Consider the following 43,068-nt stretch of genomic DNA (forward strand, 5'->3'; position numbering starts at 1 on the left):
ATTTATATCAATTATTCATAAAAAAAGAGAGAGACTAAGTCTCTCCCTCTTAAGATATAATTAAAATATAATTATTTATTATTTTTTACCTAATGGATATAATAATTTTTGAATATCATCATTTTCAAAATTATCTAGACTTACATAAGTAGCTCCAGTATCTATTCTTTTTTCAACATTTTTACCTTCTAATACATCATTAGCAGCTTTAACTCCTAAATATCCCATATTATATGGATTTTGAACAACGAAGCCATCAATTACTTTTTCTTTTAAGAAAGCAATTTCTTGATCTGATGAATCAAATCCTATTAATGTTATATCGTCTAATTTTCCTTTTTCCTTAACAGCTGTAGCAACACCTACAACAGCCCCTTCATTTGTTGCATATAATCCTTTTAAGTCTGGATTAGCTGTCATTATATCTGTAGCTTTAGCAAGTGCTAATGCATGGTCTCCATCTGAATATTGTATTGAAACTATTTCTATATCTTTATGATTTTTTTCTATCTCTTCTTTAAATCCATCTCTTCTTTCTTGAGCAGTTGATGTTCCTTCATTATGAGCAACTATTGCAACCTTTCCTTTGCCACCGATTCGTTTAGACATTTCTTTTGCTGCAATTGCTCCTGCTGCTTTGTTATCAGTAGCAACAAAACTCTTTTGAATATCTGAATCTAAATCTGAGTCAAAAGTTATTACTGGAATACCTTTTTCTTCTGCCTTTTGAACTACTGGTAATAAAGCCTTATTATCAAGAGGAGCAAGCATTATAGCTTTAGCTTGTTTTGTTATTGCATTTTCAACCATCTCTATTTGTCTGTCAACTTCTGTTTCACTATCTGGACCTTCAAAAGTTACTTTTATCCCAAGTTCTTCAGCTGCTTTTTGTGTTCCCTGTTCTACAGTCTTCCAAAATTCATGTTGATATCCTTTTGATATAACTGCAATATAAGTGTCATCCTTTTTTCCTTCTGTTCCACCTGATGAATCTCCTGTTCCTTGACCTCCTGAACTACATCCAACAACTCCAACTGCAAGCACTGCTGCTGTAGCAACCATAGCCACAAGTTTTTTTAATTTCATAAATCATACCCTCCCACAAACTTTATGTTTTAATTTAATTAATTATTTATTTTAATAACTAACTAACAATTAATAACTATCTCTTTTTCTTTCTAAGCATATCTACATATACAGCACCTATAACAACTGCTCCCATAGCAAGCATTTGCCAGTTTTGTGATACATTCATTAGATTAAGACCATTTTTTAATACACCCATTATAAAAGCACCAAGAATAGTTCCTGTTATTGAACCCTCTCCTCCACTTAAAGATGTTCCTCCAATAACAACAGCTGCTATTGCATCTAATTCATATCCTTCTCCAGCAGTTGGCTGACCTGAATTTATTCTTGCAGCCATTACAATACCAGCAATAGCACACATAAGTCCACAATACATATATACAAATAATTTAGTTTTTAATACATTTATACCAGATAATCTTGCTGCTTCCTCATTACTTCCTATTGCATAAGTATATCTTCCAATTAAAGTTTTCTTTAATATAAATCCTGATATAATAGCTAATACAATTAAATATATTACAGGATAAGGAATAATTCCAAATAACTTTCCTTGAGATATAGTTGAAAAAGTTGGCGCTGAATCAAAATATACTGGTTTTGCATTAGTAAGTACTAAAGTTAGTCCTCTAGCCATCATCATTGAACCAAGAGTTGCTATAAAAGGTGGTAAATTAAACTTCCCAATAAGCAAACCGTTTACAGTACCAAATAGCATACCAACTAATATAGCAAGTATTACAGCAACTGTAATGCTCATTCCTTTACTTATAAAAAGTCCTGCGGAAACACCACTTAATGCAATTATTGCACCTAATGATAAATCTATACCTGAAGTTATAATAACAAAAGTAACCCCTATAGCCATTATTCCTATTACAGCAGTTTGTAATGCTATTGTTATTATATTATCTACATTTAAAAAATGCGGTGTTGCAACTGAGAAAAATAAACACATTAAAAGCAAACTTATACCTGCTGCCATTTTCTGTAATAGTGCTTTATTATCTTTTTTATCACTATTTAATACTTTCTTATTTTTAATAGCTTCCATACCAAAAATCTCCCCCTAAAATTATTAACTATTAGATGCTAAGCTCATTATTTTTTCTTGTGTAGCATCTTTTATATCAAGTTCTCCTGTTTTCTTACCTTCATGCATTACAATAATTCTATCACTCATCCCTAAAATTTCAGGTAATTCAGAAGAAATCATAATAATAGCAACCCCTTTTTCAGCTAATTCTTTCATTAAAGTATATACTTCATATTTAGCACCAACATCTATTCCTCTTGTTGGCTCATCGAATATAAGAACTTTAGTATCTCTGCAAAGCCATCTTCCTATTAATACTTTCTGCTGATTTCCACCACTTAAAAACTTAGTTTTTTGACTTAAAGATGGTGTTTTAGTTTTTAAATCATTAATTTTTTCATTTGATATCTTTTTGCATAGTTTATCGTTTACAACAGATAATTTACTGTATTCTTTTATATTTGCAATAACAGTATTAAACTCTACATCTAAATCTAATAAAAGTCCATCTCTCTTTCTATCTTCTGATAAATATGCTATTTGATTTTTTATTGCATCTACTGGTGATTTTATTTTTATTTTATTTCCTTCTAAATAGAATTCTCCTGAATCAATAGGATCAGCTCCAAAGATTGCTCTTGCAACTTCAGTTCTTCCAGCTCCCATAAGCCCTGCAAATCCTAATATTTCTCCTTTTTTAACGCTAAAGCTTACATCATGTAACTTACCTTTTCTGTTTATATTTTTGGCTTCAAATACTACTTCTCCTATATTTGGCTCTCTTTTTGGATATTGATCTTTTATATCTCTTCCAACCATCATTTTAATAATTTCATTTATATCTACATCTTTCCATATTCTAGTTCCTATATAACTTCCATCTCTAAGTACAGTTATTCTATCTGCAATATGCTTAAACTCCTCCATTCTATGAGAAATATAAACTATTCCAACCCCTTCTTTTTTTAATTTTTTTATTATTTTAAATAAATCTTCAATTTCTGACTCTGTAAGTGCTGATGTTGGTTCATCTAATAATAAAACTTCTGATTTAAATGCTAATGCTTTCGCAATTTCAACCATTTGTTGTTCTGCTACACTTAAATTATCAACTCTCTCATTAGGGTCAATGCTTAAGTTCAATGATTTTAATACATTTTCTGTATCTTTAATCATTTTTTTTTCATCAATAATAAATTTATTTTTCTTTGGCTCTCTACCTATATATATATTTTGAGCTACTGTAAGATGAGGTAATAAATTAAATTCTTGATGTATTATAGATACACCACGCTCTGCTGCTTCTTTAGGATTTTTTACATTAAATTCTTTTCCTTTAAATAGTATATTTCCCGAATCCTTTTTATAGACTCCTGTTAGTACTTTCATAAGTGTTGATTTTCCAGCACCATTTTCTCCAATAAGAACATGTACTTCTCCTTTTAAGACTTCAAGCTTTGCATTTTTTAAAGCTTGTACCCCTGGAAAGGCTTTATCTATTCCTTCCATCTTTAGCAATACTTGCTTTGACATTTAATCACTCCCCGCACCCCTTTTTTTGTTTATGTTGTTTTATTTTTATTCAATTTACTTTATATAATTATACCTTTTTTTTCCAATTATCACAACATAAATTTTAATTTATTTGAATTTTTACCATATTTTGTTTATAATGTTTTTGTATTCTTTTATTTTATATTCAAAGGAGAGTGTTTTTATGTTAAAAAAAATTCCTTCAATTATTTCACCTGAACTTATAAAAATACTTATGGAAATGGGACATGGAGATACAATAGTTATTGCAGATGGCAATTTTCCTTCATCTTCTTGCGCAAAAAGGTTAGTTAGATTAGATGGACATAATGTTCCTGAAATTTTAGAAGCCATATTAACTTTATTTCCATTAGATACTTATTCAGAAAAACCAGTAAAACTAATGAATGTACTTCCAGGTGATAATTTCGTTCCTAATATTTGGGATACTTATAAAACCATTATAAAAAAAGAATTTTCACCTTTTGATTCTTTTGGATTTATAGAAAGATTTGATTTTTATGAAGAAGCAAAGAAAGCATACGCTGTTATAGCAACATCAGAAAAAGCTCTTTATGCTAATATAATTTTAACTAAGGGTGTAATTTAGATAAAAAAATTGGCACTTTAATTAAAGTGCCAATTTTTAATATGTTATTTTAAATAATATTCTAATACATTTCTTACTTTAGGAACAACAGCATGAGAACCACCTTTTTCTTTAACATCTTCAAGAATCATAGAAATTGTAATTTTTGATCCTTTAACATCTGTTGCTATAAACCATCCATTTTCTGTTCCCTTTTTATCATTTTGACTCTTTTTAATTTCTGCTGTTCCTGTTTTTCCTGCTAATTCTTGACCTGGTATTTTAGCATCTGTGGCAGTACCACCTTCACTATTTATAGGTTCTTTAAATGCATTTATTAAATCATTTAAATATTTTTTCTCTATTGTTTGTTTTTTAAATATTTCTTCTTTATTATTTATACTTGTAACCAATCTTGGTTTCATTATATTCCCTTCATTTGATAAAGTACTATAAGCAAGTGTCATATTTAAAGGGGTAACCAAAACTTGACCTTGACCATATCCACTATCTGCTAATGCTATTTCACTCTCTATTTTCCCGTTATTTGAAATTTGTGAAGTTTCCATTGGATATCCAAAATCTATTTTTTCTCCTATTCCAAATTTCTTAGCTCCTTCAATAAACTTATCACTTCCAAGGTCTACTGCAACTTGAGCAAAATATATATTATCAGAATACTTAACAGCATCATTTAAATTTACTGATTTACCTGAATTTTTAACTCTTGTAACCTTATAATCACCCCATGAACTATCTTTTTGCCAACTTAATCCCTTTATATCTTTTTTATCATTTGCTTTTATAACTCCATCTTGGATTCCTGTAGTTGCAGTTATAAGCTTAAATGTAGAGCCTGGTGAATAAAGTTTTGTAAATCTATTTTCATAAGCCGCATTTTTTGTATCCTCTAATTCTTTCTTTTGAGTTTTTGTCATATAAGTTGTAAACATATTTGAATCATAAGAAGGTGAACTTACCATAGCTAATACTTCGCCTGTTTTAGGATTTAATGCAGTAGATGCTCCCTTTTCTCCATTTATTTCTCTATATATTTTCTTTTGAAGATTTGAATCTATAGAAATTGTTATATCACTTCCATTCTTAGGATCTTTATTAGCAACTTCTATTTTTTCGTCTCCTCTTTCAATATATATTTTCCCTCCATTTTCACATCTTAACTTATCTTCATAAACTTGTTCTAATCCACTTTTACCAATTAAACTATGTGTATTATACCCTTTGTCTTTATTTTTTTCTAACTCCTCTTTTGTAATAGGTCCTACATATCCTACTAATCTACCAAACGCTTCTCCCCCACTATAAACTCTTGATATAGAATTTTGAATTAATATTCCATCCTCATCACGATTTTTTAAACTATTAAGTTTTGAATCATTAGGTAATATTTTAACTATTTCTACAAAATGACTTGGATTGCTATTTGAATCTAATTTTTTAATTATTGTATCTTCACTTATGTCTAAAGCTCTTGCTATTTCTTTTATTTTTTCATCTTTATTTTGTCTATTAAATATAGCTGGATGTATACCAACAATATTAATTTTTCCATCCTCTGCTAAAGCTTTCCCGTCTTTATCTAATATTTTACCTCTTACTGCATTTACGGTATTAACTTTTATTTTATCTCCCTCTTGCATGTTAGGAAAAATCAAATTATCATTCCACTTTATTTTATAATCTTTATCTTCTTTTACTAAAGTAACTTTAAAATCATCTAATTTTAGATTTCCAGCTACTGTATCCATAGTTAAAGAAAATGGAATAATTACATCATTATTTTCTTTTGTAGCCTCACCTAGTTTAATATTAATATTACTAGCATTCATAGCTCCATATATATTTCCAAGCCTTTGAACAAATGTTGTTTCATCAATAGTACCTTTTGAATCTTTGCTAAGCATATCATACATACCCTTATAATCTAAACTTTGCCACTTGTCTTTATACTGATTAAAAGCATCAATAGCTTTACTTTTACTAGAACATCCCATAAAGGATACCGTTAGTAAAAATGTTATAAAAGCTATAAAATAAATTTTTTTGTTAAATTTCATAATACCCCTCCATCCAATCTAATTATTTTATGATAATTAGATAATATTATTCTTCTCTTTTAACCTTTGAATCTCATAATCCTTTTCCTTAATTAAATTCTTATACATATTTTCTTTTATATTCCATTCATTTTTATTCCACTCTTTACTAAGAGTATTTATAAGAGATGCCATTTCATCAGCACTTCCTACTATCCTATTAAATAATAAAAGATTAGATTTTAATATTTCTGGAATTTCATTATGAGAATATCTAAGTCTATGATCAATTTCACCATATCCTTCTTCAAATATAGTTCTAACCTGTATTTCTGCTATAACTTTTTTATTAGTTGGATAAAACTCAACTAAGTAATGTACTGACCTATATCCTGATTGTCTTGATCTAACCTCTATCCCAAGTTTATTAAATATCTCAGTATTATCTCCTTCTCTAACATTAGCTGTTATTTCTATAACCTTCCATGTATTTATTATAAAATCATGTATTTCTTTCCACTGTTCTTTAAAAATATGTATTACCCTAATTCCAATTAAATCATTTATTTCATCTTTATAGTTATTTACTGTAAATTCAAAATCACCCCCATATTTTTCTTTCCTATCTTTTGTTTTTCTTACAATCTTTTCTATAAGCCTATCACTTGCTTTTATTCTAGACTTTACAGAATGAATACATTCGTTTGCCCTTAATATGTTTGCTATAAAATTAGCTTGATTTTCATAAGACTCTAAATATTCTATATAGTCTTTATATATTTCTTCTAAGTTTTTAATATTTATATTGTTTTCTTCTATAATTGTTTCACAATGACTGTATTTTTTTAAAAATTCTTGTATTTCAAATTTATTTTTCATAAATATTTCTCCTAAATTTAAACATTACATTTATATTATATCACTAAATTTTATTAATAACTTATAACATAACTTATACTAAGTAACTTTTTAAAAATTAAAATTTCATATTTATAAATTACTAAAAAAATAAAAAAGGTTAGGAATTAATCCTAACCTTTTAAACTCATTTTATTTTTCACCATAAAGTTTAATTATGTTTACAATAGTTTCTACTGCTTTTTCCATAGATTCTACTGCTATATATTCATATCTTCCATGGAAATTTTCTCCACCAGTAAACATATTTGGAGTTGGAAGTCCCATAAATGATAATCTAGCTCCATCTGTACCTCCTCTTATTGGTACAACATCTGGAGTTATATTTGCCATTTCCATTGCCTTTTTAGCAGTTTCAACTATATGCATTACAGGTTCTATTTTTTCTTTCATATTTCTATATTGCTCTTTTATTTCAACTTTAACTGTTCCTTCACCATAAACTTCATTTAATTTCTTTTCAGCATTTTTAAATTCCTCTATTCTTCTATTAAAAGTATCTTCAAAGAAATCTCTTATTATAAATGACATTTCAGTATTTTCTACCGTTCCATTTATACTTATAAGGAATGAAAATCCTTCATATCCTTCTGTTTTTTCTGGAACTTCATCAAGAGGTAACATGCTTAAAAATTCATATGCCACTAGTGATGAATTAATCATTTTATTTTTAGCACTTCCTGGATGTACATTTTTTCCCTTAATAACAACCTTTGCACCTGCTGCATTGAAGTTTTCATATTCTAATTCTCCAAGCGCTCCTCCATCTACAGTATATGCAAAATCTGCTCCAAAGCCTTCTACATCAAATTTATCAGCACCTCTACCAACTTCTTCATCTGGAGTAAATCCAATCTTAATATCTCCATGCTTAATTTCTGGATGATTTATTAAATACTCTACAGCTGTTATTATTTCTGATATTCCAGCCTTATCATCTGCTCCTAAAAGAGTTGTACCATCTGTTGTTATTAAAGTTTTTCCAACATAATTTTTAAGCTCTGGAAATTCTTTCGGATCTAGATTTATATTTAACTTTTCATTTAAAACTATAACATCTCCATTATAATCTTTAACAAATTGAGGTTTTACATTTTCTCCACTCATATCAGGAGCTGTATCCATATGTGATATAAAACCTATAGTAGGAATTTTTTTATCAGTGTTAGCCTTAAGTGTTGCATAAACATATCCAAACTCATCAAGTTTAACATCAGATAATCCTATCTCTTTTAACTCCTTTTCCAAAACTTTAGCTAAATCTAATTGACATTTTGTACTTGGAATTGACTCAGATTCTTCATCTGACTTAGTGTTTATTTTTACATATTCTAAAAATCTTTCTTGAACTTTTTTCATATTATAATCTCCCCTCATATAATACTTTAATATAATTATACATTAAAAATAGTTTAAGTTTTTGTTTTTGCTTTATTTTTAATATTATTTTAAACAATGCATATATTTTGTTACATCTTTTCCATCAACTACATAAGCTTGACCCTTTGAACAGAATATTGATGAACTAGTATATTCTACATCACTACTTTTATCATATCCTTTACTTTTTATTACCTCATCTTCATTATGACAATAATCATACCCATCAAAAACTAAACTTAAAAATCCATTTCCTTTTGTAAAACTTATAAACTCCAAACTATAATCAATAAAAGTTTTTACTGGTCCTCTACCAGTTATTATTACTCTATCCCCACTATTTATAGGCTCATCAAATTCACCTTTTCTCTTTTGAATATCTGATAATACTCTTCCTATTAACTCTATATTCACATCAATCTTGAACTTATAATATGGTTCTAAAAGCTTATTATTTGCTTCATCAAGCCCTTGCCTTAAAGCTCTTTTTGTAGCTTCTCTAAAATCTCCTCCAGTAGTATGCTTATTATGCGCCCTACCAGTTAATAAAGTTATTTTCAAATCAGTAATTGGACTTCCTGTTAATATTCCTTTGTGTTCTTTTTCAAATATATGTGTTTTTATTAAATTTTGATTTCCAATAGTTAAATCATCAGTATGACATTTATTTATAAATGTTATACCACTACCTCTTTCACCTTCTTCTATTTTTAAATTAACTTCACTATAATGTCCTAGTGGTTCAAAATGACCATACCCTAACGTTTCTCCAATTATTGTTTCTTTATAAAGTATTTCTGGTTTATCAAAATCTACATTAAGATTAAACCTATTTTTTAAAATATCTTTTAAAACTTCAAGTTGAACTGTTCCCATTATATCCAAATGTAACTCTTTAAGACGTTCATCAAAGTTAACATTTAAACTATTATCTTCACTTTCTAATGTTTTAAATATCTTTAAAACCTCATTACTATTAATTTTTTCATCATATATAACTTTAACTTTTAAAGTAGGAATCATTTCATAATTTATATCATCATTAAATCCTAAAGACATTCCACTTTGTAAATTATTTGCTCCTAAAATACAAGCTACCTCTCCTGCTTTTACTTCATTTATTACTTTAAACTTATTTCCATTATAAAGTCTTATTTCATTTATTTTTTCTTTAAAATTATCTAAAATAATTTTAAAATTTATCTCATCTTTTGCTTTTAATGTACCATTTAGACACTTTATAAATGATAATTTATTGCCTTTTTCATCATGTTTTATTTTAAAAACTCTACCTTTAAACTCGCCAAATTCATTATAAGAGGTATATGTTAAATTATTAAAATCATCTAAAAACTCTACTATACCTTTATCTAAAAGTGCAGAACCACTATAACACAAAAATAACTTTCTACTTTTTATAAGCTCTTTTCCCTTATCTATACATAATTCTTTATTTAAATTTTCTTCTAAATACATTTCTAAAAGCCTTTCATCACTTTCAGCTATCTTTTCTATAAAATCTAAATTTAATTCTTTAGATAAAGAATTTTCTATATAAATAACATTTTCATCAAACTTTAATTTTATTTCATCTATTATTTTATTTACATTAGCACCAACTCGATCAACTTTATTTATAAATATAAAGGTTGGAATATTATTATGTTTTAATAAATTCCATATTGTATCCGTATGGCCTTGTATTCCCTCAACTGCACTTATTATTAAAATTGCATAGTCTAATATACATATAGTTCTTTCCATCTCTTGAGAAAAATCAATATGACCTGGTGTATCTATTAAATAATATTCTGAATCTTTATAATTAAAAGTTCCTACATCTGAAAATACTGTTATTCCTCTACTCTTTTCAATTTCATGACTATCTAAATAAGAATTTTTATGATCTACTCTTCCTCTATTTCTAATGCTATTTGTATGGTATAAAATTTGTTCTGAAAATGTTGTTTTACCACCATCAACATGAGCAAATATTCCTATTGTCTTTCTCATTTTTATTATCTCCTCTTAAAAATTTCTTTAAGTTAAATTATATCAAAATAATATAAATCATTCATATTAATAATAAAAGGTTTATAAGAACATTAAAGTTCTTATAAACCTTTAAAAATTTTATCTTTTTCCTTTATCAAAAGGTTCTCCAACAGCCTTCGGTGCCCTTGAGCTTTTTGAGAAAATAACTAATGCAATTAATGTCATTATATAAGGGAAAGTTTTTAATAAAACAGGTGGTATTGAAGCAAGCTCTGGTATAACTTGTGATACATTAGCAACTGTACTTGCAAAACCAAAGAAAAGTGTTGCTCCTAAAATTCCAAGAGGCTTCCATTGTCCAAATATTAAAGCCGCAAGAGCTAAGAATCCAAGACCTCCAACGTTTCCTGTAAATTCTCCAGCATAAGTAACTATTATTATAGCTCCTCCTAATGCTGAAAATGCTCCTGATATCATAACTCCAATATATCTCATTTTATAAACATTTATTCCTGCAGCATCTGCAGCTTGTGGGTGTTCTCCACATGCTCTAAGCCTCATTCCAAATGGTGTTTTGTATAATATGAAAGTTGCTACTAATAAAATAATTAATACAAGCCATGTTGATGCATAAGTTTTTGTAAAAAACATTCCTATAACTGGTATATCACTTAAAACAGGTATATCATTTGGTATAAATCCTTGTCTTATTCTTATATTTCCACTACCTGTTATATTTCTAGCTAAAAATATTGTAAGTGCTCCTGCAATCATATTTATAGCTGTACCACTTATTATTTGCTCTGCATTTAAATGAATACTTGCAAATGCATGTAGAAGTGAAAATAAAATTCCAGCTATAACAGCAGCTAAAATACCTAACCAAAGCGGTAAATTACCATCTAACTTATCTTGAAGAGTAACTATAGTAAATGCACTAACAAATGCACCCATTATCATAAGTCCATCAAGACCTATGTTAGTAACTCCACTTCTTTCACTATAAAGAGCTCCAAGTGCTGTTATTAAAAGCGGTATTGTAAATGCAATTGCATAAGGAAATACTTGTCCAAACATTTCTAACATATTATTTCACCTTCCCTTCTTTTGCATTATTCTCTAATTCTTTGTCTCTTCTTTTTATCTTTAACTTATTTATAAATCTTTCTATTACTATACTAGTTGCAGCAAAATATATTATTGTAGCCATTATAGTATCAGCAATTTCTGGTGGAATTTCTGTCATAGCACTCATAAATCCACTACCTGTATATAAAATACCAAAGAATAATGCAGCAAAAAGTACTCCTATTGGTGTATTTGCTCCAAGAAGTGATACAGCAATGCCATCAAAGCCTTGTGTTGGAAGAACACCTACTTGAATAATATTTGAATTTCCTGCATATTCAATAACTCCAGCAAGTCCTGAAAGTCCTCCTGCTATCATCATTGAAAGTATAATATTTTTATTTACTGGTATACCTGCATATTCTGCACCAAATCTATTAAATCCAACAGCTTTAAGTTCATAACCTAATGTTGTTTTATTTAATATAAACCAAATAATTACTATAGCAAAAAGAGCTAAAATTATTCCTAAATTTATATATGACCCATCAAATATATCTGAAAGCCATTTTAATTTAAGAGTTGCCCCTTCTGAAAGTGGTCTTGATTCTGTTTCATATTGTCCCTTCATCATATTTGGTACCATGTAATAAACAAACCAGTATATAGTCCAGTTCATCATTATAGTTGAAACAACTTCATGAACATTAAACTTTGATTTTAATATACCAGGAATTATAGCAGCTGCCATTCCTCCTAATATACCTACTAATATCATTAAAGGTAAAAGCACAATTCTTGGAGCATCTACTGTAAGTCCAATAAAAGTAGCACAAAATCCTCCAAATAGCATTTGCCCAGCTGCACCTATATTAAAAAGACCTGTTCTAAAAGCAAAAGCAACAGATAGTCCTGTAAGTATTAATGGTGTAGCTGTTGCTATAGTATTACCAATTCTTTCTACACTCTTAAGTCCGCCTTGAAAAAGATATGAAAATCCTTCTATTGGATTATGATTAAGAGCTAGCATTAAAAGTGAACCTGTTATAAGTCCTAATATTATAGCTAATATGGATACTATACCTTTATTAGTTTTCATCTTGTGACCCTCCTTTAATTCCAGCCATCATTAATCCAATTTCATTTTCATTAGTTTCATCTGAATTTACAATTCCTATAAGCTCTCCACCATTTATTACTGCAATTCTATCAGAAACATTTAGTACTTCATCAAGTTCTAATGATATAAGAAGTACTGCTTTTCCTTTATCTCTCTGTTCAACTAATCTTTTATGAATATATTCAATTGAACCAACATCAAGTCCTCTAGTTGGTTGAACTGCTATTAAAAGATCTGGATTCAATTCAACTTCACGTCCTATAATAGCTTTTTGCTGATTACCACCTGATAATGTTCTAGCTTTTGATATAGGACCTTCACCTGATCTTACATCAAATTCATTAAGTATTTTTTCTGCATATTTTCTAATTGCAGACTTATTAAGTATTCCTCTCTTTGAAAATGGCTCTTTGTTATACACTTCAATAATCATATTTTCTTCTAGCGTATAATCAAGTATTAAACCTCTTTTATGTCTATCTTCTGGTATATGTGCTATTCCTTTATCTATTCTCTTTTTTGTTTTCTCATTCGTTATATCTTCATTCTTGTATATAACTTTTCCACTCTCTACTTTTCTAAGTCCTGTTATAGCTTCAACTAGCTCATTTTGACCATTTCCTTCAACACCAGCAATGCCAACTATTTCTCCACTTCTAATTGATAACGAAAAGTTTTTAAGTCCAAGAACTTTTTTATTATTTTTTACTGATATATCATCTATTTTTAATACCTCTTCTTTAGGCTCACTTTTTTTCTTATCAACTTTAAAAGAAACCTCTCTACCAACCATCATTTTAGCCATTTCTGCCTCAGATGTTTTTTTAGTATCAACTGTTCCTATATATTTACCCCTTCTTATTACTGTACATTTATCTGATACAGCTTTTATTTCTTTTAATTTATGCGTTATTAATATTATAGATTTTCCTTCTTTTATAAGATTCTTAATTATTTTCATTAAATCTTCTATTTCTTGTGGTGTTAATACAGCTGTTGGCTCATCAAATATTAATATATCTGCATTCTTATAAAGCATCTTTAATATTTCAACTCTTTGTTGCATACCAACAGAAATATCCTCAATTTTTGCATATGGGTCCACATTTAATCCATAGCTTTTTGAAAGTTCTTCTATTTTTTTTGCTGCTTTCTTTATATCTACTACTAACCCTTTTTTAGGCTCACATCCTAGTATTATATTTTCTGTTACCGTAAAATTTTCCACTAATTTAAAGTGTTGATGAACCATTCCTATTCCCAAATCATTTGCTTTATTTGGATTTGTTATTTTTTCTTCTTTTCCATTTATCTTAATAGTTCCTCTATCTGGCTGGTACATTCCAAAAAGCATTCCCATAAGTGTTGATTTACCAGCTCCATTTTCCCCTAATAGAGCATGAACTTCCCCTTTTTTTAACTTTAATGTTACGTTATCATTTGCAACAATACCTGGAAATTCTTTTCGAATATTAAGCATTTCTACTGCATATTCCATTTATATCCTCCCCACAAAATCTATATAGTTTAAAAGGGGCAGTTTTCCGCCCCATTCCTTAACTATAAATAATTATTCTATTAAACTACCTTGTTCTGCTGAAACTTTTATTTCACCAGATTTTATTTTGTCATAAGCTTCTTTATATGCTTTAATAGATTCTTCACTTAAATTTGGATTTTTTTCTGGTAATCCAACACCATCATTTTTAGCATCATAGATTAAAGTTTGTCCACCTGGGAATTTTCCATCTAATTCAGCTTTAATCATATCAAAAGTTGATTTTTTAATATTTTTTGTAGCTGAAGTTAAAATAACTGATTTTTCATTTCCATCTTTATCTTTATATAAACCTTCTGAATATTGGTCAACATCAACACCTATAACCCAAGCTTTTTCTCCCTTTTGAGCTCTAGCTTTAGCTTCTGTTATAGCACCAACACCAGTACCTCCTGCTGCTGTAAATATTACATCAACACCGTTATCATACATTTTTGCTGCAATTTGTTGTCCTGCTGATGAAGTATTGAATGTTCCTTCATATACTACATTACTCTTATCAATTTTTATTTTTGTTCCTAAATTTTCATTAGCGTATTTAACACCTTGTTGGAATCCCCAATTAAATTTTTGAACTGCTGGTATTTTCATTCCACCAATGAATCCAAAATTTGCTTCTTTCATTTGAACTGCTGATGCAACTCCTGCTAAGAAACCTGACTCATGTTCTGCAAAAAAGATTGATACTGTATTTGGTTTAACTACTGGTTTAGCATCCTTTTCACCACTATGTGGATTACCATCTAAAATTACAAACTTAGCATCTTCATATTTATCTTGTGCCTCAAAAATAGCAGTTTCAAACTTAAATCCTGGTGTAACTATAAATTTATTTCCTGCTTCATAATGATTACTTATTTCCTTTAAATAATCAGCTGGCTTTTCACCACCTGGTTGTAAATATTTTTTTGAAACTCCAAGCTCTTCTTCAGCTTGTACTATTCCTTCCCAAGTTCCTTGGTTAAATGATTTGTCATCAATTGTACCTGAATCTGTAACCATACCTACTTTTAAATTTGCTTTTTTATCAGATGCTCCACCTGATTTTTCTGAATCCCCACTGTTTCCACATGCTACTAATCCCGTCGCCATAACTAATGAAAGTGCAAGTGCTAAAAATTTTCTTTTCATTAATTCCCCTCCTAAAAATACGTAAATTTTTTTGAAATAAATTTTACACCCCAATTATATAATAGTTTGTATGATAATCTCAATATTTTTATGAATATTTGTTTAAAAAATTTTTATATTTTGTTCAAATTTGTATTTTAATGTCGATTCATTAATTTCTTCTTTAAAATTTAATTAATTATATAATAAAAATAAAAGAGACTATTTATTTAGTCCCTTTTTATTCCATTAACTTCTTCTCTTATTAAAGTATAATAAGCTTCTAATGAAGAAATTAATTTATTTAATCTATCAAATTCATATTCTAAATCTTTAATATAATATTTTTCATCTTCTTTTTTACAGTCTTGATTTTCTATTTTTTCTTTTAAATATTTTATTATTATTTCAATTTTACCTAAATTAACTTTAGCTTCTTCTAAATCATTTTCATATTTAATTATAACTTTGTATATTTCCTCTAATTTATAAATAATTTCTTTATATTTATTTCCTGGTATCACTTTATTATTATTATTATTATTATTTACTAATGTAATCTCCTTATTACTTTCATTATTAGTAGGCTCTTTATTTTTATCTTTGTTATTTTCTTCATCAAAGATACAATCTAAAACTTTTACTGTACTATCAATTTGTTCTTTTGGGGTTTTCTTATTAAAAATATAAGATATTGCAGATACTATAACTCCTATAAAACAACTAACTATTTGTAAAAAGTTTTTTTGATTTTCACTACTATTTAATATTAAATTATTACTTTCATTTAAAGCTTTATCTACTCCTGAAATTGCAACAGTTAAATTTTTTAATATATTAATTTGAAGATCATTAAGTTCTAAAATAGCTTTTTCTTGCTCTTTCGTTATAACTCCATTACTTTCCTTACGACTTAATTCATAAGATAAATTTTTATATTTTTCAACAGATTTCTTTAACTCAATCTTTGCATTAATATCTATCTTACCATTGTTATATAAATTATCTAGCTTTGTATTAACTGTTATTATTTCATCCTCAAATTTATATTTATATTCATCTTTACCAGTAGCAATCCAAAGTTTTTCTGAATGCGCCATTTTAATAACTTCATCTTTTAAATCATTTAATATTTTTATGTCATTTTTCATTTCATTATTTTCATTTATTTTATTATTTAAGGAATCATAAAAAAAGTAAATTAAACTATTAAATATTAGAACTAGGATAACTGTTATAATTACTACTAATTTTCTTTTTTTATTAATCATATTAACCTTCCCCCATTAAATTTATATTATTATATGAGTTTCATTTAACTTATGTTAATAAACTTTTATAATATAAATTTTTCTCTTGTATATACTATTTTTATATTAAACTGGAGGTTTTGTTTATGTTTAAGTCATTATTTGCAAAATTAAATTTAAATACAAAATCAATGATTAAATATGGGTCTATTGCTAATTTAACATTATTTTCTATTGCAATTCTTTTTGGTGTAGAAAATATTATGTTAATATTCCCAATAACATTAATATCAATAGCCTTATCTTTTGAAAACTTAACTGTAAAACCTTTAACTAAAATTATTAGATTATTGTTTTCTATTACAATAATAGTAACTATATCAACTATAGCTTCTATTTTTTCTCACATTGGAATTATAATAAATTTCATTGCAATATTTTCTATTGCATATTTTTTAACAGTGCGATATAACCCCAAAATATATAAACCTTTTATGATGATATATATTTTTGCTCAAGCATCATCAATTCACTCATTTAATGAGTATTTTATAAAAATATTAACTATATTTTTAGGAGTTTTTATAGCAATTTCTTTCTCACTAATTACTTCTTTATTATTTAAGAAAAATATTTTAAAGGATATTATTTATCATCCTTTTATGCTTTTAAGTGAACAATTAAATAATTTAAGTAAAAATAAATTTGATAATACTATTTATTTAAACTTTTCTAAAGAAATGAGAAGTTTAAGTTATACTATTTATAAAACAAGATACAAAAAATTTTTAACTACTAATATTGGAAAACTTTATTTTGATATGTATTTAATACTTGGAAAACTTAATATACTTTTGAAAGATTATTATAAAAATTCTAATAATGTTACTTTAGAAGATAGATTATTTTTTAAAGAATTAAAAGTCTTATTAGATTCTTTTTTAAAATCTATAGACAATAAAGATTCATTTTATTTGTGCATACAAACATTAAATAAGTTTATAGTAAAATATGAATACAAAAACATTTATAATAACATACTATCTACACTAAAAACATTAAATTTAACTTTAATTAAACTCTTTAACGTAAACTTTAAAGAAAGAAATAATATATATAAAGAATGGGAAAGATCTGATTTAGATAAATTTAAAACATATCTTAAATCTAATTTTAAATTTGGCTCAATAAGATTTAATTTTGCCCTTAGAATATCAATTTGTTTAACTCTTACTTTATATATAGGCAATATGTATTCAATTTATAAATTTATTTGGGTATCAATTACTATAATGTCAGTTATGCAACCATATTATGAAGAAACAATATCAAAAGGTAAAGAAAGGCTTATAGGAAACTTTTTTGGAATATCAATTATAATAATACTTTTGACTATTTTTAATAACAATATTATTACAATAATAACTTTAATCGTATGTCTATACTTAACATACGGATTTAAAGAATATTATAAATTATCAACATTTACTGCTATTTGTTCAATATGTGTTTCATCATTAAATACAAATCTTAATGTTATAACAATAAACAGAATTATATTTATATTGTTTGGAATATTAATAGTTCTTATTGCTAATAAATTTTTATTTCCTTACAAGCTTGAAGATGGAATAAAACAATTATTAACTAAACTACTAAATTATCACTATATATTATCAAAATCTTATATGGATAAAAATTTAAATATAACTGTTGATATAATATTACTTTCTTCATTAACATTAAACAAGTTATTTATTAGAAATATTGAGTTTAAAAATGAAGAAATAACTAGATTAATAGAATATACAAATAAAAGCATAATTTTAAATGGTTATGACTTTTTGTTTTTAAAATAACTTATATATATTATTAAAACTTTTGCCTTAATTAAATAAATACTTTTAATATAAAAAACGGAGCATAAAACGCTCCGTTAAAACTTACTCTTCTATTTTATTACCTTTTTTATTTAAATTTCTAATCCACTTTTCAGCAATTTTTTCTTCATGTTTTTTAAAATGCTCATATTTTTTAACTTCTTTTAATGCATGTTTTAATTTTTTATCTAATTCTTTTTCGTTTAAATCATAATCTCTGTAAGCTGAATAAATCTCCCTTAAAGCTTTCATTGCAGCTTTTTTATCTTTTTCTCCCTTTAAATTATCTAAAAGTTTCTTTAACTCTTTCTTTTTACTTGATAATTCTAAATTTTTCCCTTCTTCTGCAATAGCTAATAACATTTCTAACTTTTCCTTAGTATGCTTAATAGTTACATCTTCAAATGTATCTTCTATACCAAATTCTTTTAAAAACTTTTCAAAATCTTTTAAATTATCTTCTCCTGATAATATTTCTTCAATTTCTATATCTGTAATTTCTATCATGATATAGCCTCCCTTATCTATACTAAGATAAATACTAAAAATTTAATTAACAAAATATCCTTTTAAATACTTAGTAATTATCTCAATTTACTATATATTTTACTCTTATTAAAATATATAAATGTGATTTGAATCACATTTTTCTTTAATGTTAATTAAATTATGTAACATTAAATATTAAATTTTTAAACAAATATCTACTTCTTTAAATCTCTATGTATTTTTAAAATAAATATCTATAAATATTAAAATTAGCCCTCATTACTTTTAAAGATAAAAGAGCTAATTTTATATGAACTATCTTCTATTTCTTCTATTAGAATTTTTATTATTCATATTATAATTATTTGAAGAATTATTCATGTTATTCATAAACATTTCCATCATATTTCTAATTTGTTCTTCATTTATATTATTAAAATTTCCCATACCATTCATATTAGGCATGTTATTTCTACCTAAATTTCCTCTATTATTTCTGTTATTTTGATTTCTCATATTACCCATATTGTTCATATTAGGCATACCATTCATATTTCCCATTCCATTCATTAACATACTCATTAATGGATTTTGACCTTGCATATTCATTCCATTTCCCATTTGTTGCATTCCATTAATTAATTGATTCATCATAGGATTCATTCCCATAGGTCCACCCATTTGTCTACCCATTGGATTTCCACCCATTCCTCCAAATAACATATTTAATAATGGATTTCCTCCAAAGCCTCCCATCTGATTACCCATTCCAAATAACATATTTAACAATGGATTCATATAAAATTCACCTTTCTAATATTACTTCTCATTACATTATATTTTATATATATAAAAGTGACACAAAAAAGCTTATACCATATTGGTATAAGCTTTTTAATAAACAAATTATAATTATGCTAATTCTAATGCTATTTTCATCATTTCTGTAAATGAAGTTTGTCTTTCTTCTGCTGTTGTTACTTCACCAGTGAAAGGACAATCTGAAATAGTTAATATACATAAAGCATTAACTCCAGCTCTTGCTGCATTCATATAAAGACCAGCTGATTCCATCTCTACTGCTAGAACGCCCATCTTTTGCCACTTTCTTAATCCTTCTAATCCTTCATCACCATAGAAAACATCACTTGATAATATATTTCCTACTTTAACATCAATATTTAAATTTCTTGCAGTATTAACTGCTTTTTCAACTAATTCATAACTTGCAGTTGGTGCAAATGTTCCTGGTAAGTTGTATTGACTTGCATAATTTGAATCAGTACATGATCCTATTCCAACTACTATATCACGAGTTTTTAAATCTTCATTTATAGCTCCTGCTGAACCTATTCTTATAAGATTTTTAACTCCATAGAAATGTATTAATTCATAACTATAAATTCCTATTGAAGGAATTCCCATTCCAGTTCCTTGAACTGAAATTCTTTTTCCTTTATATGTTCCAGTATATCCAAGCATTCCTCTTACTGTATTATATTGAACAGGGTTTTCTAAGAAAGTTTCTGCTATATATTTAGCTCTTAGTGGATCCCCTGGTAAAAGCACTGTTTCTGCTATATCTCCTAATTTTGCTCCATTATGTGGTGTTGGTACATTTTGTGTCATAAACCATTCCTCCTTTTGCTTTTAAAAATATTATATCATATAATAGCATTTTTTGAAAACCTTTTCCTTATTTTTTTCTTAAAATTTTATTTAATATAAAATATTTCTATAAATTTTAACTTTCTTCAAGAACTAAATCAATGCTATTTTCAGTTACTTCTTTATTATTTATAATATTTCTTTCTAAATCCACATCTTCTAATTTAACTAATTTTGTTTTATATTTAATTTTATATGAAATCCATAAAATTAAAAATAATGGTATTCCTATATAAGATGATATTAACCCCATCCATTCTATTCCTTCTGGTTTAATGTATACAAAACCTTGTCCAATAACAACTACTGCACAAAGTACTAATGCTATTATCGGTCCAATTGGAAATATACTTGCTTTATAAGGTAACTTATTTATATTTTTTCCTTGTTTTACATATGCTTTTCTAAATCTATAATGACATAATGCTATACCAAGCCAAGCTATAAAGCCTGCAAGTCCTGATGCAGCAACAAGCCAAACATAAACTGTACTTTCTGCATAAAATCCTGTTAAAAAACATGCTGATGCTATTATTGTAGTTAAAATAACAGAGTTAACAGGAACCCCTTTTTTGTTAACTTTTGAAAAAACCTTTGGTGCCATATTTTCTTTAGCCATTGAATAAAGCATTCTACTTGATGCATACATTCCTGAATTACCAGCTGACAAAACAGAAGTTAATATTACTGCATTCATTAAAGATGCCGCACCTGCTATTCCAACCTTTTCAAAAACCATAGTAAAAGGACTTGTATTTACTCCAGCTTGTACTGATGGAATTATTAACCCTATAACAATTATAGTTCCTATATAAAATATTAAAATTCTCCAAAATATTGTATGTACTGCTTTCGGTATTGTTTTTTCAGGATTTTCTGATTCTCCCGCAGCAATACCTATAAGTTCAGTTCCTTGAAATGAAAATCCAGCTATTAAAAATATTGAAAATATTGATTTAAATCCTCCAACAAAAGGTCCTCCATTTGAAAATATATTTTTAAAACCTAAACTATCACCCTTCATTATTCCAAATATCATAAGTGTACCAATTACTATAAATACAATTACTGTAATAACCTTTATACTTGCAAACCAAAACTCTGATTCACCATAAGCTTTAGATGATAATAAATTTAATCCTACTATTAAAACTAAAAAAATAATACTCCAAACTATTGCGGGAACATTTGGAAACCAATATTTCATTACAAGTGAACCTGCAACCATTTCTGTCGCTATAGTTATAGCCCAATTGTACCAATAATTCCATCCTAATGCAAAGCCTAATGCAGGATCTATAAATTTTGTAGCATACACTCCAAAAGATCCTGAAACAGGCATATAAGTAGCCATTTCCCCTAAACTTGTTATTAAAAAATATACCATTATCCCTATTAGACCATAAGCTACTATAGAACCTCCAATTCCTGCAACATGTATACTATCTCCCATTGCAAGAAATATTCCAGTTCCTATAGAACCACCTAATGCAATCATGTTTAAATGCCTTGCCTTTAACCCTCTCTTTAGCTCATTACTTTCTGTCTCATTCATGTCTATTTCCTCCTTAGCTTAGTATAAAAATAAAACCCTGAGGAAAAACTTCACTCAGGGTAAATAAGTTCATTTCAATATAATATACTAAACTAATTATGCCTTTGAATGATAGCCCTCCACAAAATAAATTTGTGACAGTCTTATACATATTCTGCACAAAACCAGCATATAATCTTAAAGCATCAATTATACACTTCGGCAAATTTTCCTTTCATATTAAATCATAGTGCTTACCTCATTAATATTACTATTAAAATTTGCGCCTCTACCTCAAAATTTAAATTTATACATTTTTCATTAGTTATTATGCACCTTATTTTTTATAATTTCAACAAATCATATTACTTATTATTACTTTATTTACAATTATTATTATTTATTAATATTTTTAATTTCTTACAGCTATTAAAAATTTTGTTTTTATTCCTTCTTTTGTAAACATTTCTTCATGTTCTGTTACTACGTTTCCTTCGAAACCACTATTATGTAAATCATAAGTTATATATTTTATATCAAATCCACTTTCTTTAAAGTATTCTAAAGATTCTTCAAATAATTCATCATCATCTGTCTTAAACCAAATTTCTCCATCTCTTGAAAGAAATTTTTTGTAACTATCTAATTGTCTAGTGTGAGTAAGTCTTCTTTTCTTATGTCTTTCTTTAGGCCAAGGGTTGCAAAAATTAATGTATATTCTATTAATTTCATCATCTTCTCCAAGCATATCATTTATTAATGCTATTTCTTGTGCCATAAGCTTAACATTATTTATTTCCATACCTTTTTCTTTAAACGCTTCTTCTATATTTCTTTTTGCAAGCACTAAAACTTCGTCTTTTATATCTATAGCTAAATAATTTATATTAGGATTTTCTGATGCATGAACAGCCATAAATGTTCCTTTTCCACATCCTAATTCTAAATATAAAGGTTGTTCTTCTTTAAATGATTTATTCCATTTTCCTTTAAGTTCTTTTGTATCTACTATAAAAAAGTCACATGCTTCAAGCTCAGGTCTAGCCCAAGGTTTTCTTCTCATTCTCATTATATGTTCACTCCATCTTTATAAAGTTTCATTCCTATTATACATAGTTTAAATACTATTAACAACAAAAATTAGGATAGAACTTTTTGTTCCATCCTAATTAAATTTCACAAAATTTATTTTTTAATAAGATTTTTAATATTATTTAATGCCTTATAATCATATAAATGCTTACTGTTTGGGAATGCATTTAATAATCTTCTATTAATTTTAGCTTCTCTTTTAAGTTCTTTTATTCTATTACTTAAATCTAATAATTTATCATATTCCTTATTAGTTCTTCTATTTTGAATTTCAATTTTTAATTTATTTATTTCACTCTCACTAAACTTTTCAAATTGAATACCTAATTTATTTAATTCAACTTTAATATCTTTAACCTTTACTAAATGTTCCTTTAAGTGTAATAAGTGTGTAACTGTAAAAATTAAATCAATAATAAATATTATAGATATAATACCTGATAACGAATAAACAATACTTGAAGAAAGTGATGTAAGAATATCTTTTATAGATGGCTGTAATACTTCTATAATAAATACTGAAAGAAGTCCAAAGAACGTGGAATTTAAAAGACATACTCTTCCATTTATATTAAACTTGTGTTTTGAATAATCCCACCATTTCATATTAAATAATTTTTCTAATATATATGAAGTTATATATTCTAATATAGATGCTAATATCATACCACCAAAAAATACAAATAAAACATTATCCTTTAATCCATCAAGTACTGATAAAACTATAATTGCTCCAAATCCATATATAGGACATACTGGTCCATAAAGAAATCCTCTATAAGTAAATTTTTTATCAATTATAAAACAGTATATAGTCTCACTTAGCCACCCTAAAAAACTATATATTGTAAAATAAAGAATTAATTCTCTCAAAAAAAGCCACCTCCAATTATATATTATTATATACCTTTAGAGATGACTTTGATTTAATAAATTGTTAAATTTAATCTTTATTCCAATAATCTATAATACTATCTTTTAACTTTTTAAATTGCTCTCCATAACGTTTTGATTTCATATTAGGAAAAGCTTTTATTAATCTATTTTGAGTACTTGACCTTAATTGCATCTTTTTAAAATAATTATATGTATCTTCAAATTTACTTTTAATTCCCTTTATATCACTAGTCTTTTTAAGTAAATTTACAATTTTATCAAATTCTAAATCATTTAACTTATCCATTGAAATTCCAAGTCCCTTAAGCTCAATATTAATTTGAGTTATTTTTTTAAGCATTTCATTCATATCAACTAATGACGTTACTGTTGCTATTATATCAATTATAAATATTATAATAATTACGATTGCTGAAATTAATGCATATTTTGTAGGAATTAAACTTATTTTTGATATTATAAAAGGATGTAATACCTTTACTAAAAATACTGATAATACACCAAATAAAAGTGAATTCAAGACGCATATACGTCCTTTATAATTAAATTTATAATTTGAGTAATCCCACCATTTTAAATCAAATGCATTTTCTAAAATAACAGCTGTTATATATTCTATCGCTGTAGTTATTATAACTGCCATTATAAATAACAATAATATATTGTAACTAAATCTATCTAATAATCCAATAACTAATAATGATCCAAAACCATATACAGGACAGACAGGTCCATTTAGAAAGCCCCTATTTACCCAAACCCTGTCTATAGCTGCACAATATACACATTCACATATCCAACCTAGTATACTATAAACAGTAAAATATAAAATTAAATGTACCATAACCTTTAGTCAATCTCCTCCTATATTATATATTTCAAATAATTGTGTTAAATTTGTATAAATAATCTATTATAAATATACACTTTTTATTATTATAATTCAAACTAATTAATTCTATTTAAATTAATTATTAAAAATATCATAATAAATATAAATAAATTTTTATTTTGTATAATTAAATACATAAAAAAAGAGGGAAATATTCCCCCTTAAATTATTCTTCTAATATAGCTACTCCTAAAGCTCCTGGTCCTGTATGTATTCCCATAGCAGCACCTATTTCTTCTAGTGATATATTTGTTATGTTTTTGTGTCCTTTTATATCATCAAAAAATTTTTTTGCATCTTCATCAGCATCAGCTGATAGTACCCATATTTTGCATTTTCCTTTATCTAAATAGCTATTTACAATATCTTTCATTTTTGATAAAGCTTTTTTTCTACCTCTTGCTTTTGCGTAATTATATAATTCGCCTTCATCATTTGATGATACAATAGGTTTTAAATGAAGCATTTCACCTATAGTTCCTGCAACTTTTCCAATTCTTCCACCTTTAGTTAAAAACTCTAATGTTTGAAATGTTATGAAACCATGTGTTCTTTTTCTTATATCTTCAAGTGAATTTAATATTTCTTCAAGAGGCTTGTCTTCTTTTATCATTTTAGAAATTTCTAAAGCTATAACACCTTGAGGATATCCTAAAGTTCTTGTATCAAAAAAGTGAAAGTTTATATCATCATATTCTTCAGTAACTAATCTTATACCGTTGTATGTTCCTGATAATTTACTAGAAACAGTTACCACAATTATATCTGTAACACCTGATCCTTTTAACTCATCTATAACTTCTTCTATATTCTTTAAATCAGGAAGAGATGTTGTTGGTATTTCATCATTTTCTTTTAACCTTTTATAAAGTTCTTTTGAAGTTAATGTAATTTTATCTAAGTATTCTTTTTCTTTATATATTATTCTTAATGGTACCATTTTTATATTATTTTCTTCTAAAGTCCTTAAACTTAAATCTGAACTACTATCTGTTAATAAAGCAATCTTTCTCAATCCCATTCCTCCTCTTTTGTTATTTAAAATTTTATCATATTATTAACACTTTAGCAACATTTTAAAGAGGTTTTTGTTATTTTTTGTCTTATTTTTATATAAAAAAATAGGCTGATTAAATAAATTCAGCCTATTTTATTAATTTTTTTAAAACATTTTTAAGATTATTACTTATATCTTTAAAACTTCCTTTTAAATATATATCAGAATCTTCTATGTTTATTCCATTTTTAGATACAATGCTCATATATACATCATCATTCATAAATAAATGATTGTGCGTTCCAATTTTAACTTCATTAAACTCTACTTTTCCACTTGAGTAAATAAATAATTCATCACCTTCTAAACCATAATTACTCTCACCTATATTTTCTATATCTAAATTACCGTTACAAACTAACAAATATGAATCATGCCAATCTGCATTTAAAAAATCTCTATTTAACTTTATTAAAATAGCAGAATAATCTTTAAATTCACTCTTTGCTTCTTCTATAGATTTGAAATATTTTATTTTATATTTCTCATCCTTTTCATAACCTTCATTTATTAATACAACCTTCATTTTTCTTCCGAATATATTATGATTTTCTAATTTGTTTATTAATTCATTTAAATTACTTACACTTATATCTCCTTTTTTAAGAATTAAATTTAAACTCTTTGTTTTTTCATTTTTCTTATTTAGGTTAATTCCGTTTTTTAATAAACTTGGTAATTTAACATTATTGTCAAGTCCATAGAAATTATATGATACATTTTCAATAGAACCACTTAAATCTTCTACTGAAAATTTATGTCCACCTAAAATATTAAACATACCTATTTTTTTATTATCTAAAACATTAAAGAAATCTTTTCCTTTTAATTCCTCATCTTCTATTTTTACAATACTATTTTTACTGCTCTTTAAATTACCTAAAGTTACTGTTGCATTAATGTTAAACTCATTATTTCCCTCATTATATACTTTCACATAATATTTATAATTATCATTACTTAATCTAACATTTTTATTTACATATGATATATTTTTAAAATTATCATCACTTAATATATCTTTAATATCATTACCAGTAAAATAAGCACCTTGTCCTACCTTTATATTTTTATATTTTTGTTTATTTATTAAATAATATTCACCTATACTAAGTGCAGACATTGTAGCACCTTTTAATGCTTCATTATTATTTTCATCATTATTTAATTTGCTCGTATTAACTATATAAGAATAAGTAGCCAAACCTATTATAACTAATGCTGTTAAGGTAAGCAAAACAACTACCAATGCTGAACCTCGTTTTTTCATTTAATTCACACATCCCTATTAATAACTTATTTAATAGTTTTATTATATTAATTAATATTAACCTCAATTATTCTTTCATTTGATTTATTTACTGAAAAATTATACTCTCTTGATATACCTTTTTTTGTATATTGTAAATAAAAATAATACGTTCCTTTATTCTCATTTACATTAAATTTAGTTACATTATCACATATTTTTCTATAAGATACTATGTTTCCAATAATATTAACTGACCCATTTAAAATATTATCAGGATCTAATTTATATTCTACATCTTTTGAATTTACTTGTATCATATAAAAAGTTCTTACTCCTTCTTTTTCAAAAGAAATTAATATATTATCAATATTACTCTTTTTATTCTTAATAACTAAATATGCCTCTTTTAACTCATATCTACTATTTTTAAATTCATTATTGAAATTATTATTTTGTTTATCTAAATCTGATAAAGTCCATCCTCTTGATGTATTATCATCATAAAATAATTTTATATAATCTCTATCTTCTTTTATAGAATTCTTTATAACCTGATAAAAGTTTCTATATTCATTTTCAATATCAGCATTTATTTTTGTAGTTTCAGCTCTCTTTATTCCAGTTATATAAATTCCAAAAATAGCAATTAAAATCACACACATTATAGACATGACTGCTATTAATTCAACTAAAGTAAATCCTTTTTTCTTCATATAGAGAACCTCTTTTCTAAAGTTTATTTTTTAATAACTACTCCTTCATTTATAGGTCTTACTATTAGTTGTTCACTTAAAGATTGTACCCCTTTTGTTTTTAAATTTATTACTTCAGCATTTGGCTTCTTTTCACCACTATCGTAATAATAATATTGATACTTATTAAGTATAATTACTGATATTGTTATAAAGTATAACCCTTTATTTTCTTCTGATGAAGTTGTATCAATATAAACTATATATTTAATAGGATCATCTTCACTATTTATAGAAGTATACGTATTATTAACTGGCTTTATAATTCCATCCCGAATATCACCTGTTAACATACATTGAATAGAGTAAATATCATTTATTTCAAATTTGACCTCTTTATTTAATAAATAATCTTTAAAAAAATTGTTATTTTCATTATATAAAACATCTCTTACACCTTGTATTACAGTTGTTGCTTTTATTGAATTATTAGTTGAATTTTCACTTTTAATTGCACTCATTATAAGTCCACTCACTGCAATAAAAAGAATTATAAATATTGAAAGTGCTGCTACAACTTCAACAAGGCTTATTCCTCTTTTTTTAATTGAAATAATTTTTTTTACCGTATGTTCCTTTATTAAAATCATACTTCTCATTCTCCTTATAATTTAAATTATAATATTCTATTTGAATAGTCCCTTGAAGTATGTTATTTTCTTTTTTATTTGAATCTAACTTGTTAATTTGTAAGCTATCTATATTTATTTTTCTTTTATTTGTTTCAATCTTATTAATAAAACTTATTATATTTTCAAAACTTCCATTTACAGTTAATGTTGCACTATGTACTATTACATCATCTTTATTTAATTTTATTTCATTGTTTGAATTATCATCATTTATTAAATTAAATTCCTTTTCACTATTTGATTTATCCTTTGAATTCTCTTTATCATTTAATACTGTATATTTTTTTTCAAAATTTATATTAATAATCTTTATATCTGTTACTCCAGCTATAATTGTTAAATCTTTAAGAATATCTGCTTGTTTCTCTGTTTTAGGAAGTTTTTTTAAAATTTTATTGTAATTATATGTAACATCATTTAACTTAATTCTAAGTTTATCTTGTTTAGTTATTCCATAAAGAGCATCTGATTTTTGATTATTAAGATTTAATATTTCAGCTTCTAAATTTTTATTTTTGTTATCTAAAGGTTTTATTACTAATTCTTCAATTATTAAAAAACTAAATATTAATATGCTTATAAATAAAAGTAACTTTTCTTTTCTACTTAATTCTTTTAAATGTTTTATAAACTTATATTCCCCTTTACTTTTCTTCATATGTTTTTACTCCTTCTGTTGAAATAGTAAATCTAACCTTTTTTATTACCTTTGGTTTCTTATCTTCTTTCTTTTCTACCTTCTTATCTTTATCATTATTTTTATCATTATTAATATTTCCAACTTTATCTTTATCGTTATAATCATTAATTTCTATATCTTCAGTTGATATAAGTCTTGAATCCTTATATAATTTGCTCATTTGAAGATTTGCTAAAAATATAGTTATATCTTCATCACTATTTGCAATTCCTACCATATTTATTCCATCTTCTTTAAAAGTTATACTTTCTAAAGATACATTTTGAGGAAAGTATTTTTTTAGATTATTTAAATATTCCCATGCTGAAACATTTCTATCTATGTTTTTTACTTTGTTTATAAATGCTTCTTTATTTTTTATATCATTGGATATATTGTTATAATTACTACCTTGTTCTTTATAATTTTTAATTTCTGACTTTAAAAGTTCACTATTTCTTTCTAAAGATTTATTATTATAATATATAACTCCTGCATTTATAAATAATAAAATTATAATTATTAAATAAACAGCTATTAGTACTTTTCCTATACATTTTTTCTTATGTTTTTCTATACTTTTTGGATTAAGATTTAATTGTTTTCTCATTTTAATTTCTCCTTAAAAATAATCCATAAAGAGGTAAATATCTTCCAAACTCTTTATCTGTATTTTTAACTTCAAGACCTAGGTCTTCTGTACTTCTTATTAATTTACTTTTTATTAAAAAGTAATCTTCTATATATTTTATAGCTGTATTATTTAATTCCAAACTAGATAATATAACTATCTCATTAACTTTGTTATATCCCTTACCTGAATTATAAAATTTAATTGTTTTATCTACTATAGATAATAAATTATCTACCGAATCCTTTATTTTTGGATATTTATTAAATGTATCTATTAATTCAAATGATTTTATATCTATTCTTTTTGATTTATTTTTATTTGAATAACTCTTATATGTAACTGTATTTTCTAAATCATTATTTCTTCTATATTCTCTTATAATATTTTGGAATCCAAATGGTATATTTCTCTCTAAATTCATAACTCCATCATTTGCTATAGAAACAATACTAAAACTATAACCTAAATAAAATAATGCTACAGTTTTTCCTCTATATTCTAATGTACTATTTAATAAAACCTTATTTATTGAATTTGTTAATACATCTATTATTTCTAACTTTTTATTTAAAGCTTTGCTTAATTCTACATAACTATTAATTTTATCTTTTATACATGCAGCAACTAATATATCTACTTTAGGATTATTTATTCCTTTTTCTTTTCTTATTACTTCATAATCTATATAATAATTTTCGTCATTTTGAACTAATTCCTTAACTTCGTATTCAACTGCTTCCCTTAAATTCTCACTATTCATCTTTGGTAATTGAATATGTCTAGTTACAACATCACTTCCAAATATAACAAAAGATAATTTATCTTCATTTATGTCATTTTCTAAAAAATATTTTAATAATATTTCTGATAACCCAACTACATCTTTTATTGTTCCTTCTATACACATTCCTTCTTCTATTGGTATAGAATCATATAATTTTATTTTCTTTTTATTTCCAATCAAAATATCTATAAACTCATCTTTAATAGTTAAAATAATACTATCTTTGCTTCCTAGTCTAAACATTCTTATCCTCCTATATAAATGTATTTAAATATACATTTAATATATCAATCCCCCATAATACCGAAATAAAAGTACCTAATGCAATAAAAGGTACAAATGGCATCTCCATTTTTCTTTTACCTATTATTAATAAAAATATGGCTAATATTCCACCTAAAATTATAGAAACTATCAATGTTACTCCCATTAATATAGGGCTTAAATATAGAGCAACAAAAAGATATACTTCTAAATCCCCTGCACCAAAGCCATCAAATCTTTTTGAAATTAAATATATTATTCCTACTATAATAAGAGGTATAAGTATACTAATTATTCCTTCCTTTAAAGGTTTTCCATTTATTATTTCTATTATTGAAAATGATATACCAAATAAAAATCCAACTAAAGATACACTAAAATAAACTTCTTTTGTTTTTATATCAATAGTTGAAGCTATTATAAGTATTGAAAATAAAACTATGTATTTAAATGTATTTATAGTTAATCCAAAATTTAAATACATTATTAAAAACATAAATGCTGTAATTAATTCAATTAAAGGATATATAATACTTATTTTTTCATTACAGCCTTTACACCTTCCCCTTAAAATAACCCAACTTAGAACTGGTATAAGCTCATATGCCTTAAGTTCTCTGCCACACTTTGCACAATGTGATGGTGGATATGCAATATTTTCTTCTCTTGGTATTCTATAAATACAAACATTAAAGAAACTACCAAATACTAATCCAAATATAAAAAATATTAAACCTATCATTTAAACTCCTTTATATAAATTTTTTATATTTTAATAATTGTCCACTTTTTTAAATTTTAAAACATTAATCTTAAATAACTATTTTATTAACTTTAATAACTTTATATCTATATTCTTTTTAATTATTGTTTTGTTGTTTAGTATTTTCATCTTTTATAGGAATTCCGCTCCAGTTATTCAAACACCCATTTTTATCTAATACAATTTTATTAGTGTCAGCATTAATTACTTGTTTCAATAATCCTATGTAATATGCATTTGAAAGTTTCTTTTCTGCTTTTTTTCCTTCTTCTTTGCTTATATAATTTTTTTCTTCCAGTATTGTTATAACTGATTTAGCCCCATTATTACAATCATTTTGAAATAAGTTCATGTTATCAAAAATTATATTTTTCTTTTCCGTATCTCCTTGAACACTTCCATCTTCAGGAATGATGATTCCTTCATTATATGCTCTCTCTGCTGCATCATATAAATTTTTTGCTTCTGTTTGTATTGCAACTTTTTTTGATTTATCTACATATTGTATTACTCTTGGAACTGCTATTATCGAAATTACTGCAAGTATAGCAATTACTGCAATAACCTCAATAAGTGTAAATCCTTTTTTCCTCATAAAATCACTCACTTTAAAATTTAATTCATTAAAAGGCTGTCAAAGCAGCCTTTTAATTTTTATATTAATTTATTTTTATTTATGACCTTGTCCTTGAGTAACAGAACTTGAATCTACTTCATTAGATGATTTAGGTAATTCTGCTAAATTATCTCCATTAAGTTTTATATCATTTAAATTTGCATTCATTATAGTTTTTAAATCTTTTAATTTAATATTTTGTATATTTTTAAATTTATTAGTATTTACATTGCTTAATAAATTATTTGATGTTAATTCCGTTATAGCAGTCTTAACATCCATATCATTAAATTTGGTAGAATCTATTATGTCTTTTAATCTTCCATCATTATATGCAGCTTCCGCAGCATTATATATAGTTGCTGCTTCTGTTTGTATTGCAACTTTCTTTGACTTTTCAACATATGATATTACTCTTGGAACTGCGATTACTGCAAGCACTGCAAGTATAGCAATTACTGCTATAAGCTCAATAAGTGTAAATCCTTTTTTCTTTTTCTTCATAAGTTTATTCATAACTTATTCCTCCTTAAAATATTGTTTTATTTAAAGCAATAAAGCTTAATATCTCTTAATACTAACTTATTTGTACTGTGTCATACATTGAGAACATAGGTAATAATAATGATATAACAATAAATCCAACTAATATTGCTAATACTACAATCATTACTGGCTCAACTAAATTTGTTAATTTTTCTAATGCAAAATTTGATTCAGAATCATAAAATTGAGAAGCTTTCTCCAATATTTCTTCAACACTTCCTGATTCTTCACCAACCTTTATAGATTGAATAAGCATCTTAGGAAATGTATTACTAATTTCTAGACTTTCTGCAATACTAGATCCCTCATTTATTAAATCTTTACTATTGATTAATTTTTTCTTTAAATACTCATTTCCTATAACATCTGAACATATCTCTATACATCTAACTACACTTATTCCACCACCAAATAATATAGAAAAAGTTCTCGCAAATCTTGCTGTATAAATTTGCATAGTCATATTTTTTATAAATTTAAATTTTACTATAAATCTATCTCTAAACATTTTATACGCTTTATTCTTATTTAAAATATTATTTTTAATTATTAAAAACAACAACACTACCAAAATTATATAAATCCAATTTTTTTTCATAAAATTACTAATCCACACAACTATTTGTGTTGGTATTGGTAAGCTTATATTTGCTGACAACAAGTTTTTCACAAATATAGGAACTACAAAAGTAACAAGTACTAAAACTATAAGTATTGAAAATGCAAATAAAAATTTAGGATATATAAGTGCATTTTTTATTTTCTTTTCTTGTTTATATTGATTATCATAGTAATCTGCAAGACTTTTCATTATTTCATCTATCTTCCCTGTTTCTTCACCGACTTCTATCATATATACAAATAAATTTGGTAAATCTTTATGCTTTTTAAAAGCTTCAGATAACAGCTTACCCTTGCCCACTTCATCATAAACATTTCTAAGTATACTTTTTAGCTTCTTATTTTCAATTTGGTCTTTCACTATTTCTAGACTCTGAATTATTGTTATTCCTGATGATAATGCAAAATACATTTCTCTACAAAATATAGAAATATCTTTCTTAGGTATTTTTTTTAACATATCAAAATCTATATTTAAAGACTGTCTTCCTGTATCATATTTAGTTAAATAAAATCCTTTTTGCTTTAAAATTTTTCTTAACTCATCAACATTATTTAATTCTATTTTCCCTTTTAATAGCTTACCATTAAGGTCTTTTGCTTCATATTTGTATAAAGGCATAATTATTTTACTCCTTTATTCTTTTATTAAAGTTATTCTCATTAATTCATTCATGCTACTTGTACCATTTTTTACAATATCTACTCCACTTTCAAATAAAGTTTTCATTCCACTTTTTTTAGCTTCGTCTCTAATTTCATAAAAATTTCCCTTATTAGCTATAAGTTCTCTTATATTTTGATTTATTTCCATTATTTCAAATATTCCAATTCGCCCTTTATAACCTGTCCCAGAACATTTTACACATCCAACTGGTTTATAAAGTTTTAAATTCTCATCCTTACTTACACCTAAAAGTTCTTTTTCATAATTATTTGCTATATATTCTTTTTTGCAATTATTACATAATCTTCTCATTAACCTTTGTGCTATTACTCCAGTTAAAGATGCAGCAATTAAATAAGGTGGAACATTCATATCCATAAGCCTTACAATAGCTGCTGGCGCATCATTAGTATGCAAAGTGCTTAACACACTATGACCAGTTATTGCAGCTCTTATAGCCATAGTAGCTGTTTCTTCATCTCTTATTTCTCCAACCATTATAACATCAGGGTCTTGTCTAAGAATTGACCTTAATCCTGAATTAAATGTAAGTCCAGCTTTATTATTAACATTAACCTGAACTATCCCGTCCATTGTATATTCAACAGGATCTTCTAAAGTTATAACATTATTTTCTTCTGTTTTTAAATCCTTTAATATTGAATATAATGTTGATGTTTTTCCACATCCGGTAGGACCAGTAACTAAAAACATCCCATATGGATTTGAAGTAATTTTATTAACTAAATTTATGTCATCTACAGTTAATCCTAAATTTTCTTTAGTAAATTCAAAAGATCTTTTATCTAATATTCTAATTACTAGATTTTCTCCATTTACTGATGGCAAAATAGATACTCTTAAATCTATATCTCTTTTATCAATATTTATAACTATTTTTCCATCTTGAGGAATTCTTCTTTCAGCAATATCCATTCCACTTAGCAATTTTATTCTAGTAACCATTGAATTTAATGGTTCTTTTGGAGCTTCAAATTGTTTTCTAAGTTTTCCATCTATTCTATATCTTATGATTATTTTATTTTTTTGTGGTTCTATATGTATATCACTTACATCATTTCTAATTGCATTTTCTATTATTCTATCTATAAGTCTAACAGAAGGAGATTTATTATCCTCATCAATTGAAACACTTTCCTTTATTTCTTCAGCTTCTTTTTCGTTTAATTTTGCTTCGGCTTTTGACATGTAATCTTTTGAATAATATTTTGCAATAGCTTCTGATATTTCTTCTTCCATAGCTATTCCAATTTCAATCTTATATCCAGATGATAATTCTACATCTTCTTCAGCAAATATATTAAGTGGATCAGACATTGCAACAACAAGATGATTATCTCTAAATCTTACTGGTATAAGATTATACTTTTTAGCTAAACCTTCTGATATAGTTGATACAGCATTCATATCAATATCTATAAGTTCTAAATTTATTCTAGGTATTCCAAGTTGTAATTCTAATATGTTTAATAAACTTTCTTCTGTTATATATCCAAGTTCTACAAATATACGTCCTAATCTTTTATTAGTTGTCTTTTGAATTTTTATAGCTTCTTGAACTTGATTTTCTGTTATATATCCAAGTTCTACCAAAAGGTCTCCTAATCTTTTTTTCTTATTCATTCAATCACCTTAAATTCTCTATATTACTTGACTATTATACAACATTCAATATATATATCCACTGTTTAAATTTAGAAATTTATTATTTCTTTTTTATATATTTACACTTTATTAACATTCAAAAAATAAGGTGAAAAACTTAAGTTTTTCACCTTTATTTAATATATTTATTTTTAGTGAGCTAATATTTCTATACCATCTTCTGTTACTAAAATCATGTGTTCCCATTGAGCTGATAAAGAACCATCTTCTGTTATTGCAGTCCAATCATTATCAGCATCAACAAAAACTTCATATCTACCTTCATTTATCATTGGTTCTATTGTGAAAGTCATCCCTGGAACTAATACCATTCCTTCTCCTTTTCTACCTACATGAGCTACAAAAGGATCTTCATGGAACTGTAATCCTACTCCATGGCCACCAAATTCTCTAACTACTGAATATCCATTTTTTTCAGCATGCTCTTGTACAGCAGCACCAATATCCCCTAAAAATCCCCATGGTTTAACTGCTTCTATTCCTTTTTGTAAACACTCTTTTGAAACTTCAACTAATCTTTTTGCTTCATCAGATACTTCACCTATCATATACATTCTTGATGCATCTGAAAAATATCCATCTTTTATAGTTGAAACATCTACATTTATTATATCTCCTGATTTTAATATTATATTTTCATCTGGAATTCCATGGCATACTTCTTCATTAATTGATGTACAGACACTCTTTGGGAAACCTCCGTAATTAAGTGGAGCTGGAATAGCTCCTTGGCTTATTGTATAATCATAAACTATTTTATCAATATCAGCTGTGCTCATTCCTTCTTTTATTTTTTCTCCAACTAAATCAAGTATTTCATTGTTTATTTTAGCACTCTTTTTTATTCCCTCTATTTGTTCTTTATTTTTTATAATATCTCTAGGTGGCATTAAAAAACCTTGTCTTTTTAATGCTTCATATTTTTCATCAAATTCAGCATGACATTTTTTATATTTCTTACCGCTACCACACCAGCAATTATCATTTCTATTTATTTTCATTCTTTTACCTCTTTTCTAAATTTAAGTCTTTATTATTATATTATATCCTTTAGTATATTTTTTTTCAAAAACTAAAAAGGATGCTAAATTGCATCCTTTTTCTATTCAAATTCTCTATTATAATTTTGAGTAAAAATTGCTTCTTTATCTAGCTCTAGTTCCTCACAAGCCTGTTCAAAGCTACAACCTCTTTCATCCATATACTTTGCCACATAATTATCAACATTCGGAATTAAATTTACATCCATGAATATTCCCTCCTTTTAATACCTGAAAGTATTTTTCCCCCACAAAATAATTATATTCTAATATAAACTTTTTATTACATTATACAATATTCTTTTGTAAAAATCATCCATTTATGTATTTTATTTTTCATTAATTTTTATCCCATAATTTTTAAATCCTTTAATTAAATTATCATTGTCTTTATATAATATAGTATTAATATTAATTTTCTTTGCTGCATTTATGTTTATTTCCATATCATCAATAAATACGCACTCTTCTCCTTTTAAATTATATTTTTCTAGCAGTTTTTTATAAATTTCAAATTCAGGTTTAAGTAAATTTTCATTAAAAGAAACTATACCTCCATTAAATTCTTCTAAAAAATTATATTTTTGTTTAATTACCTCAAAAGAATTTTTATGAAAATTAGATAAATAATATATGTTATAACCTTCTCTCTTTAATATTTTTATAACCTCCATAGTTTCTTTTATTGGTAATAAAAGCTCATACCAATTTTCAAATGCTTTTCTTATGTCCTGTTCAATAGTAGGATTTCTCTTTATTATTTCATTAATAGCTTCTTCCTCAGTTATAGTTCCTCTATCTAACCTTTCCCATTCTTTGCTTTGAAAGATTTCATTAAACAATATTTTTTCTAAATCTAAATCCATTATTTTTTCTCTCAAATACCTTTTAGGATTATATTCCAATATAACATTTCCTATATCAAAAATAACATTCTTTATCATAAATATCCCCCTTAAAAATTATACTTAAGTTAAGTGTAAAATAATGTTATTATATATTCAACAAAAATTAATCTAGCTAGTATAAATATTTACACTAGCTAGATTAAACATATTATCCCTTTTAACATATTTTCTCCTTAAATTTATAATACCATCTCTTTACCGATGCTCGTTCCCCAATATTTATTCTTTTATATATTATATTTAATGGAAGTACCTTTTGATTATTAACTTCTAAAAATATTGTCTTATTATCATTTTCTTCCCATATACCTCCAATATTTTTACTTATAACTTCTCCAAGATATCCACCAAATACCATTGATAAATCTATAAGTTTATCATTATCAAAATCATTATTTTCATTTGCTTTATGAAAGGCTTCTAATATATCATCTAATAAACTTAAACTATCTTCTGAAAAATCTAGTCTTATGCCTAGTTTATTTTTTGAGAAAATTACGGCTCTAAGAGATGCTTCCTTAAAGATTCTTTCTAATCTTTCCATAATAAACACCTACTCTCTTATAGCATAAAAGGGATACTTTAAAAGACATTTCTTCTTTTTTGTATCCCTTTATACTATTGTATTCATTTTATTTTAAAAGGTTCACCTTAAATTTATTTCTCTAACTAATTAAAACTTATAAAAAGGTGATAACTAGAGCATTTAGTTATCACCTTTTTTATTAAAATATAGTTTTTTCACTTTCTTTATCAAAAATATGAAGCTTATCTAAATCTATTACAAACTTAACATTTCCTTTAGTATTTATATTATCAGCAGTTGCTGTTTTTATTACAATAGCTTTTCCTTCTTCTCCCTTTAAATATAAAAATGTTTCTGCCCCTAAATTTTCTGAAACTTCTATTTCTCCATTAAATATTGATTCTGCAGTTTCTAAATCTTCTTTTTTACAACTCATATTTTCTGGTCTTATTCCAGCTAAAACATCTTTATTTAAATTATTAGTTTCTTTTATTATTTTTGCTTTTTCTTCTGAAAGTTCCACATCAGTTCCTAACATATTTAAATAAACCTTTCCGTTCTTTTCATATGTTTTACCTTTTAATATATTCATTTGAGGACTACCAATAAAACATGCTACAAATAAATTACTTGGATTATCATAAATCTCTTTTGGTGATGCTATTTGCTGTACTAAACCATCTTTCATAACTACTATTCTTGTTCCAAGAGTCATAGCTTCAGTTTGGTCATGAGTTACATATATAAATGTTGTATTTAATTCATTATAAAGCTTAGCTATTTCTGTTCTCATTTGAACTCTAAGCTTAGCATCAAGGTTTGATAAAGGTTCATCCATTAAGAATACTTTTGGATGTCTAACTATTGCTCTTCCCATAGCAACCCTTTGTCTTTGTCCACCTGATAAAGCCTTCGGTTTTCTATCTAAAAGATGTTCTATATCTAAAATTCTTGCTGCATCACGTACCTTTTTATCAATTTCTGCTTTAGGAGTCTTTCTAAGCTTTAATGCAAATGACATATTTTCATAAACTGTCATGTGTGGATATAATGCATAATTTTGGAATACCATTGCAATATCCCTATCCTTTGGAGCAACATCATTAACTACTTTATTATCAATATATAATTCTCCACTTGTTATTTCTTCAAGACCTGCAATCATTCTTAAAGTTGTTGATTTACCACAACCTGATGGTCCAACAAAAACTATAAACTCCCTATCTTCTATTTCTAAATTAAAATTATCAACTGCTTTAAACCCATTTTCATAAACCTTATCAATATTTTTTAATACTAATCCTGACATAAACCTCTCCCCTTAATAAATAAATTTAAATTGTATATTTTTCAATTATAAATTCCATCATTCAACCTATCTTATATAGGATTAATAAAAAATTCTTGGAATATAATAATATCTTTATTTAAACTAATTTTGTCATATAAATAAAATACTCATCCCTCCCCAAATATAACTAATAACAAAATTAATTTCGTAACTTTAATTTAAATAGTATAATTTATCCTCATATAATAAATTTTCTTTTTATAAAAATCTTTTATTTATACTCTTTACACATCTTATACCTTAACCTTTTACAGCTCCAATTGTTATACCTTGAGTAAATGATTTTTGGAACATTATAAATATTATAATCATAGGTATTGATGCAAGTGCTGCTCCAGCCATCATTAAACCATAGTCTGTTGCAAACTCTAATTGCATTGTAGCTATTCCTAAAGGAAGTGTTTGCATATCTTTACTTCTTATTAAAATTAACTGCATAAAATAATCATTCCATGAACTTATAAATGTAAAAATTGCAAGTGCTCCAATACCTGGTTTAACAATTGGAATAACAATATTTTTAAATATTCCAACTTCTGAACATCCATCAATTTTTGATGCTTCTATAAGTTCACTAGGTATAGTTTCACTAAATTGCTTCATTAGAAAAATTCCAAATGGCCATCCTACAGCTGGAAGTATAAGTGACTTATAAGTATCAATCCAATCTAAACTAGTTAATATGTTAAATAAAGGAACCATTATAACTTGTTTTGGAAGAGCCATAGCTATTATTAATAACCAAAATACAATTTGTCTTCCTGGAAATCTTTTTTTAGCAAGAACATAACCAGCTAAAGCTGAAGTTAAGCATACTAAAAATGTTGTTGCAATGGCTATAAAAAAACTATTAAAAGTCCATCTAGCTAATGGCTGTTTTGCAAGGCTTTCCCAGTTTGCAAATGTCGGCTCTAGTGGAAACCATTGTGGTGGTATCGCAATTGCTGCACCTTGATCTTTAAATGCTCCAGTTATAATCCAATAAAATGGAAATATAAAAATTACTGTAAATAAACACAATATTATAAAAGCTACTATATTTTTTGGAGTCCATTGATTTCTCCAATCATATAAAACTTCTTTTTCTTTCTTTTTGCCAAACATAGCTTAAATCACCTCCAACTAATACTCTACATCTGAACCTAAATATTTGTATTGAATTATTGATATTGACATTACTATAACTGCTAAAACTACTCCCATTGATGATGCAAGTCCATATTGACCTAAAGTAAATGATCTTTCATATACTTGATACATAATTGTTGTAGTTGCATAATTAGGTCCTCCTGCTGTTAATAGTTGAATTAATGAGAAACATTGGAATGAATTTATTGTTGTTATTATTACGATATATAATGTTGTTGGTTTTAATAATGGCCATGTTATATTTTTAAAAACTTGACTTGAATTAGCCCCATCTATTTCTGCTGCTTCTAAATAATCCTTAGGTATATTTCCAAGAGATGCCATATATAAAACTATAGGTTGTCCAACAGATAATGTAACTAAAACCATAAGTATTGCCCACTTTGCTATACTTGGATTTCCAAGCCAAACTTGAGGATCTATCCCAAACCAACCTAAAACATAATTTAATATTCCATAATTAGGATGAAAAATCCATCCCCAAACAACAGTTATACTAACAACTGATGCTATGGCTGGTAAATAAAAAACTCCTCTAAAAAAAGATCTTATCTTTGCTGACTTTTTAAATATTGTCATTGAAACAAATAATGAAAAAACTACTACTATAGGAACATTCCCTATAACTAAAACTAAAGTATTCCATAATGATTTTCTAAATATTTCGTCTTTAAATATATTTATATAATTTTCTATTCCTATAAAGGTAGCACTCTTTGGATTATAATCAAAGAAACTCATCACTATTCCACCTATCATAGGAATTATTACAAAACCTATAAAAAATATAGCTGCAGGTAATAAAAAAATATAAGCTGCAATCCATTCTTTTTTTGCTAATTTACTATGCTTAACCTTTTTCTTTTCGATTACTTCAGCACTCACTTAAGAAACCCCCTTGCTTTCACATTTAGTGATAAGGGAGTGTGTTTTCACTCCCTAAAATTAATTATTTTTATTATTTTTTATTAAGAGTTTCATTTGCCTTTTTATTAAACTCTTTTAAAGCTTCTTCAGGTGATTTTTGACCTAAAGTTATTTCTTGAAGTGCTGGGAACCAATGAGTTCTCATTTCAGCAAATCCATTTACAGTATTATAATATTTAGCTGTATAATTTCCCATTGCTTCTGCAAATTTCATTTCTTCATCATCATATAAATTTTTCACAGAATCTCTAACAGAGAAAGTTCCTGTTGCTTTTAAATTCTTTTCTTGCCATTCTTTATCATTACATAAGAAATCTATGAATTTCTTTGAAGCAGCTATTTTATCTTCATCACCATTATCAAATACACATAATCCACCTATAAGTGATTCTAAAGCAAGCTTTCCTTCAGGTGCTGGTATTGGTAATAATATATCATCAAAAGGTTGTGATTTCTTTGATTCATTGCTCTTAACTAATCCAGTTGAAGAAAGAATTGTAATTGCTGCTTTTTGTTGAAGATATAAATCAATTGAATCATTTGAAGCTAATGCTTCTGATCCTTTTGCTATTAATCCTTCATCTATAGCTTTTTTAACCCATTCCATAGATTTTATAGCTTCTTTGCTATCAAAAGTGTATGCAGTTTGATCTTCATTCATAACACTTCCTCCAAAAAGATTTGCAACAAATGCTCTTGTACCTTGATCTCCTGCAGTACTTTTACTAAAGAAAGTTAAAGGTGTTACATCTGGCTTAGCTTTTTTTATAGCTTTTAATGCTTCCTCAAATTCTTCAACATTCCATAATCTATCTTTTTTATTAAGCGGAAGCTTGTCTAATACTCCAGCTTCCTCAAACATTTGCTTATTTGCTGCCATCATAAAGTTTGTAGTATTAAAAGGATACATATAATAAGTATTATCTAGTTTACAACCTTGTAATATTGCTTCTGATACATCTCCATTTAACTCTTTAATCATATCATCTACCGGTGCTAAAGCCCCTATTCTTGCATAATCAATTATTCTTCCAGGTGCATCATATAAAACATCAGGTG

At 26.0% G+C, this 43,068-nt stretch carries 41 protein-coding genes and 1 riboswitch; of the genes, 2 read left to right on the forward strand and 39 right to left on the reverse strand.

Annotated features, from left to right (window positions below):
• Positions 1-78 precede the first annotated feature (78 nt).
• The 3 genes from Q4E08_RS02785 to Q4E08_RS02795 all read right to left on the reverse strand — a co-directional run bounded on the left by Q4E08_RS02785 (position 79) and on the right by Q4E08_RS02795 (position 3,658).
• Positions 79-1,086, reverse strand: coding sequence for an ABC transporter substrate-binding protein (locus Q4E08_RS02785; RefSeq protein ID WP_303128062.1), 1,008 nt, complete (start codon positions 1,084-1,086; stop codon positions 79-81).
• A gap of 76 nt (positions 1,087-1,162) precedes the next feature.
• Entirely contained in the window at positions 1,163-2,143 is a 981-nt protein-coding gene (locus tag Q4E08_RS02790) for an ABC transporter permease (protein WP_303128064.1), read from the reverse strand.
• 24 nt (positions 2,144-2,167) lie between these two features.
• A complete protein-coding gene (locus Q4E08_RS02795; RefSeq protein ID WP_303128066.1) occupies positions 2,168-3,658 on the reverse strand; it encodes a sugar ABC transporter ATP-binding protein in 1,491 nt (496 codons plus the stop codon).
• Positions 3,659-3,842: 184 nt separating this feature from the next.
• On the opposite strand from Q4E08_RS02795, the gene Q4E08_RS02800 reads away from it, so the two are divergent.
• The gene (locus tag Q4E08_RS02800) at positions 3,843-4,268 is read left to right on the forward strand and encodes an RbsD/FucU family protein (protein WP_303128069.1); all 426 of its coding nucleotides are present in this window, start codon (positions 3,843-3,845) and stop codon (positions 4,266-4,268) included.
• Between the two features lie 44 nt (positions 4,269-4,312).
• Here Q4E08_RS02800 and Q4E08_RS02805 read toward each other — a convergent pair whose 3' ends face one another.
• The 9 genes from Q4E08_RS02805 to Q4E08_RS02845 all read right to left on the reverse strand — a co-directional run bounded on the left by Q4E08_RS02805 (position 4,313) and on the right by Q4E08_RS02845 (position 16,724).
• Positions 4,313-6,325 (reverse strand): penicillin-binding transpeptidase domain-containing protein, encoded by a 2,013-nt coding sequence (locus tag Q4E08_RS02805; protein ID WP_303128072.1) that lies wholly within the window; start codon positions 6,323-6,325, stop codon positions 4,313-4,315.
• A 36-nt stretch (positions 6,326-6,361) separates the two neighbouring features.
• The gene (locus tag Q4E08_RS02810) at positions 6,362-7,183 is read right to left on the reverse strand and encodes a RelA/SpoT domain-containing protein (RefSeq protein WP_303128073.1); all 822 of its coding nucleotides are present in this window, start codon (positions 7,181-7,183) and stop codon (positions 6,362-6,364) included.
• Between the two features lie 171 nt (positions 7,184-7,354).
• The gene (gene pepT / locus Q4E08_RS02815; protein WP_303128077.1) at positions 7,355-8,581 is read right to left on the reverse strand and encodes a peptidase T; all 1,227 of its coding nucleotides are present in this window, start codon (positions 8,579-8,581) and stop codon (positions 7,355-7,357) included.
• A gap of 84 nt (positions 8,582-8,665) precedes the next feature.
• A complete protein-coding gene (locus Q4E08_RS02820) occupies positions 8,666-10,615 on the reverse strand; it encodes a translation factor GTPase family protein (protein WP_303128079.1) in 1,950 nt (649 codons plus the stop codon).
• A gap of 120 nt (positions 10,616-10,735) precedes the next feature.
• A complete protein-coding gene (locus Q4E08_RS02825; RefSeq protein WP_303128081.1) occupies positions 10,736-11,683 on the reverse strand; it encodes an ABC transporter permease in 948 nt (315 codons plus the stop codon).
• A gap of 1 nt (position 11,684) precedes the next feature.
• Entirely contained in the window at positions 11,685-12,764 is a 1,080-nt protein-coding gene (locus Q4E08_RS02830) for an ABC transporter permease (protein WP_303128082.1), read from the reverse strand.
• A complete protein-coding gene (locus tag Q4E08_RS02835) occupies positions 12,754-14,283 on the reverse strand; it encodes an ABC transporter ATP-binding protein (protein ID WP_303128084.1) in 1,530 nt (509 codons plus the stop codon). The genes Q4E08_RS02830 and Q4E08_RS02835 overlap by 11 nt, the downstream gene beginning before the upstream one ends.
• A 72-nt stretch (positions 14,284-14,355) precedes the next feature.
• Complete coding sequence (locus tag Q4E08_RS02840) at positions 14,356-15,474, reverse strand: BMP family protein (protein WP_303128086.1); 1,119 nt, start codon at positions 15,472-15,474, stop codon at positions 14,356-14,358.
• Positions 15,475-15,683: 209 nt separating this feature from the next.
• Positions 15,684-16,724, reverse strand: a complete 1,041-nt coding sequence (locus tag Q4E08_RS02845; RefSeq protein ID WP_303128088.1) for a hypothetical protein — start codon at positions 16,722-16,724, stop codon at positions 15,684-15,686.
• Positions 16,725-16,849: 125 nt separating this feature from the next.
• Here Q4E08_RS02845 and Q4E08_RS02850 point away from each other — a divergent pair, with 125 nt between their 5' ends.
• Positions 16,850-18,562 carry an FUSC family protein gene (locus Q4E08_RS02850; protein ID WP_303128090.1) on the forward strand — a complete coding sequence of 571 codons (1,713 nt, stop codon included), beginning with the start codon at positions 16,850-16,852 and terminating at the stop codon, positions 18,560-18,562.
• An 84-nt stretch (positions 18,563-18,646) separates the two neighbouring features.
• Here Q4E08_RS02850 and Q4E08_RS02855 read toward each other — a convergent pair whose 3' ends face one another.
• The 27 genes from Q4E08_RS02855 to Q4E08_RS02985 all read right to left on the reverse strand — a co-directional run.
• Entirely contained in the window at positions 18,647-19,090 is a 444-nt protein-coding gene (locus Q4E08_RS02855) for a hypothetical protein (RefSeq protein ID WP_303128092.1), read from the reverse strand.
• A 297-nt stretch (positions 19,091-19,387) separates the two neighbouring features.
• Positions 19,388-19,870 (reverse strand): RNA-binding protein, encoded by a 483-nt coding sequence (locus Q4E08_RS02860; RefSeq protein WP_303128094.1) that lies wholly within the window; start codon positions 19,868-19,870, stop codon positions 19,388-19,390.
• A gap of 114 nt (positions 19,871-19,984) precedes the next feature.
• Entirely contained in the window at positions 19,985-20,701 is a 717-nt protein-coding gene (deoD, locus tag Q4E08_RS02865; protein ID WP_303128096.1) for a purine-nucleoside phosphorylase, read from the reverse strand.
• 115 nt (positions 20,702-20,816) lie between these two features.
• Positions 20,817-22,295, reverse strand: coding sequence for an amino acid permease (locus Q4E08_RS02870; RefSeq protein WP_303128098.1), 1,479 nt, complete (start codon positions 22,293-22,295; stop codon positions 20,817-20,819).
• A 104-nt stretch (positions 22,296-22,399) separates the two neighbouring features.
• A riboswitch (Lysine riboswitch) is annotated at positions 22,400-22,574 on the reverse strand.
• A gap of 112 nt (positions 22,575-22,686) precedes the next feature.
• On the reverse strand, positions 22,687-23,343 hold the full coding sequence (gene trmB, locus Q4E08_RS02875) for a tRNA (guanosine(46)-N7)-methyltransferase TrmB (RefSeq protein ID WP_303128101.1): 657 nt from the start codon (positions 23,341-23,343) through the stop codon (positions 22,687-22,689).
• A gap of 116 nt (positions 23,344-23,459) precedes the next feature.
• Positions 23,460-24,239: a putative ABC transporter permease gene (locus Q4E08_RS02880; protein ID WP_303128104.1), complete on the reverse strand. Its 780-nt coding sequence runs from the start codon at positions 24,237-24,239 to the stop codon at positions 23,460-23,462.
• A gap of 70 nt (positions 24,240-24,309) precedes the next feature.
• The gene (locus Q4E08_RS02885; RefSeq protein WP_303128110.1) at positions 24,310-25,107 is read right to left on the reverse strand and encodes a putative ABC transporter permease; all 798 of its coding nucleotides are present in this window, start codon (positions 25,105-25,107) and stop codon (positions 24,310-24,312) included.
• Positions 25,108-25,321: 214 nt separating this feature from the next.
• Positions 25,322-26,176, reverse strand: a complete 855-nt coding sequence (locus Q4E08_RS02890) for a DegV family protein (RefSeq protein ID WP_303128115.1) — start codon at positions 26,174-26,176, stop codon at positions 25,322-25,324.
• A 124-nt stretch (positions 26,177-26,300) separates the two neighbouring features.
• Positions 26,301-27,482: a hypothetical protein gene (locus Q4E08_RS02895; RefSeq protein ID WP_303128118.1), complete on the reverse strand. Its 1,182-nt coding sequence runs from the start codon at positions 27,480-27,482 to the stop codon at positions 26,301-26,303.
• 47 nt (positions 27,483-27,529) lie between these two features.
• On the reverse strand, positions 27,530-28,177 hold the full coding sequence (locus tag Q4E08_RS02900) for a type II secretion system protein (RefSeq protein WP_303128120.1): 648 nt from the start codon (positions 28,175-28,177) through the stop codon (positions 27,530-27,532).
• A 23-nt stretch (positions 28,178-28,200) separates the two neighbouring features.
• Positions 28,201-28,806, reverse strand: a complete 606-nt coding sequence (locus tag Q4E08_RS02905; protein WP_303128123.1) for a hypothetical protein — start codon at positions 28,804-28,806, stop codon at positions 28,201-28,203.
• Entirely contained in the window at positions 28,760-29,506 is a 747-nt protein-coding gene (locus Q4E08_RS02910; protein WP_303128126.1) for a hypothetical protein, read from the reverse strand. Before Q4E08_RS02910 ends, Q4E08_RS02905 begins: the two co-directional genes overlap by 47 nt.
• The gene (locus tag Q4E08_RS02915) at positions 29,493-30,137 is read right to left on the reverse strand and encodes a PilN domain-containing protein (RefSeq protein WP_303128128.1); all 645 of its coding nucleotides are present in this window, start codon (positions 30,135-30,137) and stop codon (positions 29,493-29,495) included. Before Q4E08_RS02915 ends, Q4E08_RS02910 begins: the two co-directional genes overlap by 14 nt.
• Before the next feature lies 1 nt (position 30,138).
• Positions 30,139-31,188 (reverse strand): pilus assembly protein PilM, encoded by a 1,050-nt coding sequence (gene pilM / locus Q4E08_RS02920; protein ID WP_303128130.1) that lies wholly within the window; start codon positions 31,186-31,188, stop codon positions 30,139-30,141.
• Between the two features lie 10 nt (positions 31,189-31,198).
• The gene (locus tag Q4E08_RS02925; RefSeq protein ID WP_303128133.1) at positions 31,199-31,951 is read right to left on the reverse strand and encodes an A24 family peptidase; all 753 of its coding nucleotides are present in this window, start codon (positions 31,949-31,951) and stop codon (positions 31,199-31,201) included.
• A gap of 118 nt (positions 31,952-32,069) precedes the next feature.
• A complete protein-coding gene (locus tag Q4E08_RS02930) occupies positions 32,070-32,567 on the reverse strand; it encodes a type II secretion system protein (RefSeq protein ID WP_303128136.1) in 498 nt (165 codons plus the stop codon).
• Between the two features lie 75 nt (positions 32,568-32,642).
• The gene (locus Q4E08_RS02935; protein ID WP_303128139.1) at positions 32,643-33,104 is read right to left on the reverse strand and encodes a type IV pilin protein; all 462 of its coding nucleotides are present in this window, start codon (positions 33,102-33,104) and stop codon (positions 32,643-32,645) included.
• Between the two features lie 61 nt (positions 33,105-33,165).
• A complete protein-coding gene (locus Q4E08_RS02940) occupies positions 33,166-34,377 on the reverse strand; it encodes a type II secretion system F family protein (protein ID WP_303128141.1) in 1,212 nt (403 codons plus the stop codon).
• A 15-nt stretch (positions 34,378-34,392) separates the two neighbouring features.
• On the reverse strand, positions 34,393-36,066 hold the full coding sequence (locus Q4E08_RS02945) for a GspE/PulE family protein (protein WP_303128144.1): 1,674 nt from the start codon (positions 36,064-36,066) through the stop codon (positions 34,393-34,395).
• Positions 36,067-36,239: 173 nt separating this feature from the next.
• Entirely contained in the window at positions 36,240-37,109 is an 870-nt protein-coding gene (locus tag Q4E08_RS02950; protein WP_303128147.1) for a methionyl aminopeptidase, read from the reverse strand.
• Positions 37,110-37,210: 101 nt separating this feature from the next.
• Positions 37,211-37,357: a hypothetical protein gene (locus Q4E08_RS02955; protein WP_303128150.1), complete on the reverse strand. Its 147-nt coding sequence runs from the start codon at positions 37,355-37,357 to the stop codon at positions 37,211-37,213.
• A 120-nt stretch (positions 37,358-37,477) separates the two neighbouring features.
• Entirely contained in the window at positions 37,478-38,092 is a 615-nt protein-coding gene (locus Q4E08_RS02960; RefSeq protein WP_303128153.1) for an HAD family phosphatase, read from the reverse strand.
• 121 nt (positions 38,093-38,213) lie between these two features.
• Complete coding sequence (locus Q4E08_RS02965; RefSeq protein WP_303128154.1) at positions 38,214-38,600, reverse strand: hypothetical protein; 387 nt, start codon at positions 38,598-38,600, stop codon at positions 38,214-38,216.
• Positions 38,601-38,781: 181 nt separating this feature from the next.
• Positions 38,782-39,891, reverse strand: coding sequence for an ABC transporter ATP-binding protein (locus tag Q4E08_RS02970; protein ID WP_303128156.1), 1,110 nt, complete (start codon positions 39,889-39,891; stop codon positions 38,782-38,784).
• Positions 39,892-40,173: 282 nt separating this feature from the next.
• Positions 40,174-41,037, reverse strand: coding sequence for a carbohydrate ABC transporter permease (locus Q4E08_RS02975; protein ID WP_303128158.1), 864 nt, complete (start codon positions 41,035-41,037; stop codon positions 40,174-40,176).
• Positions 41,038-41,055: 18 nt separating this feature from the next.
• Positions 41,056-41,967: a carbohydrate ABC transporter permease gene (locus tag Q4E08_RS02980; protein ID WP_303128160.1), complete on the reverse strand. Its 912-nt coding sequence runs from the start codon at positions 41,965-41,967 to the stop codon at positions 41,056-41,058.
• 73 nt (positions 41,968-42,040) lie between these two features.
• A partial coding sequence (locus Q4E08_RS02985; protein ID WP_303128169.1) for an extracellular solute-binding protein occupies positions 42,041-43,068 on the reverse strand: 1,028 nt, incomplete at its 5' end.

This window comes from Clostridium sp. (assembly GCF_030532265.1).
Lineage (GTDB): Bacteria > Bacillota > Clostridia > Clostridiales > Clostridiaceae > Clostridium.

Bases quoted from the DNA above. Each gene is read 5' to 3' on its own strand.
- Q4E08_RS02785 (WP_303128062.1), bottom strand. From the start codon at position 1,086: ATGAAATTAAAAAAACTTGTGGCTATGGTTGCTACAGCAGCAGTGCTT.
- Q4E08_RS02790 (WP_303128064.1), bottom strand. From the start codon at position 2,143: ATGGAAGCTATTAAAAATAAGAAAGTATTAAATAGTGATAAAAAAGAT.
- Q4E08_RS02795 (WP_303128066.1), bottom strand. From the start codon at position 3,658: ATGTCAAAGCAAGTATTGCTAAAGATGGAAGGAATAGATAAAGCCTTT.
- Q4E08_RS02800 (WP_303128069.1), top strand. From the start codon at position 3,843: ATGTTAAAAAAAATTCCTTCAATTATTTCACCTGAACTTATAAAAATA.
- Q4E08_RS02805 (WP_303128072.1), bottom strand. From the start codon at position 6,325: ATGAAATTTAACAAAAAAATTTATTTTATAGCTTTTATAACATTTTTA.
- Q4E08_RS02810 (WP_303128073.1), bottom strand. From the start codon at position 7,183: ATGAAAAATAAATTTGAAATACAAGAATTTTTAAAAAAATACAGTCAT.
- pepT (WP_303128077.1), bottom strand. From the start codon at position 8,581: ATGAAAAAAGTTCAAGAAAGATTTTTAGAATATGTAAAAATAAACACT.
- Q4E08_RS02820 (WP_303128079.1), bottom strand. From the start codon at position 10,615: ATGAGAAAGACAATAGGAATATTTGCTCATGTTGATGGTGGTAAAACA.
- Q4E08_RS02825 (WP_303128081.1), bottom strand. From the start codon at position 11,683: ATGTTAGAAATGTTTGGACAAGTATTTCCTTATGCAATTGCATTTACA.
- Q4E08_RS02830 (WP_303128082.1), bottom strand. From the start codon at position 12,764: ATGAAAACTAATAAAGGTATAGTATCCATATTAGCTATAATATTAGGA.
- Q4E08_RS02835 (WP_303128084.1), bottom strand. From the start codon at position 14,283: ATGGAATATGCAGTAGAAATGCTTAATATTCGAAAAGAATTTCCAGGT.
- Q4E08_RS02840 (WP_303128086.1), bottom strand. From the start codon at position 15,474: ATGAAAAGAAAATTTTTAGCACTTGCACTTTCATTAGTTATGGCGACG.
- Q4E08_RS02845 (WP_303128088.1), bottom strand. From the start codon at position 16,724: ATGATTAATAAAAAAAGAAAATTAGTAGTAATTATAACAGTTATCCTA.
- Q4E08_RS02850 (WP_303128090.1), top strand. From the start codon at position 16,850: ATGTTTAAGTCATTATTTGCAAAATTAAATTTAAATACAAAATCAATG.
- Q4E08_RS02855 (WP_303128092.1), bottom strand. From the start codon at position 19,090: ATGATAGAAATTACAGATATAGAAATTGAAGAAATATTATCAGGAGAA.
- Q4E08_RS02860 (WP_303128094.1), bottom strand. From the start codon at position 19,870: ATGAATCCATTGTTAAATATGTTATTTGGAATGGGTAATCAGATGGGA.
- deoD (WP_303128096.1), bottom strand. From the start codon at position 20,701: ATGACACAAAATGTACCAACACCACATAATGGAGCAAAATTAGGAGAT.
- Q4E08_RS02870 (WP_303128098.1), bottom strand. From the start codon at position 22,295: ATGAATGAGACAGAAAGTAATGAGCTAAAGAGAGGGTTAAAGGCAAGG.
- trmB (WP_303128101.1), bottom strand. From the start codon at position 23,343: ATGAGAATGAGAAGAAAACCTTGGGCTAGACCTGAGCTTGAAGCATGT.
- Q4E08_RS02885 (WP_303128110.1), bottom strand. From the start codon at position 25,107: ATGGTACATTTAATTTTATATTTTACTGTTTATAGTATACTAGGTTGG.
- Q4E08_RS02890 (WP_303128115.1), bottom strand. From the start codon at position 26,176: ATGGGATTGAGAAAGATTGCTTTATTAACAGATAGTAGTTCAGATTTA.
- Q4E08_RS02895 (WP_303128118.1), bottom strand. From the start codon at position 27,482: ATGAAAAAACGAGGTTCAGCATTGGTAGTTGTTTTGCTTACCTTAACA.
- Q4E08_RS02900 (WP_303128120.1), bottom strand. From the start codon at position 28,177: ATGAAGAAAAAAGGATTTACTTTAGTTGAATTAATAGCAGTCATGTCT.
- Q4E08_RS02905 (WP_303128123.1), bottom strand. From the start codon at position 28,806: ATGATTTTAATAAAGGAACATACGGTAAAAAAAATTATTTCAATTAAA.
- Q4E08_RS02910 (WP_303128126.1), bottom strand. From the start codon at position 29,506: ATGAAGAAAAGTAAAGGGGAATATAAGTTTATAAAACATTTAAAAGAA.
- Q4E08_RS02915 (WP_303128128.1), bottom strand. From the start codon at position 30,137: ATGAGAAAACAATTAAATCTTAATCCAAAAAGTATAGAAAAACATAAG.
- pilM (WP_303128130.1), bottom strand. From the start codon at position 31,188: ATGTTTAGACTAGGAAGCAAAGATAGTATTATTTTAACTATTAAAGAT.
- Q4E08_RS02925 (WP_303128133.1), bottom strand. From the start codon at position 31,951: ATGATAGGTTTAATATTTTTTATATTTGGATTAGTATTTGGTAGTTTC.
- Q4E08_RS02930 (WP_303128136.1), bottom strand. From the start codon at position 32,567: ATGAGGAAAAAAGGATTTACACTTATTGAGGTTATTGCAGTAATTGCT.
- Q4E08_RS02935 (WP_303128139.1), bottom strand. From the start codon at position 33,104: ATGAATAAACTTATGAAGAAAAAGAAAAAAGGATTTACACTTATTGAG.
- Q4E08_RS02940 (WP_303128141.1), bottom strand. From the start codon at position 34,377: ATGCCTTTATACAAATATGAAGCAAAAGACCTTAATGGTAAGCTATTA.
- Q4E08_RS02945 (WP_303128144.1), bottom strand. From the start codon at position 36,066: ATGAATAAGAAAAAAAGATTAGGAGACCTTTTGGTAGAACTTGGATAT.
- Q4E08_RS02950 (WP_303128147.1), bottom strand. From the start codon at position 37,109: ATGAAAATAAATAGAAATGATAATTGCTGGTGTGGTAGCGGTAAGAAA.
- Q4E08_RS02955 (WP_303128150.1), bottom strand. From the start codon at position 37,357: ATGGATGTAAATTTAATTCCGAATGTTGATAATTATGTGGCAAAGTAT.
- Q4E08_RS02960 (WP_303128153.1), bottom strand. From the start codon at position 38,092: ATGATAAAGAATGTTATTTTTGATATAGGAAATGTTATATTGGAATAT.
- Q4E08_RS02965 (WP_303128154.1), bottom strand. From the start codon at position 38,600: ATGGAAAGATTAGAAAGAATCTTTAAGGAAGCATCTCTTAGAGCCGTA.
- Q4E08_RS02970 (WP_303128156.1), bottom strand. From the start codon at position 39,891: ATGTCAGGATTAGTATTAAAAAATATTGATAAGGTTTATGAAAATGGG.
- Q4E08_RS02975 (WP_303128158.1), bottom strand. From the start codon at position 41,037: ATGTTTGGCAAAAAGAAAGAAAAAGAAGTTTTATATGATTGGAGAAAT.